49 protein-coding genes (2 of these 49 running past the window's edge) are annotated in these 57,671 nt (G+C 46.3%); 21 read left to right on the top strand and 28 right to left on the bottom strand.

The features are described 5' to 3' along the window. The 5 genes from ACFFJH_RS12570 to ACFFJH_RS12550 all read right to left on the bottom strand — a co-directional run. Nucleotides 1-77 carry the beginning of a diguanylate cyclase gene (locus ACFFJH_RS12570; RefSeq protein WP_390213134.1) on the bottom strand. Its footprint begins 1,423 nt before the window's first position, so 77 of the gene's 1,500 nt are visible here — the first part of the coding sequence; it begins with the start codon at nt 75-77; its stop codon lies off the left edge, out of view. 319 nt (nt 78-396) lie between these two features. Continuing rightward, entirely contained in the window at nt 397-1,071 is a 675-nt protein-coding gene (locus tag ACFFJH_RS12565) for a sulfate/molybdate ABC transporter ATP-binding protein (RefSeq protein WP_390213132.1), read from the bottom strand. An 83-nt stretch (nt 1,072-1,154) separates the two neighbouring features. Continuing rightward, nucleotides 1,155-1,829, bottom strand: a complete 675-nt coding sequence (modB, locus tag ACFFJH_RS12560) for a molybdate ABC transporter permease subunit (RefSeq protein WP_390213130.1) — start codon at nt 1,827-1,829, stop codon at nt 1,155-1,157. Nucleotides 1,830-1,841: 12 nt separating this feature from the next. Next, nucleotides 1,842-2,609 (bottom strand): molybdate ABC transporter substrate-binding protein, encoded by a 768-nt coding sequence (modA, locus tag ACFFJH_RS12555; protein WP_390213128.1) that lies wholly within the window; start codon nt 2,607-2,609, stop codon nt 1,842-1,844. A 433-nt stretch (nt 2,610-3,042) separates the two neighbouring features. Next, on the bottom strand, nt 3,043-4,977 hold the full coding sequence (locus tag ACFFJH_RS12550) for a Xaa-Pro dipeptidyl-peptidase (protein WP_390213126.1): 1,935 nt from the start codon (nt 4,975-4,977) through the stop codon (nt 3,043-3,045). Between the two features lie 290 nt (nt 4,978-5,267). On the opposite strand from ACFFJH_RS12550, the gene ACFFJH_RS12545 reads away from it, so the two are divergent. From ACFFJH_RS12545 to ACFFJH_RS12530, 4 genes are all read left to right on the top strand, one after another. Next, complete coding sequence (locus tag ACFFJH_RS12545; protein ID WP_390213124.1) at nt 5,268-7,547, top strand: NHL repeat-containing protein; 2,280 nt, start codon at nt 5,268-5,270, stop codon at nt 7,545-7,547. Nucleotides 7,548-7,563: 16 nt separating this feature from the next. Then, nucleotides 7,564-7,980 carry a DUF1801 domain-containing protein gene (locus tag ACFFJH_RS12540; protein WP_390213123.1) on the top strand — a complete coding sequence of 139 codons (417 nt, stop codon included), beginning with the start codon at nt 7,564-7,566 and terminating at the stop codon, nt 7,978-7,980. 82 nt (nt 7,981-8,062) lie between these two features. Further along, nucleotides 8,063-8,518, top strand: coding sequence for a GNAT family N-acetyltransferase (locus ACFFJH_RS12535; protein ID WP_390213121.1), 456 nt, complete (start codon nt 8,063-8,065; stop codon nt 8,516-8,518). After that, nucleotides 8,515-9,021 (top strand): GFA family protein, encoded by a 507-nt coding sequence (locus ACFFJH_RS12530; RefSeq protein WP_390213119.1) that lies wholly within the window; start codon nt 8,515-8,517, stop codon nt 9,019-9,021. The genes ACFFJH_RS12535 and ACFFJH_RS12530 overlap by 4 nt, the downstream gene beginning before the upstream one ends. A 104-nt stretch (nt 9,022-9,125) precedes the next feature. On the opposite strand, the gene ACFFJH_RS12525 is transcribed toward ACFFJH_RS12530, so the two are convergent. Both ACFFJH_RS12525 and ACFFJH_RS12520 read right to left on the bottom strand, forming a co-directional pair. Then, complete coding sequence (locus ACFFJH_RS12525) at nt 9,126-10,070, bottom strand: alpha/beta hydrolase family protein (RefSeq protein WP_390213118.1); 945 nt, start codon at nt 10,068-10,070, stop codon at nt 9,126-9,128. Between the two features lie 383 nt (nt 10,071-10,453). Continuing rightward, nucleotides 10,454-11,353, bottom strand: coding sequence for a LysR family transcriptional regulator (locus ACFFJH_RS12520; protein WP_390213117.1), 900 nt, complete (start codon nt 11,351-11,353; stop codon nt 10,454-10,456). Between the two features lie 234 nt (nt 11,354-11,587). Between ACFFJH_RS12520 and ACFFJH_RS12515 the strand changes: the two genes are divergently transcribed. After that, nucleotides 11,588-12,184: a pyridoxamine 5'-phosphate oxidase family protein gene (locus ACFFJH_RS12515; protein ID WP_390213116.1), complete on the top strand. Its 597-nt coding sequence runs from the start codon at nt 11,588-11,590 to the stop codon at nt 12,182-12,184. 279 nt (nt 12,185-12,463) lie between these two features. Here the strand turns inward: ACFFJH_RS12515 and ACFFJH_RS12510 are convergent, their stop codons facing one another. From ACFFJH_RS12510 to ACFFJH_RS12480, 7 genes are all read right to left on the bottom strand, one after another. Next, nucleotides 12,464-12,853, bottom strand: a complete 390-nt coding sequence (locus ACFFJH_RS12510; RefSeq protein ID WP_390213114.1) for a hypothetical protein — start codon at nt 12,851-12,853, stop codon at nt 12,464-12,466. A gap of 354 nt (nt 12,854-13,207) precedes the next feature. After that, nucleotides 13,208-13,561, bottom strand: coding sequence for a CZB domain-containing protein (locus ACFFJH_RS12505; protein ID WP_390213112.1), 354 nt, complete (start codon nt 13,559-13,561; stop codon nt 13,208-13,210). A 111-nt stretch (nt 13,562-13,672) separates the two neighbouring features. Further along, the gene (locus ACFFJH_RS12500; protein WP_390213110.1) at nt 13,673-14,218 is read right to left on the bottom strand and encodes a carboxymuconolactone decarboxylase family protein; all 546 of its coding nucleotides are present in this window, start codon (nt 14,216-14,218) and stop codon (nt 13,673-13,675) included. Between the two features lie 460 nt (nt 14,219-14,678). Further along, entirely contained in the window at nt 14,679-15,152 is a 474-nt protein-coding gene (locus ACFFJH_RS12495; protein ID WP_390213107.1) for a hypothetical protein, read from the bottom strand. A 300-nt stretch (nt 15,153-15,452) separates the two neighbouring features. Then, a complete protein-coding gene (locus ACFFJH_RS12490) occupies nt 15,453-16,001 on the bottom strand; it encodes a GNAT family N-acetyltransferase (RefSeq protein WP_390213105.1) in 549 nt (182 codons plus the stop codon). A 37-nt stretch (nt 16,002-16,038) separates the two neighbouring features. Beyond that, a complete protein-coding gene (locus ACFFJH_RS12485) occupies nt 16,039-16,416 on the bottom strand; it encodes a hypothetical protein (protein ID WP_390213103.1) in 378 nt (125 codons plus the stop codon). Nucleotides 16,417-16,551: 135 nt separating this feature from the next. After that, a complete protein-coding gene (locus tag ACFFJH_RS12480) occupies nt 16,552-16,983 on the bottom strand; it encodes a VOC family protein (RefSeq protein ID WP_390213100.1) in 432 nt (143 codons plus the stop codon). A 311-nt stretch (nt 16,984-17,294) separates the two neighbouring features. On the opposite strand from ACFFJH_RS12480, the gene ACFFJH_RS12475 reads away from it, so the two are divergent. From ACFFJH_RS12475 to ACFFJH_RS12465, 3 genes are all read left to right on the top strand, one after another. Beyond that, nucleotides 17,295-19,133 carry a CIA30 family protein gene (locus ACFFJH_RS12475; protein WP_390213099.1) on the top strand — a complete coding sequence of 613 codons (1,839 nt, stop codon included), beginning with the start codon at nt 17,295-17,297 and terminating at the stop codon, nt 19,131-19,133. Nucleotides 19,134-19,294: 161 nt separating this feature from the next. Then, nucleotides 19,295-20,419: a sensor histidine kinase gene (locus ACFFJH_RS12470; protein WP_390213096.1), complete on the top strand. Its 1,125-nt coding sequence runs from the start codon at nt 19,295-19,297 to the stop codon at nt 20,417-20,419. Nucleotides 20,420-20,429: 10 nt separating this feature from the next. Continuing rightward, the gene (locus tag ACFFJH_RS12465) at nt 20,430-21,035 is read left to right on the top strand and encodes a response regulator transcription factor (protein ID WP_390213094.1); all 606 of its coding nucleotides are present in this window, start codon (nt 20,430-20,432) and stop codon (nt 21,033-21,035) included. Nucleotides 21,036-21,173: 138 nt separating this feature from the next. Here the strand turns inward: ACFFJH_RS12465 and ACFFJH_RS12460 are convergent, their stop codons facing one another. Further along, complete coding sequence (locus ACFFJH_RS12460) at nt 21,174-22,730, bottom strand: amino acid permease (RefSeq protein ID WP_390213091.1); 1,557 nt, start codon at nt 22,728-22,730, stop codon at nt 21,174-21,176. Beyond that, nucleotides 22,727-22,861, bottom strand: coding sequence for a hypothetical protein (locus tag ACFFJH_RS12455; RefSeq protein ID WP_390213088.1), 135 nt, complete (start codon nt 22,859-22,861; stop codon nt 22,727-22,729). The genes ACFFJH_RS12460 and ACFFJH_RS12455 overlap by 4 nt, the downstream gene beginning before the upstream one ends. A 522-nt stretch (nt 22,862-23,383) precedes the next feature. Here ACFFJH_RS12455 and ACFFJH_RS12450 point away from each other — a divergent pair. Together ACFFJH_RS12450 and ACFFJH_RS12445 are read left to right on the top strand one after the other, a co-directional pair. After that, nucleotides 23,384-24,409 (top strand): TraB/GumN family protein, encoded by a 1,026-nt coding sequence (locus ACFFJH_RS12450; RefSeq protein ID WP_390213086.1) that lies wholly within the window; start codon nt 23,384-23,386, stop codon nt 24,407-24,409. Between the two features lie 3 nt (nt 24,410-24,412). Then, complete coding sequence (locus tag ACFFJH_RS12445) at nt 24,413-24,814, top strand: hypothetical protein (RefSeq protein ID WP_390213084.1); 402 nt, start codon at nt 24,413-24,415, stop codon at nt 24,812-24,814. 124 nt (nt 24,815-24,938) lie between these two features. On the opposite strand, the gene ACFFJH_RS12440 is transcribed toward ACFFJH_RS12445, so the two are convergent. Further along, a complete protein-coding gene (locus ACFFJH_RS12440; protein WP_390213082.1) occupies nt 24,939-26,201 on the bottom strand; it encodes a head GIN domain-containing protein in 1,263 nt (420 codons plus the stop codon). 241 nt (nt 26,202-26,442) lie between these two features. On the opposite strand from ACFFJH_RS12440, the gene ACFFJH_RS12435 reads away from it, so the two are divergent. The 4 genes from ACFFJH_RS12435 to ACFFJH_RS12420 all read left to right on the top strand — a co-directional run bounded on the left by ACFFJH_RS12435 (nt 26,443) and on the right by ACFFJH_RS12420 (nt 32,666). Further along, on the top strand, nt 26,443-27,279 hold the full coding sequence (locus tag ACFFJH_RS12435; protein ID WP_390213080.1) for a D-hexose-6-phosphate mutarotase: 837 nt from the start codon (nt 26,443-26,445) through the stop codon (nt 27,277-27,279). 337 nt (nt 27,280-27,616) lie between these two features. Further along, a complete protein-coding gene (locus tag ACFFJH_RS12430) occupies nt 27,617-29,743 on the top strand; it encodes a TonB-dependent receptor (protein ID WP_390213078.1) in 2,127 nt (708 codons plus the stop codon). 292 nt (nt 29,744-30,035) lie between these two features. Continuing rightward, a complete protein-coding gene (locus ACFFJH_RS12425; protein ID WP_390213076.1) occupies nt 30,036-31,640 on the top strand; it encodes a M20/M25/M40 family metallo-hydrolase in 1,605 nt (534 codons plus the stop codon). 258 nt (nt 31,641-31,898) lie between these two features. After that, nucleotides 31,899-32,666: a class II glutamine amidotransferase gene (locus tag ACFFJH_RS12420; RefSeq protein ID WP_390213074.1), complete on the top strand. Its 768-nt coding sequence runs from the start codon at nt 31,899-31,901 to the stop codon at nt 32,664-32,666. Nucleotides 32,667-33,232: 566 nt separating this feature from the next. Here the strand turns inward: ACFFJH_RS12420 and ACFFJH_RS12415 are convergent. Both ACFFJH_RS12415 and ACFFJH_RS12410 read right to left on the bottom strand, forming a co-directional pair. Beyond that, the gene (locus tag ACFFJH_RS12415) at nt 33,233-34,393 is read right to left on the bottom strand and encodes a hypothetical protein (protein WP_390213072.1); all 1,161 of its coding nucleotides are present in this window, start codon (nt 34,391-34,393) and stop codon (nt 33,233-33,235) included. Between the two features lie 620 nt (nt 34,394-35,013). Continuing rightward, the gene (locus ACFFJH_RS12410) at nt 35,014-35,853 is read right to left on the bottom strand and encodes an NmrA family NAD(P)-binding protein (RefSeq protein WP_390213070.1); all 840 of its coding nucleotides are present in this window, start codon (nt 35,851-35,853) and stop codon (nt 35,014-35,016) included. 161 nt (nt 35,854-36,014) lie between these two features. On the opposite strand from ACFFJH_RS12410, the gene ACFFJH_RS12405 reads away from it, so the two are divergent. Both ACFFJH_RS12405 and ACFFJH_RS12400 read left to right on the top strand, forming a co-directional pair. Continuing rightward, nucleotides 36,015-36,941 (top strand): AraC family transcriptional regulator, encoded by a 927-nt coding sequence (locus ACFFJH_RS12405; RefSeq protein ID WP_390213068.1) that lies wholly within the window; start codon nt 36,015-36,017, stop codon nt 36,939-36,941. A 167-nt stretch (nt 36,942-37,108) separates the two neighbouring features. Continuing rightward, nucleotides 37,109-37,513: a VOC family protein gene (locus ACFFJH_RS12400; RefSeq protein WP_390213066.1), complete on the top strand. Its 405-nt coding sequence runs from the start codon at nt 37,109-37,111 to the stop codon at nt 37,511-37,513. 98 nt (nt 37,514-37,611) lie between these two features. Here ACFFJH_RS12400 and ACFFJH_RS12395 read toward each other — a convergent pair whose 3' ends face one another. From ACFFJH_RS12395 to ACFFJH_RS12385, 3 genes are all read right to left on the bottom strand, one after another. Further along, nucleotides 37,612-37,905: a type II toxin-antitoxin system RelE/ParE family toxin gene (locus tag ACFFJH_RS12395; RefSeq protein WP_390213064.1), complete on the bottom strand. Its 294-nt coding sequence runs from the start codon at nt 37,903-37,905 to the stop codon at nt 37,612-37,614. Next, nucleotides 37,902-38,144 carry a type II toxin-antitoxin system ParD family antitoxin gene (locus tag ACFFJH_RS12390; RefSeq protein WP_390213062.1) on the bottom strand — a complete coding sequence of 81 codons (243 nt, stop codon included), beginning with the start codon at nt 38,142-38,144 and terminating at the stop codon, nt 37,902-37,904. Before ACFFJH_RS12390 ends, ACFFJH_RS12395 begins: the two co-directional genes overlap by 4 nt. Nucleotides 38,145-38,307: 163 nt before the next feature. Beyond that, the gene (locus tag ACFFJH_RS12385) at nt 38,308-39,600 is read right to left on the bottom strand and encodes a glycerate kinase type-2 family protein (RefSeq protein ID WP_390213060.1); all 1,293 of its coding nucleotides are present in this window, start codon (nt 39,598-39,600) and stop codon (nt 38,308-38,310) included. Nucleotides 39,601-39,899: 299 nt separating this feature from the next. Between ACFFJH_RS12385 and ACFFJH_RS12380 the strand changes: the two genes are divergently transcribed. Continuing rightward, nucleotides 39,900-41,093: a serine hydrolase domain-containing protein gene (locus ACFFJH_RS12380; RefSeq protein WP_390213058.1), complete on the top strand. Its 1,194-nt coding sequence runs from the start codon at nt 39,900-39,902 to the stop codon at nt 41,091-41,093. A 30-nt stretch (nt 41,094-41,123) separates the two neighbouring features. On the opposite strand, the gene ACFFJH_RS12375 is transcribed toward ACFFJH_RS12380, so the two are convergent. Beyond that, the gene (locus ACFFJH_RS12375) at nt 41,124-41,768 is read right to left on the bottom strand and encodes a hypothetical protein (RefSeq protein ID WP_390213056.1); all 645 of its coding nucleotides are present in this window, start codon (nt 41,766-41,768) and stop codon (nt 41,124-41,126) included. 260 nt (nt 41,769-42,028) lie between these two features. Between ACFFJH_RS12375 and creB the strand changes: the two genes are divergently transcribed. Next, nucleotides 42,029-42,724, top strand: coding sequence for a two-component system response regulator CreB (gene creB, locus ACFFJH_RS12370; protein WP_390213054.1), 696 nt, complete (start codon nt 42,029-42,031; stop codon nt 42,722-42,724). Nucleotides 42,725-42,739: 15 nt separating this feature from the next. Next, entirely contained in the window at nt 42,740-44,185 is a 1,446-nt protein-coding gene (gene creC / locus ACFFJH_RS12365) for a two-component system sensor histidine kinase CreC (RefSeq protein ID WP_390213052.1), read from the top strand. Between the two features lie 129 nt (nt 44,186-44,314). Here creC and ACFFJH_RS12360 read toward each other — a convergent pair whose 3' ends face one another. Continuing rightward, nucleotides 44,315-45,169 (bottom strand): hypothetical protein, encoded by an 855-nt coding sequence (locus tag ACFFJH_RS12360; protein WP_390213050.1) that lies wholly within the window; start codon nt 45,167-45,169, stop codon nt 44,315-44,317. A 238-nt stretch (nt 45,170-45,407) separates the two neighbouring features. Between ACFFJH_RS12360 and creD the strand changes: the two genes are divergently transcribed. Together creD and ACFFJH_RS12350 are read left to right on the top strand one after the other, a co-directional pair. Then, nucleotides 45,408-46,826, top strand: coding sequence for a cell envelope integrity protein CreD (gene creD, locus ACFFJH_RS12355; protein ID WP_390213048.1), 1,419 nt, complete (start codon nt 45,408-45,410; stop codon nt 46,824-46,826). A gap of 305 nt (nt 46,827-47,131) precedes the next feature. Then, complete coding sequence (locus ACFFJH_RS12350; RefSeq protein ID WP_390213046.1) at nt 47,132-51,106, top strand: sensor histidine kinase; 3,975 nt, start codon at nt 47,132-47,134, stop codon at nt 51,104-51,106. 69 nt (nt 51,107-51,175) lie between these two features. Here ACFFJH_RS12350 and ACFFJH_RS12345 read toward each other — a convergent pair whose 3' ends face one another. The 4 genes from ACFFJH_RS12345 to ACFFJH_RS12330 all read right to left on the bottom strand — a co-directional run. Further along, nucleotides 51,176-53,173, bottom strand: coding sequence for a M56 family metallopeptidase (locus ACFFJH_RS12345; protein ID WP_390213045.1), 1,998 nt, complete (start codon nt 53,171-53,173; stop codon nt 51,176-51,178). A gap of 36 nt (nt 53,174-53,209) precedes the next feature. Further along, entirely contained in the window at nt 53,210-53,638 is a 429-nt protein-coding gene (locus ACFFJH_RS12340) for a BlaI/MecI/CopY family transcriptional regulator (RefSeq protein ID WP_390213043.1), read from the bottom strand. A 249-nt stretch (nt 53,639-53,887) separates the two neighbouring features. After that, nucleotides 53,888-55,519: a M28 family peptidase gene (locus tag ACFFJH_RS12335; RefSeq protein ID WP_390213042.1), complete on the bottom strand. Its 1,632-nt coding sequence runs from the start codon at nt 55,517-55,519 to the stop codon at nt 53,888-53,890. Between the two features lie 104 nt (nt 55,520-55,623). Further along, on the bottom strand, nt 55,624-57,671 hold the 3' portion of the coding sequence (locus ACFFJH_RS12330) for a two-component regulator propeller domain-containing protein (RefSeq protein WP_390213040.1). It continues 1,327 nt past the right edge of the window; 2,048 of the gene's 3,375 nt are visible here — the last part of the coding sequence; its start codon lies off the right edge, out of view; its stop codon occupies nt 55,624-55,626.

The raw sequence follows: 57,671 nt of genomic DNA, 5'->3' as shown, positions 1-57,671 counted from the left end.
GTAAATGCTAACGCCGACAGTAGTAGGAGAGCTGGCTTCAATAGCGAATACGAGTTGAGAGGCAAAACAATACGCATAGCGATTATTCGAAAATAAAGTGAAACATGAGATAGGGCAGATGCTTAGAAGTTCGCATACCGCGCTTTTCTAGCAAGAATGGGCTAGATTGGTTTCGCTCCATTTTTAAATTTAAATAGCTTTCTCCCATTGTTTCGTGAAAAGACAGGCTACTCAGCGGTCTTAATGTATCAGGTTTTCTAAGTCAGGTCTTTATATAGATCAAAGAAGATGGAGGAATTTTAGAAATCCTTAATTTCTAAATATCCATAATATACAACCTCGATCTTATGCGATGTTGCGTCACGTAGTTCGCATTCGCCCACTTTTCTATACCTGTCAAACAGTATAGACGCGACCTGCGCTCATGGTCAGAACCTGTTCGCCAAATACAGCGGCATCTTCAGGATCATGCGTAATCAAAATCATAGGAACTTGTAGGTTCTTTTGCAACGCATCTAATTCTTGGCGTAGGCTTGTGCGCAAGGCCGGATCGAGTGCTGCAAATGGCTCGTCCAGTAACAGGGCTGAGGGTTGTGAAATCAAAGCGCGGGCGAGTGCGGTGCGCTGTTTTTGTCCGCCAGAAAGTTGGTCTGGCATTTGATCGGCCATCGCTTGCAATTGAAACACCTCAAGCCAATGCGTGACGGCAGCCACCGAGGTTTGGGGATGTGGATTACGCCAAGAGCGTGTTAGGCCAAAGGCGATATTTTGACGTACATTCAAATGCGGAAACAAGGCGTAATCTTGAAATAAATAGGCTAGTCGCCTTTGTTGCGGTGCTAGATTAATGCGGCGCTCTTTATGAAATAGGATTTGCTCACCCAACGCGATATGACCGCTATCTGGGGTAATCAAACCCGCAATAGCTTTAAGCGTTAAACTTTTACCTGAACCTGATTCACCAAGAATAACGATACGTTGCTTATCACTACTACTCGACAGTTGCACGTCGAGATCGAACACACGCCGATCCGAGCTGAGTCTTTTTTTAAAATGTATATCAAAACGCATCTGGATCTTTCTACTATTTTTTCTTTTGCGATAAACAAGGCGTGCCGCTTCGGTCAAACATTATCGGACTCGGCTATTCTCAGCTATTCTCGACTATTAACGCGCCCTGGCGCTAATTTACCAGCGATCAGCAATACCGAAATACACACCAGCGAGGTCACCAACACTAGGGTATTCGCCGCATCGTCTTGTCCTGCCTGCACCGCTTCATATATCGCTATCGACAGAGTTTGCGTCTTACCGGGAATACTGCCCGCAACCATCAGAGTTGCACCAAATTCTCCCAATGCGCGGGCAAAACCTAACAGCACACCAGCTAAGATGCCGCGCCACGCAAGGGGTAAAGTAACTCTGAAAAAAAGGGCGACTTCCGATATTCCCAACACACGTGCTGCTTGTTCCAATTGTCCATCCACTGCTTCAAAGGCCGCACGTGCAGGTTTAAACACCAATGGGAAAGACACGATTGAGGCCGCCACCACCGCGCCCTGCCACGTGAAAATAAAGCTAAAGCCGAAATGATCTTGTAACCATGCGCCTAGCCAGCTACGTCGTCCCAACAAGACCAAAAGATAGTAGCCCAACACGGTCGGCGGCATCACCATCGGTAAGGTCAATATCGTATCGAGTAAATTACGACCAGGAAAACGCAGCCGCGCCAAACCATAGCCCACCAAAACACCCAGCACCAAATTAATCGCGGTCGCCAACCCCGCAACTTTTAAAGACAACAGGATCGCGGCCCACTCAAAATTCATCGACTATCCTAATCAAGGCTGCTGGAAACCATATTTGCGCAAAATGGCTAGACTTTGTGGGCTAGACAGAAAGCGGATGAAGCGTCTAGCCTCTTCCATGTTTTTACTTTCTTTGATCGGCGCGATTGGATAAGTAATCGCGACATCTAATGGCACTTCAAAAGCGATGCTCACCTTATCGCTCATAATCGCGGCATCGGTCGCGTACACAAAGCCCGCATCCACTTCACCACGCGCCACGTAATCCAAAGATTGACGCACATTCTGGGTGTTGATGGCTTTACTTTCCAAGGCGGGCCATAATTTATTCTGCGTCAAAGCGTGTACGGTATAACGCCCCACAGGCACGCTGGCGGGATTACCGATGGCGATCCGTTTAATCTCAGCTTGATTCAAATCCTGTAAGCGCTTCAAAACAATTTTGCTGTGCTTAGCTTCATTTGGCACCACCAGAACCAAACTATTTTTAACAAAATTACGACGTTCGCTAGCAGAGACCAGGCCTTGCTTCTCCGCCGCATCCATCGTTTCTTGATCGGCAGAAGCGAACACATCCACCGGCGCCCCCTTAGCGATTTGCTGCAACAAAGCACCCGAGGCACCAAAATTCAATGCAACTTTAACGTCGGGATATTGGCTTTGATAATTGAGGGTAATTTCCTTAAATGCATTCGTCAAACTAGCCGCCGCCGATACCGTCAAATCACTGGCATAAGCCACATCCACTGCCATTGTCAGCATATAACCAGCAATTACTGCCTTTATGACTCGAATTAACATTTACGCTCTCCACGCCATTATTCAAAAACCGTAATATACACTCATATATAGCGATGGGTAAAAACTATCCTAGATAGATGTCTGTTTAACTTGATTTAGGTCATTGAATACGATTAGGGAAGTAACTATTTATGTGAGCTAATCACTTAGTACTAGCAAATATTACTAGAACATAACACTGGCCAGCTTAGCGAGACTTCAGCCAATCCATGGGCGACAATTTGATTATCGTCGTGACGGACTCGATACGCTATGGCGGCAAAAAAGATTAATTAGCGCTTATGGAGGTGACCCGCATTGCTCAGGTATTCGATAGCAGGGCGGTGCAACTTGCACTCGCCCTACAAATTAATGGCTATAAGACTGTTCAACACTTTTGCGCTTAGCTTAAGAATAACGATTCTCAAACTAACAGCCACATTTTAATCATGCCCTAATTTTTCACACTCTTCTTCACCGCATCCGCACCACCCACGACTGGCAATACCAAAGATGTCTGCGCCAGATCGACACTCAACTCCGTGCCAGCTTTAGGCCATAGCGTGAAATCGTGATCGCTAGACATGATCATCAGTGCGAGACGTTTGCCGGCTGGGATGACTCTATCGATAGGCTGCAAATCGAAGGTCAGATCAACGAATTTGCCCGGCACTAAAGGCGTGCCCGCGACTTTGGAATCGTAATTACCGGGTTTGGTCAAAGAGCGATAGTTTTGTGGATCAGCCCATGCACGGCTCACTACACCGAGCTGTCCCGCAGAGCCGACTGCTTTTTCATCAAAAGGTAAAGTCACCAACCATACCGATAAATTGGCAGCAGGTTTATTCGCTGCTACGCGGATTTTAATCACTGGCGTACCGGATAAATGGAGGGCATCGCTCAACTCGGACGTCGCATAGATTAAACGATGAGGTGATTCAGCAGCGCTGGCGAGTACACCGCCTTTGTACTGCACATCGTCGACAATTTTTTCTACTGCGGCTTTGGTTTTACTACTCGCATCAAAACTCAAACTACCCGCCTTGTTACCACCAGCGCCGAGGGACCATTTGACATCACTCGCTTCAGGATTAGGAAAATCCAAATACGGCGTTGGTGCGGCACCGCGTTCTGCGTTTTCACGCATGATCATGGCGCGCGCATCTTTTTCTACGCCATTGTCGATACCGTACAGATAATGCGAGAACCAACGATTACGCATCTCTAAAGGTGGAGGTCCGCCGTGGCCACCGTGATGTAAAAACAATTGCGTCGGTACGCCATTTTTCTTCAGCGCTTCATAGATGCGAATGGAGTGCTCTGGCATCACATTCCAATCATGCTGGCCGTGCGCGAGCAAAGTCGCAGCTTTCACGCCTTTGATCTTGGTGAGCAAATCGCGATCTGCCCAAAAATCATTGTAGTCGCCATGTTTACGATCGAATTTTGCGGGATATAAACCATCGCGTATGGTGGCATTGCAATAAGCCCGTTTTTCAGGTGCGCCACTGTAGATGAAATCAAAGAGTTGATCGACATCCTCACCCAGATAACCGCCCGGATGACGCACCAAGCCGTTACTGCGGTAGTAATGGTAATAAGACGTGTTGGGCGCAATTGGGATAATCGCTTCTAAACCTGCCACGCCCGTGGTGGCCGCCGCCAATGGAATGGTGCCGTTGTATGAGGTTCCTGTCATGCCGACTTTACCAGTCGCCCAGCTTGCTTTAACTTCTTCGGTACCGTCTATGCTGGTATAGCCTTTAGCACGACCGTTCAACCAATCAATCACGGCTTTGGGCGCTAATTCTTCAGGTGCGCCACCGACTGTTGGACAGCCTTGAGAAAGACCTGTGCCGGGTGCTTCTGAATGCACAACCGCAAAACCGCGTGGCAGCCAAGTATCAATTTCGGTGCGCGAGATTTCGGGACGCACTGGGATGAATTTCGCTTGCTCATTCACCGGACGAGGTGGTGGTGCTTCGCCTAATTCGTGCTTCACGTCCCACATTTTTTGATTCTTCATGGTTCCCGCAAAGTAGGGCGAAGATTCATATACCACCGCTACTTTTAAATCTTCGGTGTCGGTTTGCATAGGACGCGTGACATCCACATGAACACGATCTTTTTTGCCGTCACCGTCACTGTCAAATTCGGTTTCTACCCACAATTCTTGCTTAATCCACTTCGTTTTATCTTGAAAGCCCGGCACGATTTGCGCTTGCCCGTTATAAAAAACCGGCGTCGTTTTAGTGGCCTGTGAACCAGTAGACTGAGGTGCTTGCGCGGTTGCAAGGCTGGCAAATCCGCCTATCAAAGTTGCGCTGACGGCGGCCGCCAACATGGTGGTACGCGGCAGACGAGGCGTAAATTTCTTTGTTATTGTCATAGTGTCTCTCAAATTATCGAAGTTGAATCAGTGGATCAAGCGGCAAAGCGAATACGAAGTGAGCCTGCAAGCACAGATAGACTAAGATTATGCCAAGAAGTTTCGACTAAATATATCTATACCTAAGAAAATGATTCACTTCGCTATCACGGAAAAGAGAATCACGCCAATTGCCGCAAAATCATGACGAATCCTGCATAAGCAAGATGCCGCAGAAGCATAAATAGCGCTTGCAGTTTCTGCTGATATTGCTATGCTGCCCGTCCTTTCTCCTGCTTTTTTGGTCTCACATGCAACGTCGCTCCGTACTGATTCTGTCCTCCGTTTTAATCATTTCTGGCCTGTCTTTCTCGGCGTACTGGTGGATGCAACCAGAGGCAAGCCGCCCATCTATTTCATCGCTGCCATTATTGAAGAAGAAACCTATAGCGACCAGTTTTGATTGGGAAGCCGAAGTCTCACTCTTCACCGATAGTGCGTATTTTGAAGCGTCTGGCAATACAACGACATCGAACACCGCGACATCGAACACGACGACCTTGCCCGAAGCCAAATTCAGCGATCCGTTTGGCATGGTTATAGATCGACAAGGCAATCTATATCTGGCTGATGCGGGCGAACACAATCGTATTTTAAAAATCAATAAGGCTGGCATCGCCACCGTACTTGCTGGAAGTGATGAAGGATTTCTAGATAATGAACTAAAAGATGGCAAACTAAGCGCGGCCAAATTCAATACCCCATCCGGTTTAGCCATGGACAAAAAAGGCAATATTTACGTCGCCGACACAGGCAACCATGTGATCCGCAAAATTGAACCGAATGGCAAAGTCTCAACCCTAGCGGGCAATGGGCAAGCGGGATTTCGCGATGGCGCAGCGGCGCAGGCGCAATTTAATGGCCCTATCGGTGTCGCCGTCGATACCAAGGGCAAAGTCTATGTGGCCGACACCTACAACGATAAAATCCGTGTGATTTTGCCGGACGGTCAAGTGCATACTATCGCTGGTGGCGATCAACCCGGCATGCTCGATGGTGCTGGTAGTACAGCGTTATTTGATACCCCAAGTAGTCTAGTAGTAAATAGCCTAGGTGAAATCTTTGTAGCCGATACGCGTAATAACGCCGTCCGAAAAATTAGCGTCGATGGCCAAGTCAGCACCTTAATCGCCAGTGATCCTAAAGATTTTACTGCGCTATTGCGTCGCCCTGTTGGTCTGGCCATCACTCACGACGATCACCTGTATGTGAGCGAGCTATCGCATGGCAGAATTTTACACATCGCGCCGGATGGCAGAAACCGTGGCTTGACGGGTGTGGATATCGACATCATTCCGGGTGACGATACCAGCCCACGGATGAGTAATCCGGTGGCTCTCGTGGTGAATACGCAAGGTAATTTGATCGTTAGCGACAACGCTCAAAATGTTCTGCACCAGATCAAGCACAAAGGCGTACCGGATACGGAAGCAGCAACACCAAGGCCAGTCAGATTGGTCGAAGCAGTCGCACCAATTTTGCAGCCTTCGCTTTGGCCTTTGTTACCGCAAGATAAGCCGCACGAGGTGGTTGGCACTATCGGTGAAGTCCGGGGTAATTATGATGGTGAAAGCCGCGACCATTTTCATCGTGGTGTGGATATGCAAGCCGCTATGGGCGATGCGGTTGTAGTGATTAAAGAAGAGAAAGTCAGCACACCGATCCCAGCTTGGGGTGCCACCACCATCAATGAAGGTATGCGTGTGAATAAACTATCGTATATCCACATGAAAGTCGGACGCACTATAAAAGAAGTCCCCTTAGATACTCAGAAATTCCAATTCATCAAAGACGCTCAAGGCAAATTACAGCAAGTAAGGGTGCGCCGTGGCACGCGCTTCCATGTGGGCGAAACCGTGGGTACGGTTAACAGTATGTATCACGTGCATTTAAACTATGCGCCACAAGGGGATGTCGTCAATCCACTCAGTATGAATTTCATCGGTTTTCAAGATAGTGTCGCACCACAAATCACACGTATCGATATCGCCGATAAAGATGGAAAAATACTCAGCAAAGCACCCGTTGCAGTATCACGCCAAATGGCAAAAAATAGCAAAAGCAAAAAGCCTGCACCTGAACCCGTCGTACCGCCATCGAACGTCGTTCGCTTGTCCAGATCATTAGAGCAGGTCAGCATCATCGTCGATGCCTACGATCAAGCAGATGGCAATATGGCGCGCCGTCGTTTGGGTCTGTACGAACTGGGCTACCAAATCCTGCAAGCCGATGGCACGCCTTTAGCCGGCTTTGAAAAACCCAAAATGACGATACGTTTTAATCTTCTGCCCGCTGATGAAGAAGCCGTCAAAGTCGCCTACGCCGAAAATAGTGGCATCACCGTGCATGGCAGTGCCACCACCAAATTTCTGTACAACCTCACCAACGAAATCCACGATGGACACGCCATCATCAATTTTTGGAACATCAAAGATTTGGCTGCTGGCGATTACTTAATACGCATTACCGCTAAAGATTTTTCTGGTAATCTGGCAGTCGGAAAAACTGAGTTAAAAGTAAAAATTGAATAAGGATTATTTTTAATCTATGCCCAAGCCTCAAACAAAACACAACAGTGCCCACGACACTAGCGCTGCCGTCGATGCGTTTATGCAGGGCTTGCAGCATCCGCACCATGAGGTGATCCAATCCCTGCGTCCACTGTTTTTGTCTTTATCCGACGAGGTCGCTGAAGGTATCAAATGGAATGCACCCAGCTTCCGTACCCACGAGTATTTTGCCACCGTCAATCTGCGCGAGAAGCAAGGCTTGGGCATCATCCTGCACCTAGGTGCCAAGATCAAAACTTTACCCGAAGGCGGTGTGCGGATTGCTGATCCTCAGCACTTACTCAAATGGTTGGCGGCAAATCGGGCGAGTGTCGTGTTAGCCGATACAGATGATTTCCTTAGCAAAGAATCGGCATTAAAAGCGATTTTGGCGCAGTGGATTTTGTATGTGTGAAAAATCTCAATGGCATTAAACACCGCAGTATTTTATAAATTAAGCTGGCAGCTTTCCCGCTTATAACTACCACCGATAAATCATGACCCACATCATCGAAAATTCAAGAGAGCACTTAGCAGATTTCATTCGCCTCAACGAAGAATGGATCAGCCACTATTTCACAATCGAAGAAACAGATAGAAAATTAGCGGCAAATCCGTATCAAGTCGTCGATAACGGTGGCTACTTATTTTTTCTGATGTCGGATGATGAAGTGCTAGGCGTATGCGCTTTATTCAATGAGGGTGACGGTGTTTACGAATTGGCTAGAATGGCAGTTTCACCAAAACATCAAGGCAAAGCGTATAGCAAGCAACTGATGGAACACTGCCTGAATAAACTCAAAATCCTGCAAGCCAAAAAGGTTTATCTGGTTTCCAACACCAAGCTAGAAACCGCGATTCATCTGTATAAGAAGTACGGTTTTCAAACGGTATCAGAAGGCCCTCATCCTGTCTATTCAAGAGCCAACATCGTCATGGAGCGTGTCCTATGAATCACTCATTTCCCATCGAAGGTGGGTGTGATTGCAAAGCCGTGCGCTATCGGATGGAAAGTGCACCTTTGTTTGTGCATTGTTGTCACTGCCGTTGGTGTCAACGCGAATCGGGCGCTTCGTTTGCTTTGAATGCGATGATAGAAGGAGACCGGATCACCAATCTAGGGATAGAACCAGAGCTGGTGAATACGCCGTCGAATAGCGGAGCGGGACAAATCATCGCGCGCTGCCCAGTTTGCCGTGTAGCGATCTGGAGTAATTATGCCGGCTCAGGACCAGTGGTGAAATTCGTTCGCGTTGGCACCTTAAACAATCCCGATCTACTTCCTCCAGATATCCACATCTTTACCGAATCAAAACAGCCTTGGGTAGTGCTCCCCGAAAATACGCCAGCAGTAAGCGAATACTACGACCGCGAAAAATTCTGGCCAGCCGAAAGCCTGCAACGCAGACTCGCTTTTTTACCTGCGGTGGAAGCGTATCAAGCTTTGAAAAAATGAACTAGGATGTTCGAATGATTAGTAACCACCGCACTTTACTTACCTTATTATTGAAATTACGGCAGGTCATCGATGCGATACCCCAAATTACCAATAGAGATACTTTACTTGTTTTTGAAAACCGTTCTGTGATCTTTAAACCAAGCTGCCAGTTGTGCGACGAATAATTGCGCTCCATTACTGTCAGGGGTTCCCAAACCATGGTTCGCACCGGGAAATTCGACAAACTGGAATTTTTTCTCAGGGCGTTGACGGAAATAGTCGCGTAGTACATGACCTGATTCTATAGGTACGCTTTCGTCCTTCTCTCCCATCGCCGCGACCATGGGAATGTCTAAAGTGGCATACACTTTCATTGGATCAGCAAAAAGTCGGCCAGACCAATACGCATAAGTATGACCAAAAAAATCCTTCTTTATATTTTTACTGTCACGCTTAATTTCTTCGTACATATGTAAAAAATAATCACGTGAAAAAGGATTCGCATAAGGTTGAACACCTCGTGATGCAAAAATCAAAAACTCCTCACTTTGCGGCAATCCACCGCTTCCGGCTGTCGCGAGCCACCCAATTTTTTTGCTATCTCTCGCTAAGTAAGGCGCAAAGGCACCACCTTCAGAGAACCCCAACACGGCAATCGACCTGGCTGGCATTTCTTTCAGCGTAGGCTCGGTCTCAATAAATTTCAAATTGTCCGAATGACGTTTTTCAAATAAATCAGCCGCTTTGAATTGGTCAGTGCACTCTTCACCGTTACTGTTTTTCTGTACGCCGACTTTTTCTAAATAAAACACATTAACATCATCACCGTAACGTTCGAAAAAACGTGGCAAACGCGTAGCGAAATCATCGCAACCAGATCCACTAATTAGAAATATGGGAGTACCTAACTGGGTCGATGTTGGATTGCTCAGATGATAGTAGCGTCGCTGCTGACCATCAATATTTATGTGATGCTCTTTCAATGAAGTTGCAGCAAAGCTAGCGCTGCTCGCAAGTGCTGCGCATGCGGCGCTGAACTCAACGAAACGTCGAATAAATAAGTTCATAGAGTTAGAAAGAAAGTAGGGAGTATAGACATCAAGCGTTTGAATGCCACAGTGTACCAAATGTACGTCGCCCAACAAAAGTGCATGAAGCACTTCAATTACATGACCGATTTCGGCAAGATCACGAACACGCTACGCGATATGCTTAGTCTGAATGTTAACTACTTGTTTGCCACCGGGAGTGCGGCTAAAACAGCTAGCTCCGATGCCAAGCATTTTTTCATCATCACGCTAAATAAGGTAGATCGCTATGCATATTATTCTCTTACATGATAGCTGGCATGGCGCATGAGAGTGAAAGACAAGTCAAAGATATCCATCTTGATACGCAAAAAATCTTGTGTCTGCGCACGCCGTATGAGTTTTTACCTCGGCGAAATACTTCAGCGCAACGCAGAATCGGCACGTAAAGCCTGCGCCATAAAATCGACAAAGCTGCGCACTTTGACCGAGCCATCACGGCCTTCTCTGTGTACGATATGAATAGGAAGTGGGGCTGATTCGTATTCGCTCAAGACCGTTTTCAAAGTCCCTTGCGCCAACTCATGTGCCACTTGATAGGACAGTAAACGGGTAATCCCCGCCCCTTTGAGTACCGCGTTAATGGCGCCGTCATTACTGGTCACCGTCAAGCGTGGTTTGATACGTATCGCGGCACTATGTTCCTGCTCACCAAATTTCCATTCTACCGATGGCGTCACACCACTGGCGGCGACGATATGATGTTGTTTGAGGTCTTCAGGTTTTTGCGGCATGCCATGTTGTGCCAGATACTCAGGGGAGGCGCATAACACTCGACGCACTTGCCCAACGCGTAAAGCACGCATACTGGAATCGGGCAGCGCGCCGATGCGCACGCCGACATCTACACCTTCTTCCATCATGTTGACGACACGATCTAAAAACACGGCCGAAACATCGACCGCCGGATAGCGCTGCAAAAATTCAACGATGTGCGGCATGACAAAAATTTTTCCGAATAACATCGGCGCGGTGACCGTCAAATGACCACGCGGATCAGCATTAATTCCCGCCGCCGCTTCGTCCGCCTCTTGCACCTTCGCCAGAATTTGGCGTGCATCATCGAGGTAGCGTTGCCCGGCATCGGTTGGACGCACAAAGCGCGTAGTGCGATTTAATAGCTTGACGCCCAAGCTCTCCTCTAAGGTCGCTACGGCGCGCGTCACTGCTGGTGGCGACATGCCTAAGCGGCGTGCACCTGCCGCAAAACTTTCCTCTTCCGCCACCGCGACGTAGACGCTGATTTGATGAAACCTATCCATAGATTCTCCTTAATGGGCGAGCCATACGATTGATTATTCCATGTTTCACAATAGTTTATTGCGATTTTTGAGGATTCTTCTTTCTATCGGAGATAGGCACAATGCATACATATCCACAAGCGCTAGCAAAGCATCATAGGCTCGCTTGTGATATTGGATTAAATACTGAGGCATGCGTCGCTGTCGTTGCCATTGTTAGGGCAAAGAATACGAGCCATGCTATTTGGAGAAATTATGTCACGCGCCTTCGCTAAGATCAGTTTTACACCGAGTGTGAAAGCCGCTCAAACCCGCTATGCTAGCCGTGAAGCCAATCTAGGCTTTGAATTGGCCGATGATGCACGTAGCGAGATCACGCAGCGCGAAGCCGATTTCATCGAGGCTCGCGATAGTTTTTATCAAGCCACGGTAAATGAAGATGGCTGGCCTTATGTGCAGCATCGTGGCGGCCCGCAGGGTTTTCTGAAAGTGCTGGATCAACACACCATAGCCTACGCTGACTTTAGTGGCAATCGCCAATATTTAAGCGTAGGTAATCTGCAAGCCAATGACAAAATCGCGCTGATATTGATGGACTATCGCGAACAACGGCGTCTCAAAATCTGGGGCCGTGTCAAGATCGTGCACGAACAAGACGCACCAACATTAATCGCCCAATTAAAAATGCCAAGCTATCGCGCCCGCATAGAGCGCGCCTTTATCATTAGCGTCGAAGCTTGGGATTGGAATTGCCCACAACATATTACGCCGCGCTATACCGAAAGCGATATCGAGCAAATAATCGCCCCCTTGCAAGCAGAGATTGCGCGACTCAAACAAAGCCGAGCTTAGTCGAGCACTTGTGACGCTTTAATTCGCCATCGAATTCGCAATCCAGGGCGCAAATTGTCGAATTCTTGCAGCGCAAATGCTATGCCAGCATCAATGATCTCGCCATTCGAGAAGACGAACCTTATTTCATTGGCTACTATGGAAAAGACCCTACGCACATCTTGATTTGAGTGCGTTGGGTTGTAAATTGGGAGGGTGTTTTGACACAGAGGTGTGCAACGCTGAGCCGCCTTATGGAGCAGCGTCCAACGACCATAGGAAGCGAGCACAACCGCTATGTTATGCAGGTTTAGCCCATGAAGCATCAATAATCACGGGCTCATGCTTCGAAAAGACACTGACACTAGCGCCAGCAGTCACAATAATCCACTCTCGTTGATGTTGGCTGTACCCCAAACGACGATCCTCCTCTTTAGCCCAGCCACCATCGAGTACTTCAAGAACAGGAAAGCCTCTAGGGAAGTTATTATCAATCCAGTACTCAGCAAGCGAGATCTCGTCCAATAGCCTGAAACCATCAACTTGAGAAAATTTGACCTCGATCCCGTCATATCGATTTCGATTTCGAAGAACGCGTATGAGTAATTGACCATCGTAAACGACGGAATGAATGTCCGCACCCCAGTCGAACTTTTCGGAACAGCCAAACGGCTTAGCGTTAATCGGCATAACGTGATTTAATTTTTATTTTGAAAATGATACCAAATAGAGAAACATTCCGCAATTTGTTTCAGCCCCGTCAAAACCCGCATGATGCTTGATTAAAATTACTTATACTGTATAGAACCTAAACAGAAACAAAGCGAAAAAAGTACACACCACAAAATTCAAAGTACAGATTGTACTCATCAAACTACTCACAAGTCGCGCTTCACAAAATCACCTACGCCAAGCTCAGCTATTTAACCTGACTTAGGCTCACGCAAGATCAACGGAAATAATTGCCATGAGAAATCATGACCTCATTAAATTCAGAATCTCAAAATTGTTGTCAACAGCAATGATTCCACCATGCGATAAGCACTAAATGCCAGCGTCTTTGCGCAAACGTAAAAATGAAACACTGAGTTCGCCCGAGGCTTTTGCATAGGCGGTGCCGGCATTGAGCATACTGTCTGCGACTTCAAATTTGTGGGCGTTGACGGCCTTGGCGACTTTGCTTACTTCAGTGTGAAAGACTTTATGTTTGTGCACACAGTCCGCATATGCCGCCAACTTGCCGTAGCGCGTTTCGCCTGCGCCGTATAACCATTGCCCTAGTTCGCAGCAATCGTCTCTAGACAAAGTCGCCAAATCCAATTGTTCGCGTTTGGCGATTGCCGTGCGCAGTTTCGTTTTCCATTGTGCATGTGTTTCAACCGCATTATCGAGATTCATGATGCTTCCTTATTGAGTTGACTTTGGAGTCTGGCAGGACGAGGCGTTGTCATCGCATGAAATGAAACTGAGCTATTTCTATCTCAATTCATGCGATGCGGGCAACGCTCGTTAGGCGGCTTTTGCTTTTACTTCTGGAAAATCGATATCGGTCAACGCGACGTTATTGATGTAATTGGTCAATACATTCACCGCGACATTCGCCACGATCTCTATCACCGACGCTTCATCGAAACCGACTTGACGCAAGCTCGCTAACTCAGTATCGCTGACTCGGCCGTGCGACTGTGCGACACGCAGAGCAAACTTTAATGCTGCGTCAGTGCGTGGATCATCAGAATGCGCATGACGCGCTGCATTGATTTCTGCATCACTGATTTTGGCGACATTGCGACCCAAATAATCATGTGCCGACAAGCAGTAATCACAAGCGTTGTACTCGGCAATGGTCAAGGCAATACGCTCACGCAATTGCACGTTCAGGCTACCTTTTGCCAGTGCGCCGTTGAGCGACAAATAGCCTTCCAACGAGGCTGGGCTATGCCCCACCAGTTTCATCAAATTGGGAGTAACCCCTAATTGCTTTTGCACTGCGGCCAGCAAAGGTTTAGTGGCTTCGGCGGATTGTTCAAGGCTAGGGATAGAGATACGGGACATAGTCATTTCCTTCAAAAATGGGCAAAGTTTTATAAACTTACTTAGGGGTTTATCGCTACGTTCTCAGCGAATGGATGCACTATATTCAGTTTAATTAGGATAGAGAATCACCTATAAAACCAATTAACTATTCCACTTTTTGGAATAATGCGAACAAGTTTTTAAGCGCATTTCGATAAGTAGAGCGTAAACAGGTGAGGCCGATGTGGCGGTTTCTTGCGATATAGGTATGGGTAATCCTATCGATTCTATGGCGATGAGGATTGGATGCAGAAACGCTGCGCTAGTAGCAGCGATATCGCCTTTTGAGAAGATGAACGGTTATTTGATTCGGTACTAGGAAGAAAAGCTGACGCGCATCTTGGTTTGAGTGCGTTGGGGTTTTAGGTTTGGTGGGTGGTTTTAAGGAACGTTCGAGCTCAGCGGACTGCGAAGCCGTCCGCTATAGAGAGGTTAGACGTCATTGCTGCCACCCGTCGATCGCAGTCTTCAGCATGGCAAGCTCCCGCTCAGGAAAAGAATGCAGAGCCCACTTCTCCGCATAGCCCTTTGACCCGTATTTTTGAAGTACCTCGTTAGCTGTAGCGAACACTGCTTGCGCCAGCAGTCGCGGTGCGATTTGGAACTCCAGAAGTACCTTGCCTTCTGTATTTGGTTTGTGACCCCATAGATCGGGGAACTCCAGAATTCTGACCAGCAGAAGATTTGCATCAATCGATTCAGCGACCCAACGGTACTCGCCGGGCTCTTCATCGAAGCCAAACGATACTGAGTGAAATCCCGACCCGGCGGCACAGGCAAACAAAACGAGGTTTCCCAGTGCGTCCGACAAGTAGGACGCACTCAATTCCGCTCGGCGTTCACCTACTTCCACCATGCACTTAGACCACCCTGTTCCAACAAGCTCGTAGATGATTTTCAATGGTACTGTCATGACGCCCAACCTGATTTAATTTTCATTTTGAAAAGATACTCGATAGCGAAAAATCCCGCAATTCGTTTCAACTCAGTTAAAACCCGCATGGTGCTTAATTAAAATTGCTTATGCTGTATAAAACTTAGGCATAAACCAACCGACAGAAATTGCACACCACAAAATCTCAAAATGTTACTTTTCGAGATGCCCGCCTCATTACCTTGCTCATCAAAGAACTATGGGATTGGGCACTAGGGAGAAAACACGATGCGCATCTTAATTTGAGTGCGCTCGGTTTATAGGATGTTCAGCAATCGCTCACAGCGCTTTCAACAACACATAATCACGCTCGACTTTGCTACCGAAGTGGTAGTCCACCCATCCCACATGTTGAAAGCCGACCTTTTGATAGAAGGCCAATGCGCGGGCGTTGTGTTCCCACATGCCTAGCCAGAGATGGCTTGCGCCAAATTCGCGAGCGGTTTGTTCGGCGGCTTGCATTAAGATTTGTGCTACGCCTTTGCCATGCCATTCTTTTTTGACGTAGTAACGAAACAGCGCAATCGCCTTGTGTTCTGGTTCCGACAGCTGGACCGAGTCGGGAGCAGGGCGTTTGACGACCTGGGCAAAAGCGATCAACTCTTGTTGTTGCCAAATCAGGATCACGGCATAGTCAGGATTAACAATCTCGGCGCTTTGCTGGGCTATGCCGAAATTTTTTTCACAATGCAGCCGAATATCTTCTGGATCATTTAAATCACTGTAGGTGTCAATGAAGGTCTGACGTGCTAATTCTGCTAAAGCTTGGGCATCATTGACTTGTGCGCGGCGAACGGTGAAGGCGTGATTAGGGGAAAAAGAATTCATAAGCAAACAAAAAAATGGGCGAAGCTCGAAATCAAGATCAAAAAGATGGGGCTTTATTTGAACAATCCATGGCGGGATCAAGTGGTCCAAAAACTTTATAGGTACCCGCTATTCCACCGACCTGAACAATATAAATCGCTTTGCCGTCTCCACTCACAAATAATGAATGCTTATAGCCATCACTCACCGCGCCCATATCGCCTAAAACATACAACTTGCCTGCCCCCTCCAAATTAGGAAAAGGCTCTACGAGTGGTAAATCATGCGTCAAGCCGAAAGGGCTGACACAGGGTTTAAATTTTTCAACTAAGGGATGCGTGTCTGTAGTCATCGGAAGCGTTACGTTTTGTGCCACCGCACTCAATGCGATGGGGCCTAGTGCGCTGAGCGCAACTATCTTTGCGGAGTTCATCATTTTTTTCAACATGAGTTTTAATCTTAATTATCTTGCTGCTTGATTTTTATTACTAATTTTTTAGTGTGATTTTTCATCATTAGGCTACCATTGCTGCGCACCGTTGTTGCACGCCTTTATCTTTACTACCTAACTTTATTTTTCACAATTAAGCATCCAACGTACTCCAAACTGATCCACCACAATACCAAAATAAGCGCCCCAAAACATATCACTCAATTGCATTTCGACGTGTCCATTTTCACTAAGTTTTTGAAATAAACCTCTCATCTCGGCTCGCGTATCTAGCTCCAAATTAATACACATATTATTGCCGTATTTGAGTGTGAATCCCATCGATGCTGGCGCATCGGTTGCCATGATCACATGACCGCCTATGATAGCGAGCTCAATATGCATAATCATATTTGCCACAGCCGCATCCATAGGCGGCTGACCGGCTTGCGGAGGCATATCCTTAAAGCGCAGTGGAGGAGACAAAAATTCTCCGCCGAATAGGGATTGGTAAAAGATAAAAGCTTGTTCCGTGTTACCAGGAAAATTCAAATATGTACTGACGCGCGCCATTCTATTTTCCTTTATAAATGCGGGTGAAAGCCATTGCAGGAGTCCTACACTAGGCAGTGTCATACCAAAAACACTTGCCTAATCATATGGCAAAAAAAATATGCCTCACCTTAACAGCTAGACTCCCTACAAGCAAGCCAAAGAAATCTATCACCTTGCACAAAATAGATAGCAAAATCCGACAGGCATTGTCGAGATCGCATGACATTTGTCATCTAAAAGTCATGTCATCTTGCTCTAATCAAAGCGTGGCTGAGAGTGCACACTGGCGTCATCTACTCACCAGTCGTTCACTCATTTAGGAGAATCTCATGTTAAATCAGCCTTTCACATCGAAACAAAAATTCAGTCGCATACCAAGTCTGTGCGTCGCTGCGCTTGCTTGCGCTCTCAGCCTACAAGTTGATGCCGCGACTTTAATTAAAAACGTGCGCGTCTTTGACGGAGAAAAAATGTTGAGTCCGCGTCAGGTTTTGATTGATCAGGGCAAAATTCTCGATGCTAATTACAAGGGGCGTGTCACTCCAAGCATGAAGATTGTCGATGGCGCGGGTCGTAGCCTGCTACCAGGTTTGATTGACTCACATGTGCATGCTTTTCAAGATCAAGACTTGCCCTTGTTGTACGGCGTGACGACGCAAATTGATATGTTCGCCGCGGTATCGCTGGTGCAAGAGATGAATCAACGCAGACTGCAAGGAAAAAATACTCAAGCACCCGATTTGTTTTCAGCTGGTATGTTAGCAACTGCGCCAAAAGGTCATGGTACAGAATACGGCATGGAAGTGGAGACCTTGACCAAGCCAGAACAGGCGCAAGCGTGGGTCGATAAACGCATCGCAGAAGGCTCGCATTTCATTAAGATTGTGATGGAACACGGTGGTGCGGGTTATAAATTCAATTCACTCGACTTGGACACCGTGCAAGCCTTGATCAAGGCAAGCCATGCACGTAAAAAATTAGCCGTAGTACATATCGGTACTTTCGACGATGCGAAAGCGGCGTTGGCAGCAGGTGCAGATGGTCTGGTTCACTTGTATATAGGCAGCACCATCAGCTCAGCGCAAAGCAAAGAAATCATTGATCTAGCTAAGAAAAACGGCAGTTTTGTGATTCCAACGTTTAGCGTGTTGGAGAGCATGGCGGGGATCAAATCGCAAGATGTGTTGAGTGATACCAGCATGACCAATTTGCTCGGCAAAACTCAGCTAATTCCTTTAAATTCCACTTTTGGCAAACAGGAAAACAAGGCCTTGATGACCGCACCGAATGCCTTGACTGCCGCCTTGCATGCGGCCAAGGTACCAGTGCTGGCAGGTACTGATGCTGGCAACACCGGCACTCAATATGGGATCAGCTTGCATCATGAATTGGCGTCCTTGGTCAATGCTGGTTTAAGTCCTAGCGCGGCGCTGCAAGCAGCAACCTCAGCCCCGGCAAAAGCCTTCCAACTAAAAGATCGTGGCCGCATCGCGAAAGGTCTGAAAGCCGATTTGATGCTGGTCGAGGGCGATCCTAGTGCCGATATCTCAGCGACACGCCGCATTATCGAAATTTGGAAAGATGGTGAAATTGTCTCGCCGCTCCGCACTGAAAAACTTGCGCAAGTCGCTAAAGAAAAATCTGACAAAACAGCTGCCGTACAACTTCCAAGTGATGGGCGCATTAGTTTATTTAGCGCAGAAAAACTGGGCAGTCCATTTGGTTTCGGCTGGGTGCCTTCCAATGATGCGCCTATGGGTGGTAAGTCTAGCGTTCAATTGAAAGTCTATGCGGTGCCTGAATTAGCGCAAAACGCTTTGCATATAGACGCGACCGTTAATGCTGGTTTTGCTTTCCCTTGGGCTGGTGTCGCCTTCTTTCCCGCCAAACAACCTATGCAAGCGATAGATTTGAGTGCCGCCAACACCCTGAAATTTAAAGTCAAAGGTGATGGTAAAACCTATACGGTCGGCTTTACAATGCAAGGCAGTTTTATTCCGGTGAATGTGGCCTTTACTGCACCAACTGAGTGGACCGAAGTGAGTTTACCGCTAAGCCGTTTTAAAGGCATGGATGCGAGTATTGTTACCATGTTGTCCTTTAATGCCGGGCCAGAAATTGGAAACTATGCATTCGATATCGTCGATGTGCGACTGCTCAAAGAGTAAGGCAATTTCATCGGACTTGTATAAGCTCAGTTAAGCATAATTAAGCACGAATAAGCAATTGTGGATCGAAGTAAGCTCTCTAAGTAAGTCACCTAAGTAAGTTACCTAAATAAGTGACCTAAATAAGCTCGCTTTGATCTACTCAACATAGAAAAGAGGACATGTCAGTGATCAGCAAAATTCAAGCGCTCTGGTCGAAACCTTGGGTGCCGCCGCAATACGGTAAGGCGCCGTTTTTTTGGATGCTTTCGTTTGGCATTTTTGCTTGGCCTTATTTTTATGTGCGACCCAGCACTACTGAACTTTTACTGATAGTCCTCAGCATCTTGGTATTTTTACCGCTGTATATTTATAGTTTTTGGGGCAAAGGTTGGCGCGTTGCGGTCTGTATTGCGCTAGTTACGGCGCTGGGTATTGCGTGGGCGCCCTACAATTTTGGTGGTTCTAGCTTTGTGATTTTTGCTGCCACCATGTCGTCGCGTTTTCAGGAAAAACGTCATGCGTATTTAAGTCTGACATGTGTTTTAGCGGGCACCGCGATCCTTAGCTACTTTTTAAAATTGCAGACTTATTTTTGGATACCCGCAGTCATCTTTAGTATTCCTAGCGCGCTCGGTGCCATCATAGGTGAACGTTTGCAGCGCGCTAATAGCAAATTATTTCGCAAACAAGAAGAGATCGAGCATCTCGCATCTTTAGCTGAACGCGAACGCATCGCCCGCGATTTGCATGATTTGTTGGGACATACTTTGTCGGTGATCACGCTCAAGGCCGAACTCGCGCGTAAATTATTTGATCGCGATGCAGAGGCATGTAAGAAAGAAATCGCAGATATCGAGCGCACCGCAAGACAGGCCTTGAGCGAAGTACGCGAGGCCGTATTAGGCTATCGTGATACAGGCTTAGCACACGAATTACGCGGAGCCCAAAATGCCTTGGAATCGGCAGGAGTACAGTTCAGCAGTCAAATTGATGAGACGGTGTTACCTGCTGCCGTAGAGAATATTATTGCCTTGGCTTTACGCGAGGCGGTCACCAACATCATTCGCCATTCCGATGCCAAACATTGCTATTTTTCGGTGGTTGGCAATGCGAATTCCGTACATGTCAAGATTGCAGATGATGGCTCAATTGGAAGCGAGAAGGGCGAAGATATTAAGAAAGGAAATGGTTTGATCGGTATGAGCGAAAGGGTGCGTGCCCTCAATGGCGACCTGCAAGTCGAATGTAAAAAGGGACTAACAATAGGATTCACTTTACCGCTACATCACGCGAACGCTGCATAAGGAAATGAACATGATAAAAATAATTCTGGCCGAAGATCAAGTAATGGTCTCAGGTGCTCTGGTCGCCCTGTTGAAATTAGAAGGTGACATTGAGGTGTTAGGGCAAGCTAAAAATGGCAAAGAAGCCTTGGAGCTTTGTAAACAACTGCAACCCGATGTGGTGGTCACAGATATAGAAATGCCTATCATGACAGGCTTGGAACTCGCTGCCGAAATCGCCCACCTCAAACTACCGAGTAAAGTCATCGTATTAACCACCTTTGCCCGTGCGGGTTTTCTGAAACGTGCGATGGCGAGCGGTGTTCGAGGTTATATGCTGAAAGACGCACCCGCCGAGGATCTGGCGAAAGCAATTCGTACCGTCCAGAGCGGCGGAAAAGCAATTGCCCCTGAGCTGGCGATGGAAAGTTGGGGCGGGCCACAAGATCCATTAAGTGAACGCGAACGGCAAGTCTTACGTCTGGCGGGGACAGGCTCAACCAGTAGCGAAATCGGTAAAATCATGCACTTATCAGAAGGAACCGTGCGCAATTATTTATCGGAAGCGATCAGCAAACTCAATGCCAAGAATCGCGTTGAAGCGTTTCGGATGGCACGCGATGAGGGTTGGCTGTAGCTTGCTTGTAAGTTAGTTATAGCTCACGGCAAAAGCTAAGAGAGCTATAAAAACGGCTCAGGAAATAAAAAAAGCGGCGCAATTTTTACATTGCGCCGCTTTTACTTTAACTTCAATTTCAGATTACCTGTCTTTTACTTATTTCTTGCTAGCTTCTTGCGCAGCAATCGCTTTACCCACATGTGAATGGTTGCGGCTATACAGGAAGTAAATTACCAAACCAACGCTACCCCAGATTGGCAACACTAATTGTGCGACAGTCGGCAAACTGAAGAACAAGAACAAGCAACCACCAGCCGCTAAAGGTGCGACCAACCAAACCACCGGTGTCTTAAATGGACGGGCACGATTTGGATCTGTTTTACGCAAGATCAGAACGGCGATAGCGACCATAAAGAACGCAAACAAAGTACCGGAATTAGAAATATCGGCTAACTGTCCGACTGGGAAGAACGCTGCTGCAACTGCAACGAAAATACCTGTCACGATAGTCATCAACCAAGGTGTTTTCCATTTTGGATGAATGTCAGCCAATTTTTCTGGCAAGAGACCGTCACGCGCCATCACGAAGAAAATACGTGTTTGACCAAAGATCATCATCAAAATAACGCTAGGCAAAGCGATACTTGCTGCCAAACCGACTAATTTAGATACTTGATCGTAGTGCAATTTGCTCAATACTTCAGCTAAAGCCTCGTGAGAACAAACGATAGGGGAGCTACCTGCAGATGCTAATTCTTTGCAACGTGTCACAAATTCAGCAGAGTCTGGTGACAATACGGCGCCAGTGATAGAAGTAATCGGTTGTGCGCCAACAGAGCCAACAACACCAGCCGCAACCAACATGTAGAAAATAGTACAGATACCTAAAGAACCGATCAAACCGATAGGAACATTACGTTGTGGATTTTTTGTTTCTTCCGCCGCAGTAGAGACGGCATCAAAACCAACATAAGCAAAGAAAATAGAAGCTGCAGCACCAACCACGCCGACGCCACTGCCTTGAGTACCGAGCCAACCATTTGGCAACATTGGCGTAAAGTTGTCGCCACTGACCATAGGCAAGGTGATAACGATAAACGCAGACAAAGCGGTTACTTTTACCGCAACCAAAATTGAATTCACTTTTGCACTCTCGCTGGTACCTTTAACCAACAACAAAGTAATTACCAGTGCAACGATAATCGCAGGAACATTGACGATACCGTGACTGAAATCAACTACAGGCATAAAACCATCCATAGTCCAAGCTGGTCCATGTGATAGCACTTCAGGAAGCACAAAACCAGTTGCCTTTTGGATCAAGCCCATCACGTAGCCTGACCATCCAACACAGACAGCAGCGGCGGCAACGGCATATTCGAGCACGAGCGCCCAACCGACAGTCCACGCCATCAATTCACCCATTACAGCGTAGGTATAGGTGTAAGCGGAACCCGAAACCGGCGCCATAGAAACTAATTCGGAATAACACAGTGCAGCTACCGCGCAGACAAAGCCCGCGATAATGAAAGAGTACATCATGCCAGGACCGGCTTTTTGCGCTGCGGCTGCGGTCAGAACAAAAATACCGGTACCAATAATGGCACCAATACCAAGCATAGTCAGTTGAAATGCACCTAAAGTGCGATGCAGAGATTTTTTTTCTGCCGTTGCTAAAATAGCGTCTAGTGATTTAACGCGCCAATTAATCATAATTCCCCCTTGCGGATAGACTCAAAGCCACTCATGTGTAAATTGATACTTCCTTTTTTCTGGACTTCGACAGCCATATTTCCCGCTAGAGTCAATTCTTGACTTAGCCATTTCACGCGTTCAAAAGACATAATGTTTCCTTAAGGCAAATACGATAATTGAATTTCTTATTCCTACTCTAGCTAAACAAAAAGCAATCGAGAAGGATCTATTTTTGTAAACCTGCGTAACATAGCGATTTATAGCTAAACAGTAAAGAGGTAAAGCGCGAAAACCCACGTATTGCGCAGCTTTCAAACAAAATTTCTACACTGCATAGCAACAATCCAACAACTTATGGTAGCACTCCATATTTGTCATTCAACCGAGAATGATTAAATAGTGAAATAGTGCGTCATCAGCAGATAGCGCGGGCTTTCGATTGATCTGCGCTGGATTAGTTCCATTAAATTTGGGAAGTGTTTTCGGGGAGAAACTTTTACCAGCTTTAAGTTCGTTTAGCCGCAGAGAAGCCCAAACTTTGCGCTGGTCGGACTATGCTTTTTGGGTCCCAAAAAACTAGTGTATATTGGGATGTTACTTTCTGACACCGAAGCGGATAGTAAATAAAACATCCTCACCCATTTCCTCTTACCGAGACTTTTCAATTCATTATGAAAACCAAAGCGAAACACTTTATTGGCAACAATACTGGCAAACTTTTGCGCTATTTGGCATTGGGACTCATGTGCGCAGGCTTATCAACGGGTGCTTTAGCTCAGACTAAAGCACAAACCAAAGAACAAACAAAGGCAAGCAAACTCGCAAATAACAAAGCGTCAACAGCAGGTAAGGTAAAAGGCTTGTTATTCGAAATTCGGCCGATCAAGCAAGATGAAATGGCGCAGGATAAGGACAACAAAATGAGCGCGCCAGTTGGCTACTTGTTTGGCACAATTCAGATTGCCAAAAAAGATTTTTATCCTTTATCTACCCCAGTACAAAAAGCCTATACCCAAGCTGACACGGTAGTAGTAGAAATAGACAGCAGTAGCGATACTGCGGCACAAACGCTTGCCAATAAACTCAGCTACAGCGCACCGGACACGTTAGAAAAGCACATCAGCCCAGTAGTTTGGGGAACCTTAAAAGCGATGGCAGGCAAATCTATCGATCAATTTCAAACTTATACACCAGCCTTGGTGGCAATGGGATTGAAGGCTGAAGTGACGATGCAATTAGGCTATGATCCGGAACAAAGTCTGGATCTGCATTTTATTAATGCGGCAAGAGCCGACAACAAAGCGCTGGTTGAATTAGACAGCATAGAATTTCAAGCCGATGTATTGGCCAGCTTGAACGATGATGAGGGAAATGCCTTGCTCGCCAACACGCTAGACAGCTTCCGCAAAGGCGAACTTAAAAGCCGTTTGCAAGCAGTGCGGCAAGCATGGCTCCGCGCCGATGCCGATGTACTTGGCAAGCTACTATTAGAAACGAGCCAGCAAGATGCAGGCTCTCAAAAAATCACGCATATGCTGGTGGATGACAAGAATGAACGTATCGCGACCCAAATGCAGGACATGATGCGACAAGGAAAAAAAGCGTTCTTCGTTGTTGATGCTGGTCACATGACAGGTGAGCGCAGTATCATTGCACAATTAAAACAGCAAGGCTTACAAGTAAAGCAAATACGATAGTTCATGAACCCATCTTCAGAGCAACACCATAGCCAGACCGAGCATCCATGGATCATTTTAGAAACACCGGCTGAAATTGAAGGCTGGATGGAGCTAAACAATCAAGAGTTACAGAAATTAATCGGCAACCAACCCAGTGAAGGGCAAGGCATTTGCCTACGCCTGACACATGGTGGCGAGCTTTATCTGCATACCAACTCGGATGGCGATATCCTATTAGACTTAAGCGAAGAAGGCACATGGGTCGCACCGGTCATCACCGCCTGCACTCAAGTACCAGCGCCACGTGGACAAATTTGGCTGTTACCGCAACATGTCTTAATTGGCTTATTGATGGGATTGAATCCTTTGATTGCCAGTAGCCGTCTGGTCGTCAAACATGCTTATCGGATACAGAAGTTCTAGGCAATTTCTGAATGAAGGACTAGATGAATAAAAAAGCGCCAGAGGCACATTGTCTCTGGCGCTTTTGCTTCTTAATTCAGCTTTTACTTCACTACTACGACATTCTTACTCAACTCGGCTGTACTTAGTTCACCACACCATTACGGTCAATGGTGACAACGCGTGATCCATTTTTTATAGAACTTTGTTCAGCGGACGCCGCGCCTGCCGCTTTAACATTCACTATCGCTTCGCCTGGACCATTCACTTTAACTGAGGCCAATTCCAGCAATAATTCTTTCGCATGCAGATCGCCGGAGCCATTTAAATTGGCGGTCAATTTTTTACCGCTGCCGCGCAGAGTCACGCTACCAGGACCATCTGAATTGATATCCACAGTACCTGCCATCGCTAAGTCGGCTTCGATGTCGCCAGAGCCGGAAGTATCAATCGTCACGTTGCCAGTCAATAATTTGAATTGCAAATCGCCTGGGCCGGAATTGCGAATTTCTGCATCGCCAATTTTTAAGCGAGAAGCATCCACGCTGCCTGAACCACTTAAGCGCAATTTTAAAGATTTGGTTTCACCTGCCAAATTCGCTTCGCCCGGACCGGACATGGTGATCGTGGTTTTTTCTGCTTGAATTTGATCGACCGACAAATCACCTGAACCTGACATATCCGCTTCGATGTTTTTAGTCGTGCCGCGTAAGCTGATGCCGCCTGGGCCAGAGATGCTCAGCAGGGTTTGTTCGCTTTGCAATTTGGCGACATTCAAATCACCACTGCCACTCAACTTTGCGTTCAAACTTTGAGTGACTTCACCCAACTCGGCGTCACCTGGACCGCTCATATCGACTTCAACTTTCTTAGCACTCAATTGGCGCAAATTAACATCACCGCTGCCGCTGGCATTAAAACGTAATTCATTGGTGGTACCAGATGCTTCAATATCACCGGGACCATCGCTGGTGATTTCTAATTTTTCATTATGCAATTGACGCAAATGCATATCGCCGCTGCCGCTGTTCATGGCTTTTACCAAACTAGCGGTGCTAACTTTGACAGTAGTTGGGGAATTTCTCCAAGAGAAATGGAAACTACCACGACGTTTGGTACGAATCACTAAGGTATTGCCTTCGACCACGGCTTCAACTTCTTTGACAAAATTATCGTCACCTTCTACCACCACACTGTTTTTACCATCCACCACCAGCTCGACATTAAATGGAGAGTTATTCGTGATGGAATCAAAACTACCAGTATTGACGGTTTCGGTAATCACTCGGCCACTACCTTTAATACTGTCGTCATTGATGCTGATCTCGCAGCCACTTAGTGCACCTAATGTTCCCAATGCGCCGAATGCGACTAATACCGCTGATGCGCTCGCTAATTTTTTAAACATATCCGCCCCCGAAAAATGAAGAATTGATTGAAATTTCCATACCTGCAGTCTACGGCAAGCATTTTTCGCTTGCCTGCGAAGAGCGACAGAATGCAAAATTCACCGCCTCAAAGGTCAAATTTTGGGTGGAGAAACGATAAAATGCTAGCCTCTTTCATCATTTCTCGAATCATTTTTCTTATTATTTCACTTATCATCTCCCGTTTCATTCATCGCTATTTCAGCAGAAAGTCGTGCTTCCATGGATAAGGTTTCAAAGGTTTTGCTGCAAGCCAGAGATGGCGCCCGCGCCGAGTTACACACGCACGGGGCGCATTTATGCTCGTGGATACCTGTCAGTGGCAGTGAACAATTATTTCTCAGCAAAAGCTCCGAGTTTGGCCCGGGTAAAGCGATCCGCGGTGGCGTACCTATCGTGTTTCCGCAGTTCTCTAATCACGGTCCTTTGCCCAAACATGGTTTTGCCCGCAATGCCGAATGGCGTCTGGTCAGCTCTGGGGTATTAGAACAAGGTGCGGCACAAGCGGTCTTTGAATTACAAGAAAATATCGCTCGCTTACTGGTTTGGCCGCATGTTTTCCGTGCCGAATTAGTCGTCACCATCGCCGAGGAAACTCTGCAATTGGATTTTTCCGTGGTGAATAATGGTGATACCGCATTTAGCTTTACCACGGCTTTACATACCTATTTTAAGGTAGATGACATCACGCAAACCCTGATTCACGGGCTAGGTGGCTTGGATTATCGCGATACGGTGGGCGGTTCAAGAGATTGTCAGCAAGAAGAACCCTTTTTAGAAATCACGGCAGAAACCGACAGAATCTATAGCGATATCACGTCCGACATCGTGATCATACAGCCACATCAACAAGTACAAATACGTCAATCTGGCTTTAATGATGCCGTGGTGTGGAATCCGGGCGCAGAAAAAAATGCCCAAATAAGCGATCTAGAACCCAATGGCTACCAACGCATGATCTGCGTCGAAGCCGCAACGATACTCCATCCCATTAGCTTGGCACCAGGTCAACTCTGGTCAGGTACGCAGATGATGACTGTACATCCAAAATCGGCATAAATTTCTTCTCAAAATTCGGTCGCGCGAAGGCTAGAATTGGATCGCTAGATAACCATTCCTACTTTCGCAGCGAAAGTTAATCCTCATTGGCGCTCATAAATGCCCATAAGTGCTCATAAGCGCTAAGCAAATCCACTCGCCGTCATGGCGGACTCGTTCCGCCATCCACTTTCAGAAATTTTCCCCAAAGCCTTGATTCACAACAAGCCCAGCGTATTCTCATATTAAAAATGAGAATAATTCGCATTTATAATTTCGTTTAATTACTTCAATTACTTCATTCACTCTTATTGGCCTTCAGGGAGGCCGAACATTTTTATCATCCAACGAGAATTTTATGCAAAGCCTTACTCAACTTCCTAGTCGTTTTGCCTTGGCCACATTGCCTGCTTTATTACTATGCGCAAGCTTACCTGTCGCCGCACAGAACACCAACACAACTCAGGCATCAAAACTACCCGAAGTCCAAGTCGTCGGTGCAACCGAGCAAACCTACGCCACCAAGATCAGCAGCACTGCGACCAAGACCGACACGCTACTGCGCGATACGCCGCAAGCCATCACTGTGCTTACTAAGGAATTAATGAAAGATCAGGCTATGCAAAGCATGGCGGATGCAATTCGTTATGTGCCGGGCGTTGTTACTGCGCAAGGAGAAGGTAATCGCGATACCGCGGTATTTCGCGGTAATAGCTCAACTGGTGATTTTTTCGTCGATGGCATGCGTGACGATGTGCAGTACTACCGCGATTTCTACAATATCGAAAGCGTCGAGGCCTTAAAAGGTTCAAATGCCATGATCTTTGGTCGTGGCGGTTCGGGCGGCATTATCAACCGCGTCACGAAACAAGCACAATGGCTACCCGTACGTGAAGCCTCGATTACCTTAGGCTCTTGGAGTAATCGCCGTGCCACCTTCGACCTCGGTCAAGCGCTTGATCAAAACATGGCTTTCCGCGTCACCGGCATGATGGAAAATTCAGACAGCTACCGCTCCGGCGTCAATCTCAAACGCAGTGGCATCAACCCGACATTCGCGATCCGCGCCGGTCAAAACACTAACATCGTACTCGGCTATGAGCATTTCAAAGATGATAGAACGGCCGATCGTGGCGTACCATCCTATCAAGCTAAGGCCTTGAATGTGGATAGTAGCGTGTTCTTCGGCAACGCAGCCTTAAGCCCGACATGGTCGCGCGTCGATGCCTTCACAGCCTTGATCGATCACGATTTAGGTAATGGCTACACACTACGCAACCGCACTCGCTATGCCGATTATGATAAGTTCTACCAAAACATTTTCTCCGGTGCGGTCAACAACACGGCGACCAGCGTCGCCTTGAGCGCCTACAGCAATGCGACACAACGTCAAAATTTCTTCAATCAAACCGACCTGACGTTCGACATCCAAAGTGGCAATATTAAGCATAAGATTCTGGCGGGTTTGGAATTGGGTCAACAAACTACGGATAACCTGCGCAACACGGGTTACTTCCCGACCGTTGGTGCAAATGCCACTAGCATTACCGTACCACTGAACCATCCTTTCACTGACAATGTGGTATTCCGCCCCTCCGCGACAGATGCCAACAACCACGGTGTCGCCAAAACCGTAGGCATTTATGTACAAGACCAAATCGAATTCTCAGCGCAATGGCAAGCGATACTCGGTGTGCGTCGCGATAGCTTTGGCATCGACTTTAGTAATAATCGTACTGGCGAAAAAATTGAAAACACCGATACCCCCATTTCACCGCGCGCTGGTTTAATCTACAAACCGATGACAGAAATGTCACTGTACGCCAGCTATAGCCTAGCTTTTGCGCCACGTGCAGGCGATCAATTATCCTCACTGACGGCTAGCAACAAGGCCTTTGATCCAGAAAAATTCAAGAACTTTGAACTCGGCGCAAAGTGGGATGTATTGCGCGATTTAAGCTTGAGCGCTGCGGTCTATCAATTAGATCGTAGTAATGTCGCGATCGCCGATCCTACCGATTCCACCAAAACCATCCTAGTCGATGGGCAACGTACTAAAGGTTTAGAACTCGCCGTCAGCGGCAAAATCAATGCGGCTTGGAGCGTCATGGGCGGCTACGCTTACCAAGACGCGAAGATCACCCGCACGCAATCTGCCACCGTCAAAGCGGGCGCTACTTTAGCGCAAGTACCAAGTCATAGCGCCTCTTTATGGAATCGCTACGACTTGAACAGTCAATGGGGGCTGGCTGCCGGTGTCGTGTATCGCGGCGCCATTTATCCATCGACCGACAATACCGTGGAATTACCCGGCTTCACTCGCGTCGATACCGCGCTGTACTTTGCTTGGGATAAACACATTCAGTTGCAATTGAACGTAGAAAATCTCGCCGATAAAAAATACTATGCGTCCGCCAATAGTAATAACAACATCACGCCGGGTTCGCCACGTGCGGTACGCTTAGGCATTCATTTTAAGTATTAATCTTCCATACTAAGGCGTGTTGACCTAAATGCCCGTATCCATTGAACATGGTGAACGGGAAGCCCCAGCCTCATCGAGACTGGGGCTTTTTTTTACCTACATTCACAATGTAGCTCAAATGATTCAATTTTCCGCACTGCAGCAAAACTGTATATAGTTTGATACAAAAATCCGGGAACCAATTTCTCCCTTCTTCATCCAAACCGGTTCAATGAGTCGTACTGGTTTCGGGTCATTTGAATAATTTCAGCAATACTTCAGCATTACTAATCACTATAAAAGGAATAATAAGATGCGTTTGATGAGTCTCTTGGTCTGCTCGCTAATAGCAAGCGCCACGCTGCCGGCCATCGCTGCCGACGAAAAAGTCGATTTGGCTTTAGTTAATAAAATCCGCGACGAAGGAACTAACCGTTCCAAAATCATGGAAACCCTCAGTGTCTTGACCGACGAAATCGGCCCACGTTTAACAGGCGCGCCAGGCTTAAGAAAAGCGGGTGATTGGACCAAGTCACAATTAGCAAGCTGGGGTTTGCAAAACGCACAAACTGTCAGCATTGCGCCATTTGGCCGCAGCTGGGAATTAGAAAAATCCTCTATGCGCATGGTAGCGCCATCCACTTTAGAATTGGTCGCCATTCCTAAAGCATGGACACCAGGCACCGACGGCGTCAAACGCGGCAAAGTGGTTTACGCTAAATTAGAAACCGAAGAAGATTTGGCAAAATGGAAAGGCAAACTAAAAGGCGTAATTCTTTTGCGTGATCCAGCAGCGGCCACCAAATTGCACACAACACCAGATGCCAAACGTTATACCGACGACGAATTGCATGAATTAGAAAACATGGAATTAGGCGCGGCCACAGGTCGTCCGCCTATGGACATGGCGGATATCGCGAAACGTTTAGCCTTCGCAAAAAAAATCAATCCTTATTTGACTGAAGAAGGCGTCATCGCCACTGTCAACGCATCACGCGGTGAAGACGGCACCATCTTCGTACAAGGTGGTGGCTCTTACAAAGCAGGCGAGCCAACTGGCCCAGCAGCTTTGGTCATGACAGCAGAACACTACAACCGTGTGTTCCGTTTGATCGAAAAGAAAAAAGACGTAGAAGTTGAAGTCGAAGTCGCAGTCAAATTCGGCGACGAAGATCCAGCTAATTCCCTCAACGTCTTCGCTGAAATCCCAGGTACAGACAAAAAAGATGAAATCGTCATGCTCGGTGGCCATTTAGATTCATGGCACGCAGGCACAGGTGCAACCGACAATGCAGCAGGTGTTGCGGTCGCAATGGAAGCCGTGCGTATGTTAAAAGCCATAGGCTTCAAACCACGCCGCACCATTCGCATCGCCTTGTGGGGCGGTGAAGAGCAAGGTCTGTTAGGCTCACGTGATTTCATCAGCAAAAACGTGGCAGCACGTCCTGAATCGACCGATCCTAAAGAAAAAGATCTGCCTAGCTTCATGCGTCGTCCAACTGGCCCATTAGCCTTGAAACCATTGCACGGCAAAATCTCTGCTTACTTCAACTTGGACAATGGTGGCGGCAAAATCCGTGGTATCTACGCAGAAAATAATGCCGCAGCTAAAGCTATTTTTGATGCATGGTTAGCTCCATTCCATGACCTCGGCGCCAAAACATCCACGATGAAAAAAACCGGCAGCACCGACCACGTAAGTTTTGACGCAGTCGGCGTACCTGGCTTCCAATTCATCCAAGAACCTATGGATTACTTCACTCGCACCCATCACACCAACATCGATGTGTTCGACAAAATCCAAAAAGGCGACATGATGCAAGCCGCCATGATCATGGCAAGCTTCGTAGCGCACACAGCTAATCGTGACGAAATGTTCCCACGTAAGCCTATGGCACCAGAACCAGCGGCACGTTGATTCTAATGTGGTAATTTTTTGAAACTCCCTTCTCCCGCCTACGGGAGATGGAACATTAAAAAACTTTACGTCGAGCCAGCATGCCATATGCTGGCTTTTTTCATTCTAAGCACCGACTTACACGAAAAACGCATAAGCAAATCGCGACTGAGTATTTAAAGTTTCGAATTTTCAATGTTAAGGTAAGCGCCTATCTGGATTCATCATGATTCCAAGGTTAAATAAGCGCCCTTCATTTTGCTTTTAATAAATATCGTCATGTGCCAACTACTAGGAATGAATTGCAATACCCCAACTGACATCGTGTTCAGCTTCACTGGCTTTGCCACGCGTGGCGGGCGCACCGATGAACACAAAGACGGCTGGGGTATCGCATTTTTTGAAGGTAAGGGCGTGCGGCATTTTGTCGATCATCAAGCAGCGATTGATTCACCGATTGCTGAATTAATTAAACGTGTTCCGATTAAATCCACCAACGTCATCGCGCACATACGCAAAGCCACCCAAGGCGTGATCGCACAAGAAAACTGTCACCCTTTTATCCGCGAAGCTTGGGGTTACAACTGGGTCTTTGCTCACAATGGCGATTTGAAAAATTTTGCACCCGAACTCGATGGCAGCTATCTACCCATAGGCAGCACCGACAGCGAGCTGGCGTTTTGCTACCTGATGCAAAGCCTGCGTCAACATTTCGGCCGCACGCTACCAGACAACGCCGCACTACAACAATTCTTGACAAAAATTTGCGCCGAAATCGCCAGCCACGGCACCTTCAACATGCTGCTATCCAACGGCAGCGCCCTGTTCGCACATTGCTCGACCAAACTGCATTACATAGAACGACAACACCCATTCAATACAGCTGCGCTGTCAGATGAAGAGGTGTCAGTCGATTTCTCGGCAGTCACCACACCACAAGACCGAGTCGCCGTGATTGTCACCGAGCCTTTAACTACCAATGAACAATGGACTGCGTTACAGGCGGGCGAGTTGAAAGTGTTTGTGGATGGTCGGGCGCTGGTTTAGATTCTGCGATCCAGATGGTTTCATCTTAACTGGTACCGGAATTCACCAGAGCATATTTCTTTTGTCGGTTATGATCGATTTTTAACACTTGTAAGCATAAGGCGCAATGTCGCCTTACTCTCTCAATGCTGAAGAAGTGTGCCGAAGCGGCAGCGACTTACTAACACTAGTGAGGAGACGAAGTCCATGGGAAATGGAGTTTGCTGCAAACGATTGCTCCAAGATAAATCTCTAGGCTAAGAAATATTTTATATTTGAACTCGCCTGCACTCAACATTAGGCTATCGTTTACCAGTTCAATATCTGGAAGACTGAACGAAGAAACAAAATCAGAAGAATCTGGCTACATGACATTTACTTGATGGTGAACGAATTACCAAAGGAAAATCAAGCTCTGACCAAAGAGCTACTAACTCGAAATAGATGTACTACGAGAGTTCATGGGGTAACTCACTAGGATCAACCACCGGATGTGGAAACCGTATATCTGATGGTGGGTCGAACTAACGGGCACAATTCCGTTAATTCGACCCGATACTTAGCCAATTATCTTTATATTAAAAATATTATCGATAATTGCTAACTTTTGTCCAGCTATTAGTATTGTTAACCTTCTGGTTACCAATATTACTACCGAATATAGCGCGTTTAGCATCAGGTATGTATGTGTTATCAAATGTGGTTGAACAAGTTAAGTTTTTTGTGGGTCCACAAGTGAATTCCCCTAACGCGCTGTAACGTAGCTCTCGCACATAGCCACTTCCATTTCCACGGCGGTAAGACATAATATCCCCATATTCTTGGCTACAAGGCGTTCCATAATCTCCCGCCGTACAGGAATAAGTTCCCACACCATAAGAAGGGAAGTGATTACGATCTTGGTAACCACCGACTTTAATTGTTTGTGGATCATGAGCTAATCCTAGAATATGTCCCATTTCGTGAGCCAATATAGGTTCGCTTATATCAACGTCGAGTAAATAGGAGATCGCAACAAATGCTGAATTTTCGTCGAATTCTAAATCACTGTCGCCACCAGTTGCGTTGTTATCCATCATCGATACAACCACGTCAGCTTTTAACATATTGCGATAATAAAGTATATTATTGACAGACTTAAGCTTCATTCTCCTAGCACTTGCTGAACCTACAAAAATTGGATCTGTACGCGGTGCAACAACTACACCTACAACATGATAATTGTAAAGGGTAGAGTTAGTTGTATTTATAAGCGCTTGCCTTGCCGCATTCAACTCACCAACAACATTGTTAGTTGGTGATGAAGCAAACCAAGTCCCTTGCAATCCCAGACTTGCGCAATAGTCGTTACCATAAATAGTATAAGTTTTAATGTTGCCTGGTAAATTTGTGCATCCAAGAGTTGGGCGCGATTGAGCATCAGTGTGTGGGACTACGATTAATAAATCGATTTCTTTAATAGCATTTGGCGGTGTTCCCGGAGGGTCGTTGCCATCATCAATTGGCCTTGCAAGAAGTGTATTCTGATTTGATGAGTTAGCTGCGGCAATTTTTTGTGCCGCAAGAGGCGTAATACTTCTGCTTATGCTTGTAATGTTTGGATTCGCAGAGCTAAATGTAATTTTATTTTGAGAAGTTACATTTTTTGTTAATAGAGATCTAGGAGAAGATTCAGGAGTGTTACTTTTCGCATTAAGTGAAACTGTCGAAATCAGTAAAGCAATTGAAATAAAGAATTTTTGATTCATTATTTGAGTCCTTAAAGTAATAGTAGGCTTCCAAAAAATAATATAAATATATTTTAATATTCCTTTCAGTTTTAAATATACAAGTTTAATTATATATTTATTTTTCAGCCTAAAATAACAATAACTGTAGTTAAATAAAATCAATCTCTTGCTTTACTACTTTATTTGAAAAAGTAGATCTCTTAACTAAGGCCCATGCAAATTGCTTCAACTGTGATGCAAGTCATTCTTTTTCAAACTTCATTGGGCTAGTAAAACCCAATGCTGAATGCGATCATTTGGTGTTGTAACAATTAATCTAACCGATGACTTCTCCTTTTGCTTCTCTTTGGCAGCATACCCCGTGACGATCCGTAGCGCCCTCAATCCGGTTAATAAATTCTATCGAAAAATGGAAGAGGGAATGGAATAGTTAAAAAACACCAACGCACTTCGCGAGATAGCTTGCGTTATAAATCGTTACCGCGTTATTTTGAAATCTATATGTAACCATGTAAGGTGATTCATATTTCAACAAAATTATCCCGGACAGCAATGCGAATAAGCAAAAAAGCCACAGCCACTTCCGTATTAACACAAGACCTGTTCCGACGAAAATGACCGAGCACAATATACAAAAATCAGCCTACCCAAGCACTCTTATAATCTTCCGCATACTTCCTCAAACCTGTCGCAGAGCGCCCCGTAATGATCTGAACATTTTGATTAAGCTGTGCGTTATATCCTGCGTGTAGATAGCCCAAAATTACATTCAGAAAATCGGCATAAGCGACGCTTAAACCTGCGGAGGTCAGATTGGTTTTCAATTCTTCTGGCGTAATGTCTTGATAGCTTATGGATTTTCCCGTCACTTCACTTAAGACTTGCGCCACTTCCTCGTGCGTCACGGACTCTGGTCCGGTCAGGTCAAAAGCCTGATTTTTGAAATCATCGTTCGCTAACAAAGCAGCAGCTACCGCAGCGATATCTCTGGCATCGATAAAACTCGTCTTGGCATTACCTGCTGGCACCAAGATTTTTCCTGCACTGAGAATTCCCGCAATCCAGTAACTGTTGAAGTTTTGATAGAACCAGTTAGGTCGGATGATATTGTAGGTAAGCCCTGAGTTTTCTAGAGCGATTTCGGCTTTTCGCAAAGGCAGGTCTTCACTGGCATTGGCACCGTAAGCGCTCATCAACACGACTTTTTTAATCTGCTGCTGTTTTGCCTGTTCGATCAGGGGCAAAAGAATTTCGTCTTGGTTGGTATAACCCGCAGGCGACAAGAAAAACGCCTGATCGACACCTTCAAATGCCGCTTTCAAACCCTCGCCAGTCAACAGATTAAGATGAACCTCATTTATGCGTGAGGTAATTTTGCTGGTGGTGGTACGCACCACATCACCTCTGGCTTTGAGTAAAGCAACCAATTCTGAACCGACTGTACCCGATGAACCTACGACAAGCACTGTATTTGACATAAAAAACTTCCTTTTCTGCGATTTCAATTGAATTAAGCTAAACTCCTCAAAATTAAGGATTACGCTCATTTTATGGATTTATTTAAGATATAAAATGCTTAAAAATACTAATTTCATGTCAATTCGTATTTTTATTGATTTTTTAAATTTGAGAGAAGGACTTGGATATCCTGTCAGACATCTTGCAATCCGCCGATATACAAAAGACTTTATTGATCCAGCGGTCGTTTTACGAACCCTGGGCGATGGCATTTCCTTGTGACCGCAGCATGGGTTTTCACGTGATTACGCAAGGTGAGGCTTGGCTACGCTCGCCACGACTCAAGCAGCCCATCGCGCTAAAAAAAGGTGATCTGATTTTACTGACACGCGGATTCAATCACGAACTGGCAACCGATTTAGACGTTGCTGTTAAAAGTACCGCACAAGTCGACGACATCACGCTAAACCAAGAAGGTCTAAAACCACTGGTAACGCTTGCCAGCGGTGTCTATTTCATTGCCAATCAATTGACCCATCCCTTATTTGACGAGCTGCCCGAGACCATACTTTTAAAATCGGAAGAAATCGCTGCGCACAGCCCACTCCAAGCGGCACTGTTACTCCTGTCTTTGGAATTAACTCAAGGCGATCTCGGCTCAGAAGCCATCACGCGCAACCTGCTGGATATCCTGTTTCACTACATCTTGAGAAACTGGATACATTCGATCAACGATAAAAACTGCCGCTGGAATATGGCGTTCAGGGATAGCCATCTAATGCGTGCCCTCAAGGTGATCCACGAAACCCCGCATAAAAACTGGCCAGTGGAACAGTTAGCCAGTGTCAGTGGACTATCGCGTGCCGTGTTTTCGCAAAAATTCAAACAACTGACAGGTGATACACCAGCCCATTATCTAACCAGCATACGCATACAAAAAGCGGCGAAAGTGCTGCGTCAAGGACGACATAATATTGAACAGGTTGCAGAGCTGATGGGTTACCCTGATGCTTTTGTCTTTTCAAAAGTTTTCAAACGCTTGCTGGGACAATCGCCACGCGATTACAAGAATAGTTATCGTGAAGGAGTTTATTCGATGGACGGCTGATTTATTGAAGCGTTTTTTTCACGAATGAAATTTGTTTTTTGGTATTTGTCGGGTATCTTTGCATTTTGCAAAGTTAAATTATGCTATGTGTAGCAAGAAACGAGAGGCTAAAAGTTTCGGCTAAACCGAAATAGCAAAAAACTCTAAAACGCCAAGGAAAAATATACATGAGCCTTTCATTTCACATTAATTTTAATGGTCAATGTAAAGAAGCCTTCGAGTTTTATGCAGAACATTTAAATGGAACTATTGGCACAATGCTGGAGTTTAAAGATTCACCTATCGCAGCAGACGTCGCCAAAGAATGGCAACATAAAATCGTTCATGCCAATATTGTAATTGAAGGAATTGAACTGGCTGGCGCTGACGTCAAACCGGAGCAATATCAAAAGCCGAAAGGTTTCAATATATTGTTAGGTGTGAAAACTGAAAATACCGTTAAATCCCTGTTTGAGCTGTTTTCTGTTGGAGGTGAAGTAATTTTCCCACCTCAAAAAACATTTTGGTCGCCTTGCTACGCAATTGTTGTAGATCGTTTCGGTGTACCTTGGAAGTTTAATTGTGGCACATGACAATTCATTGCAGCATCAGTCACTGCACTCAGTATGAATATTCGATTTGATTTTCTAAGGCTAGCTTCATGCCTAGCGCGCCATCGCTCATAACCACCTTAAAACTGCGAGTCGTAATCCATGCTTTTATGCAAAATTCGTACTATCAAGATAGTAGAGTTGACATCGCATTTATAGAAGATGATATGGCTCCCTTGTGGAAATTTTCGATAAGAATCCCGAATATAGTCACATGAAATCCCCAGATTTGGATTGTGTGCCAGCGTTAAAAATGCATCGTCCAATTGCTTGATGTATAAATTCCGTTGCACTTTACCCCAACGCTTTTCCGTGAAAATAGCAATTGAGCGCAAATCATTTTTAGCTTCTTTACTTAACTGAAATGCGGTCATGAGCGTTTTTGCTCGTCGAGTTCGGCTAAGAAATCTTTATAGTTGTAATTGGCAACGCCACTTTCCTCGCCATGAATCAACATTTGACGCAGGGTTTGTAGCTTGCTTTCCGAGTCTTCGAGTAGCCGCAACCCAGCTCTTACAACTTCGCTGGCTGAGCCGTATCGACCGGATTCAAGTTGCGAGGAAATAAAGCTATCAAAATGATCGCCTAAAGTAATGCTAGTGTTTTTTGCCATTAGATTCTCCCGACATGCCAACAAGTACCAATTAGCACTAAATAGTACCAACCAGTACCAACAAATACCACAATATAATGTTTTCCTGTTTTTTTCAATAGCTTGATTTTGCTCTCTCGTTCCTGCTGATTGTGGGCGTAATCCCGTCTATCAGGGTCACACTTCACAAAACCAAAATCGCCCGAAAGTCATTCACATTATTATAAGTAGGCCCAGTCATCAGTAAAGAATCTAGTGAAGCGAAGAAGGTATAGGCGTCGTTATTTGCCAAGTAATCGCTAGCTGAGATCGATAAGTGTGCGGCTCTTTGCAAGCTTTCGGGCGTGCACCATGCGCCGGCGTTTTGTTCACTGCCATCGCGGCCATCGGTGTCTGCTGCTAGTGCGTAAATTCTGGGATGTCCATTCAGGTGCTGGCAAAGACTCAATAGATATTCAGTATTGCGTCCACCGCGACCATTGCCTTTAAGCGTGACGGTGGTTTCGCCGCCGGATAATAATAAATATGGCCTTTGCTGATTTTCATTCGCTAATGAAATCGCCAGTTGTGCATGCGCGCGCCCTAGATCGCGGGCTTCGCCTTCTAATCTGTCGGACAAAATTTGTACTTGTAGGCCTTGTGAAACCGCCCAGTTGGCAGCGGCTTGCAAGGCTGCTTGTGCATTGGCGATGATGTGAACGGGTGCATTAGCGAAAACGGGATGATCTGGTTTGGGGGTTTCAGAAGTAGCCTGATGCAGATGCGAAATCACGGCGGCTGATGCTGGAATCTCGTAACGTTGCAAGATCGCTAGCGCATCCGCACAGGTGCTCAGGTCTGCCAGCGTGGGTCCGCTGGCTATAATGCTGGCATCATCGCCCGCCACATCGGAAATAATATAAGTCAAGACTTTGGCGGGCGCGCAAGCTAGAGCTAAACGGCCGCCTTTGATAGCGGATAAGTGTTTGCGTACGCAATTAATTTCGTGAATTCGGGCACCGCTGCGCAATAGGGCGCGATTGATGTCTTGTTTTTCACTCAGGCTAATACCCTCGGCGGGTAAGCTCATCAAAGACGAACCGCCGCCAGAGAGCAAACAAATGACGGTATCGCTAGCATGCAAATCTTGGACGGAGGCCAATAGAGCTTGCGCGGCCTGATAAGCCGCTAAATCAGGAATCGGGTGAGCTGCTTCGCGTACTTGGAGATATTGACAGGGGAGCGCATAGCCGTAAGGGACAATGAGCATGCCACTAAGACGTGCTAAGTCAGCCTGATCTCGCGCCGCCCAATGATGTTCTAGAGCCTGTGCCATGGATGCCGCCGCTTTACCCGCTCCGAGCACGATACAAAGCCCGCTTGCGGGAAAATCAGGCAAATGTGCGGGCAGGCAATGACGCGGATCAACGGCTGTAATAGCCAAAGTAAATAATTCGCGTAAAAAATCTAAGGCCTGAGTCTGATTCCAGTTTGTCATCTTGGTTTAGGGCTGATTGCCGAGGTTGCTAGAACAATGGCTAGAATAGCGGCTAAAATACCAGCTTTCCTGGCTCTAGCGATACTTTTTGTATCTATCCAATCTCTAAGAAACAACCCTCTTTGACAAAAACTAAAACCCGTTAACGTCATACCGGACTTGATCCGGTATCCATTTTCTTGACGTCATTAGTGACTGAAACATGGATGCCGGATCAAGTCCGGCATGACGGTGATTAGAATAGTTTTTATCATTCTCGTAGATGCCAAATACTCACCATTTATTTACCTAATTTGTCCATGCTCATCAAACCTACCCCTTACGATTTCAGCGCCATCGCGCCTGCTATGCAAAGCTATGTTGATAGAAAAATTTTGGCGGGCGTTTCGTCAGCGATTTTGCAAGGACAAGATCTGGTACATTTTCAAGCGTCCGGTTGGGCTGATATTGAAAATCAAATCCCGCTGCGTCAAGATCATTTGTTCCGCGTATTTTCGAACACCAAACTGGTGACTTCAATGGCGATCATGCAATTGATCGAAAATGGTCAATTGCAACTCGATGATCCGGTTGAAATCTATCTGCCACAACTGGGTAATCGTCAGGTCTTAATTCCCGGTGCGACGGATATCAGCCAGACCGAAGCTGCACGTTCAGCGATCACCGTGCGTCAATTGCTGACACATACCTCCGGCCTCAGCTATGGCCTGCTCGATCACGGTAGTATGATGTACAAAGCCTATGTCGAACGCAGAGTGTTGAATGCGTTTGAACCCTTGTCCGAATTAATCAATGTGCTGGAAGAATTACCGCTAAATTTTCATCCCGGCACACAATGGGAATACTCGATTGCTACCGATGTCTTATCGCGTCTAGTGGAAGTTGTCAGTGGCGATAATTTTGATGTCTATCTGCACGCCCACATACTCTCGCCTTTAGGCATGAACGACACCAGCTTTTGGGTGCCACCACATAAGCACGATCGCTTAACGGCTTATTATGCAGGTAGCGATCCTATGAATGCGCTGAACCGCGATCTCAAACGTTTAGAAAAATCGCCCTACCCAGAGGCCTTCTTAAAACCGATTCCGCGCTTCTCGGGTGGCGGCGGCTTGGTTTCAAGCATGCACGATATGCTGGCCTTAATGCGCAGTTTCTTACCAGGTGGTCACGCTGTATTGCAACCCGAATCCATACAACTGATGATGCAAAACCATCTACCAGCGGGCTGGGGCATCGCGTTTCCCGGGGTTGGCAATGTGCCAGGTAAAGGATTTGGTCTCGGTGGTGCCGTGACTTTACGCCCCAGTGAAAATGATCCGGCCGAAGCCGAAGGCGAATTTGAATGGGGTGGAATGGCTGGCACGCATTGGTGGATTTCACCACGTCATAATATGGCAGGCCTGCTGATGACCCAGCGTCAAATGGCGTTCTGGCATCCTTATTCGTTTGAATTTAAAAAGTTGGCTTATGCGGCGATGCTGGGAAAATAAAACCGAAAAGCCCGTCTTACTATTCACCATTCAAAATTGAACCAGCGACTCAAAATAATAAATCATCGCCACGCTAAGTACGGTCATCAGTGCTAATTGCCACACCAGCTTGCGTTTAAACCAAGGCAGTTCCTCGGTATTCACGCTGCTGGTGGTTTCCAAGTTCATCACGCGAAACTTGGTAGCGTAAGGTGCTTGGCGGAAGCGAATAATCATCCAACCGTGCTCAAAATCGAAGTGCATCGGCCTCAAACTGGTCGCCATATGTGCCCAAATCAAACTGGGTACACCAACAAGGCCTAGCACAGGCAGAACCAGCAAAGCACCTAATTCGGGAAAGTTTGCCAATCGGCGTGGTCCAAACAATAGCGCTAGCGCCAAGATCGTACCCACGTAAAAAATGAAGCGTAACAAATACATCACCGGGCTTTTTTCTAACAAACGATTTGCCCAACGCGTCTCGGCAGCGTGATCCGGACAAATAAAATACGTCAGATACATCACCTCATTTTTTATACTCAGGCCGCCAGCCGGCGTTGAAGGCACAGATTTAACGCGACCCAAACGCGTCGTCATTTTTTCCAACATCTTGGTCGTGCCACACTCAGGACAACAAGCGGGCCACTGCAATGGGGGCAGATTGCTGTCTAAGGCTACTCGAACTATTTGCGGCATAGGTCGCCTTTACTTTTATCGATGAATAGATAAATCATCATAACCATTATTTGATGACTGCGGTACCTCAAAATGTCCAGAAAATTTTCAGAAATCGAGGCATCTGCTACCATGCGCACATAAGACTTACGTAAAATTGTCCTAGCTAGGCGTGTCGACGAAGACAGTGCTTGAGCACGGCGAGGCGACAACAACGACGCTGGGGCGGTTTTGCGTAAGTCCTAGCACATTATTTTCATCCCTTACGACCCACATCATCTATGTCACAAACCATACTCATCGTGGAAGACGAAGTCGCCATCGCTGATAATTTAAGTTACGCCTTGGCGACCGATGGTTTCACGCCTAGGCATGTCACCTTAGGACAGGCAGCACTGGATTTGCTGCAAACCGGCGCGACCAAAGAGATCGCTTTGATCGTATTAGACGTTGGTTTACCCGACTTGAATGGCTTCGAAGTATGCCGCCGCCTGCGTCAATTTTGCAATACGCCAGTGATTTTTTTAACAGCGCGCAGTGATGAAATTGATCGCATTGTTGGCTTGGAAATCGGCGCTGATGATTATGTAACTAAACCTTTTTCACCACGTGAATTGGTGGCGCGCATCCGTGCCGTGTTGCGACGTCAAATCGCACCTGCCTCACTCACAGCCGCCGATATTAATGTGGAGCGTTTTGAATTGCGCGCAGAAGAAGCACGTATCCTTTATTTCGGTCATTTGTTGAATCTGACACGCTATGAATTTTTACTCCTCAAGACTTTGATCGAAAGACCAGGACAGTTATTTTCTCGTGCGCAGTTAATGGATTTGGTCTGGTCTAATTCCATCAACACCATGGACAGAACAATAGACACTCATATCAAGTCGCTGCGCGCTAAACTCAAGGCTATCAATGAAAATGATGAGCCGATTCAAACCCATCGCGGCATGGGTTATAGCATCGCAGTAGCATAAAAACGCTCAACTTTCATGAAAATCGGCCTGCGCATATTACTCGGTTACTTCCTGATCCTAGGTCTTGCGGCTTGGTTCGTACTCAACGTGTTTGTCGCTGAAGTGAAACCAGGTGTACGCGCGACCTTAGAGGACACCTTGGTCGATACCGCACAGCTGTTGGCGCAATTAGTTGCCGAAGACGTGAAACAGGGTGATCTATCGCATGCCACTTTACTGACGCGCATGCAAAACTATGCGCAGCGCAGTGTCGACGTCAAAATCAGTGGAGTACGTAAAGCCTCTCTCGACTATCGCATCTACATCACCGATGCCAAAGGCATAGTGATTTTTGATTCTGAGCTACGCGATGTCGGTAAAGATTATTCGCGCTGGAATGACGTGTATCTGACTTTACGCGGACAATATGGCGCACGTATTACCCGCACCGATCCTACCAATGACGAGAGCTCTATCATGCACGTCGCCGCGCCTATACTCGACAATAACAATGACGGCAAAGCTCGTAAAATCATAGGCGTATTAACGGTAGCCAAAGCGACTTCCACCATACGCCCCTTCATCGAACGTAGCCAAAAGAAAATCCTACAACGCGGCTTTTGGCTACTATTGGCTTCATTGGCTATCGGCATCAGTTTTTCTTGGTGGCTGAATCGTTCTTTACAGCGCTTGCAGCATTACGCCAAAGCCGTGACGCGCGATGAAAAAATCAGTCTTCCAGACTTAGGCAATAATGAAATCGGTGAACTAGGGCTAGCCTTAGAGAGCATGCGTTATAAGCTAGAAGGCAAAGAATACGTTGAGACTTTAATGCACACCTTAGCGCATGAATTAAAAAGTCCTATCGCCGCCATCCAAGGCTCGGCTGAGCTATTACGTGAAGACTTACCCGCCGCTGATCGCAGTCGCTTTCTCGCCAATATCATCGAACAAAATGCCCGCCAAAAACAATTGATCGACAAACTCTTAGCGCTAATCAAAGTCGAAAAACAGCAAAGCTTAGTAGCCGCGCAAAGTATCAAACTAAATGAATTACTAGACCAAGTAGCACTAGATTACGCCGAAAAAATTCAAGCGAAACAAATTCAATTAACACTCGATACCACGCCGCTCACGATTCAGGGTGATCAACTCTTACTACGTCAAGCGCTAGGCAACTTACTCGACAATGCAATTGCATTTTCTCCGGCATCGAGCGCTATCCATATCGAGGTCAATCAGCACGTAGAAAACGTCACCGTGGAAATCAAAATTAGTGATCAAGGCACTGGCATACCGGACTACGCGATAGACAAAATTTTTGAACGTTTCTATTCGCTAGCACGACCCGATGCCGCCAAAAGTACAGGATTAGGTCTACCATTTGTACGTGAGGTAGCCGCTTTGCATGGCGGTGAGATTCAATTGGCAAATCAAAGCCTTGGTGGGGTTTGTGCTTGTTTTAGATTGCCGCTGGGGTGAATAAAACGCCGGCAACCCACCTTCCATAGGGTGCGCCATGCGCACTATCATGATCAGGATTGTTCAAAGAAAAACGGTGCGCACGGCGCACCCTACGTGACCAGATGTATATCGAAAAAGATCAGCTCGCTATTCCATCAATTTTCGATAACTAATCACCAAATCATGGCAGGACTTTTCTTCCGACGACTGCATGGCTGTTTTAGTCAAGGCGACATCCCATGCTTGGTAATACTGATCACGTAAGAAATACTTAGTAACTACTTTGCTTTGCTCAGGATTGATTTTTGTCTCCCATGCAGCGGCTGCCGTGATGCCTGCAATACAAGCTCCCATCTCTACTCGCTGATGGCGTATAAATTTCAATGCATTACTGATAGTGGATTCATATAATTGAGTGTCTATGGCATCAGCAATTGACTCATGATGGCTGACATCATCTTGTAGATTCATTCTAGCAAAGAAGATTGCCAAGTCTTCGTGTACCGTTGATTGATCTTCTTTGTCAAATACATTGCTAGCAAGATCTTTCTGCAGTTTTTTGGCGTAGCTAAGACTTAAGTCTTTTTTCGTTTCGCTCCATGGTCTGCGAATCAATATCTTGAATATTTGGAGCCGTGCCCAAGCTGAGTACTTGGATTGTTGCGCTTCATTTTTTTGTTCAACGTCACGAAATATCTGTAGAGCCCCGTCCGCATTGGACATGACTGTGTCGTCATTTTTCTCCACTTGACGCATCAGGTGAAAAGCAAAAACGAGATGTCGTTCTGATTCATTACCGATATAGCTCGTGAAAGGCAGATATTGTAGGTTTCTCACCACCGAAATATCTATCTGCTTTGCTATCGTATGCTGTTCTATAGCTGATCTAAGACGGTAATTGCTATAAAAAAATGCGGTATATAGAATTATCGCTAGCGCCAAAAGAACAAGGCCGATGTATTTAAATCTGAAACGAGATGCTGTATTTTTTCTAGTATTCATTTTTTTGATCTATATCTATGTTCAAAAAACCGAAGGGTAGGAGGCATAAACGTCCCCTGCCATTAATGTTGACGGTAATTTGATAACGCTGGCATTGTAATATTTTTATTGAAATTAATTGCTAGTTTTCACAATCGCTCAATCACTTCACACTCACCACACAAAACCCAATCTCCACTTCATTCTGCACACATAAGATTTTTTTATAGTGTTGACTCCTCATTTCATGGAGCAAGACATGCAGAAATCTTTATTTTTAAAATCGCTCATCATTGGTATCTTGATGCTCTTGATTGCGATTCCCTTAATGATGATAGAAGGGACGATCAGCTCGCGTATGCGGTTCCGAGATGAGGCGGTGCGCAGTATCGCGGCGGACTCGGTTGGCGAACAAACTTTATTGGGGCCTGTCCTGATTATTCCGTATAGCGAACATTACGAGGAAGAAGAAATCGTCGATGTCGGCACGAATGCCAGCGCGCCAAATAATAAGCGCAGCGTAATACGGCAACGGGTTGTGAATAAACGTTTGTTTGTGTTTCCAAATGACTTGCAGGTTTTGTCGAATGTCGATACCGATCAACGCTATCGCGGCATACATAAAGTCTTGGTGTATAGCGGCCAACAAACCTTGAACGGTAATTTCGATTTACCTACGCAAGAATCACTGGTGCGAGAAAAAGCGGGTTCACAGCTAAAAATAGGGCAGCCGTTTATCAGCTTGGGGCTAAGCGATACGCGCGGTTTGAAAAATGTGCCTAAGATTACGTGGGATGGTGCGGCTTATGAATTTCAACAAGACAGTAAGCTGGAATTTTTTAAACGCGGCTTACATGCGCCCTTGGCTGCGTTGGATTTGAAGCAGGCTAAAACAATAGATTTCAATTTGAAATTATCCATCGACGGTATCGAACAATTGGCATTTATTCCGATTGCCAAAAACAATGTGGTGACCATGACTTCAAAATGGCAGCATCCTCAATTTTTTGGACGTTTCTTGCCCTCACCCAAAGAGCGCAAAATTGATGCGAACGGTTTTACCGCGACCTGGAATATTTCATCGCTATCTAGCAATGCGCAACAACAATTATTGAATACCGAATGCTGTCAAAACCGAGCTCAGTCGAATCAGACCGGTGCAGCTGAAGGCGTGGCACAAGCAGTGGGCCAGATTGATAGTTTTGGCGTGGCGTTTATTGAGCCAGTGAATATTTATTCGCAATCCGATAGAGCGATTAAATATGGCGTGTTATTCGTGGCTTTAACTTTTGCAGCGTTCTTCTTATTTGAAATTCTAAAACAATTACCGATTCACCCTGTGCAATATGCCTTGGTGGGTTTGGCACTGGTTTTGTTCTTTTTGTTATTGGTCAGCTTGTCCGAGCATATGCGCTTCATCACAGCGTATGCGATTGCCAGCGTCGCATGTATTGGCCTCATCGGCTTTTACTTGAGTTATGCGTTGCGAAGTTGGAAGCGTGGTTTGGGTTTTGGTACCGCGTTGAGCTTGCTGTATGGGGTTTTATTTGGACTCCTGCAATCAGAAAATAATGCCTTGGTCATGGGTAGTCTCTTATTGTTCTGCGTGTTGGCGGCGATTATGTTGGTGACACGTAAAGTCGATTGGTATCAAATCGGTAAATCACCTAGCAACTAGTCACAAATTCCTAGGTAAAAATACAGTTAAACAGCCTCAGCATGCTCGCCGTGCTGAGGCTATTTTCTTATTTCAGAAACAAGTTTGGGTACTTCTTTTTCTAAAAAACCACTAAGTAAAAATTGCTGATGCGCATCATACAAATGTGCTCTAAGATACTAGGGCAAATATATGACGCTATGGATCTGCACGATTGATTTGCACCATTAAATTACGATACCAAACACACAACGAAGCAGAACGATTACTTCAAATAAAATCTCGAGCTCTTAAACCCAATGAAGCCATGCCAGTGAGTCGGTTCTGTGATTAAGCCATTTTTATCTTTGTGTTGTGCCATCAGTCTGTTATCGACTGGATTGCCAGCGCTAGCAGCGCGTCAGCTGCAGACGCTCAATACCGCACCCGTCAAGCTAGGTAATTTACGCTTTGATCATGTCGCCTACGATCAGGGATTTGTACAGCAATCAATGACAGCGGTCATCCAAGACACTCAAGGCTTTATGTGGTTTGGTACGCAGTTTGGTTTGGTTAAATATGATGGCTATCGCACTACCGTTTATCGCAATGATCCGCATGATGTTACGACCATTAGCGATAACTATATTTCTGCTTTATACACCCATCCCGATGGCACGCTATGGATAGGCACGCAGTCGGGCTTGAGTCGCTACAATCGTCAGGACAATCATTTCAACAATTTTCCACGTCGCGATAAAAACGGCATACCTAGTGGGAATTACCGTATCTTTGCGATCACAGGTGATGGTGCTCAAGGTCTGTGGCTAGCGACTGATTCTGGCTTGATGCATTTCGATATACCAAGCCAAGCCTTCACCGATTACCGGCATGATCCGGCAAATGCCGACAGCTTACCCAATGATCTAGTCACCGATATTGTGCTGGATAAAGATAAGAATCTGTGGGTAGGTAGCGCCTTAGGCCTGAGTAAATTTCATGTGCAAAACGGTAAGTTTGAACACCTAAAGCTGGCATTGGCAGGTCGCACAGAAGCGGCACAAAATAGTGTGGTTGCCCTCTCTTTGGATGCACATCAAAACCTATGGATGGCAAGCGATGCCGGTCTCGCTAAGATTGATTTGGGTCAGAAACCTTATCGCGCCATCCCCGTCGGCGACGAACAGGGCTTACAAGCAGCACGAGTACAAAGCCTGTTTCATGACAAAGATGGGGTGTTATGGATAGGTACATTACAAGCAGGATTATTGCGTTTTGTCGAGCAAACCAATAGCTATGAATGGTTCCGACATCGTCCGCTCGACCCGAACAGTCTACTGCACAATCACGTTAATAAAATCTATCAAGATCAAACTGGAGTATTGTGGGTGGGCGCACGTTCTGCCGGTTTGAGCAAAGTAGATCTGGCCAGTGGTGGTTTCACACGTTATGTGCAATTACAAGACGATGCCAGCGGTAACAGCGACAATCGGATACGCGCTATCGCCAGCGCAGGTAAAGATCATCTGTGGTTGGGCACCTACGCAGGTGGTCTGTTAAGAATGAATTTAAACAACCATCAAGTCGAGGTTTGGAAAAAGAAGCCTGGGGAGCAAGCTAGCTTGTCTGACGATCAGATCGCCAGCCTATGGAGTGACAAGGGCGGATTGAACAGCCCCTTGTGGATCGCCACTCGCTCAGGCTTGAATCTGTTTGATCCTATCAGCAATCGCTTTACGACTATCCCGGTGGGTAAAGATGCCAATGAAAATTATCTGGAAAAAATCCTCGTCGATCATCAGGGTGTGATGTGGATTTCTAGTCGTGGTGGTCTGCATAAAAAACACCCATCGGACCGAGGTTTTAGCAGCTTTCATCATGATCCGAAAGACAGCGATAGTCTCAGCAATAATTGGGCAATGAGTCTATACGAAGACAATGAAAAACGACTCTGGATAGGTACCATGAATGGACTGGATCGCTATGATCGTGCCACTGGAAAATTCTTACATTATCGCCACAGCGACAAGGACAAAAATAGCTTAAGCCACAATCGCGTCAATGCGATGTTTGAGGACAGCAAGAGTACGCTGTGGGTAGGCACTTCAGGTGGGCTAAATCGTATGATAGAAGCGCCTGATGGCAGCATACAGTTTCAATTTTATCCAACCCAAAATGATGGCTCAGGCGATTCGGTCGGTGGCATTTTAGAAGACAAACAAGGCAATATTTGGATCAGTAGCACCACGGGTATTTCTAAACTGGATACAGCTACCGGCAAATTCAAAAATTACACGGCCAAAGACGGCATGATACAAGGCTCCTTTCTGATAGGCGCCTCATTGATGTCAAATGATGGCACCATGAGTTTTGGTGGCTGGACCGGACTGACCCGTTTTAAACCAGAAGACATTCGCGATAATGTCACACCGCCACGCGTATTGATTACTGATTTTTTAATTTCTAATCAAAGTATTTCTCAACTCAAGCTCAATGGCAAACCACGTTTGTCTGGCCCTATTCAAGATACGCAGGAAGTGTCGCTCAGCTATCGTGACAGCGTATTCACGGTCGAGTTTGCGGCGATCCATTTTGCCGATCCTATGGCGAATCGTTATGCGTATAGGCTCGAAGGTTTTGAAGATAAATGGGTAGAGACCGATGCTAAAAAGCGTTTTGCGACCTACACCAATCTCGATCCGGGTGACTATGTTTTTCGGGTCAAGGCCAGCAATAAAAATGACATCTGGAATGAACAAGGTGCCACGCTGACCATACGGATTACGCCCCCGGTATGGAAAACACTGTGGTTCAGATTATTGGCACTGATCCTGTTATTGGGGCTTGCCTACGCGATTTATCTGTATCGCGTGCGCCAGCTCATACAACAGAGATTTGACTTAAAAAACGAAGTCGAAAACCGCACCAAAGAATTGCAAAGTCAAAAGGCTTATCTAGAAAAACAAAAAGAATCCATAGAGCATGCGCACAAAAATATTTCCTTACTCAGTGAAATCGGTAAGGAAATCACGACTAAACTGGATGAAGAATCCATCATGCAAATGCTCTATCGCAATGTAAATAATCTGATGGACGCCAGCGTCTTTGGCGTCGGTTTTTACTTACCAGAACAGGGCATCATAGACTTTCCTTATGTGATGGAAGCGGGCAAACGTTATGACCGTTATTCCCGCGATTTAAGTGAAAAAGATCAGTTACCTGTATGGTGTATAGAAAATCAAAAAGAGGTTTTCATTAACGATCTAGAGCACGAGTATCAGCGTTACATCTCCCATCTGGCCTTCACCAACAGCCCTGAAAGTCTGGGCGTATTAGAAGACGGTACGGTCGCCATCGCACCGCAGTCTTTACTGTATGTGCCTATCGTGGTGAATCACCAGATCCGCGGCGTAATCAGTGTTCACAGTTATCACAAACATGCTTATCAAACGACCGATCTGGATATCCTGCGCACACTGGCTTCTTACGTCGGTATTGCACTTGATAACGCGGAAGCGTATCAACAGCTACAAGTCGCCCAAAACCAATTGGTAGAACGTGAAAAATTAGCGGCTCTAGGCGCCTTGGTCGCGGGTGTAGCGCATGAACTCAACACACCTCTGGGCAATAGTTTATTAATCGCTAGCTCGATTGAAGATCAGCTAGAAAAAATCACGGAGAAAATTACATCCAGCTCGGTTAAACGTTCCGATTTCAAACAATTCACCGAACGTTGTCATGAAGCTTGTGTACTTTTGATGCGCAGTCTAGAAACCAGCGCCAACTTAGTCAGTAGTTTTAAACAAGTGGCAGTGGATCAAGCCAGTGCGCAGGCTCGTCCATTTAATTTATACAAAACAACGCAAGAAATTGTCGCCACGATGATGAATCAAGTGCGTCAGGCTGATCATGAATTACTCATTGAAATCCCCGAACACATAGAAATGCATAGCTATCCCGGCCCTTATGGCCAGGTTTTAATCAACCTTTTACAAAACGCTATGCTGCACGGATTTGAGGGTATCAAAAACGGTCATATGCGTATCAGCGCCAGTGAAATGGGCGATAGGGTACAGATTCGTTTTGAAGATAATGGTCGAGGCATTCCTGAAGCACATATAGGCAGAATTTTTGAACCCTTCTTCACCACCAAATTGGGGCATGGCGGCTCAGGATTAGGTTTAAATGTCACCTACAATATCGTCACATCCTTACTAGGTGGGCAAATTCGAGTAGATAGCGTGGTAGGTCACGGCACCGTATTTACGCTGGAATTACCGCTTCATGCTTGGACACCGGACGCCATAAAAAAACCAGAATAGGCGTATTCCAACCTATTCTGGCAAAGTCGAATTATTAATGAGTGTTAATACGCATTTCAAGTATGCCTATTAAATATCTTTCGTCGGCAGCGCTAAACCTTTTTGCTTGGCGTTTTGTATCAAGTCTTTCACTTGTTTTTCCGCCTTATCTGATAACACTTCCATTTGTTTGCCGAGCTGATCCATTTGCTCACCTAAAGCTTGCATGGGCTTACTGGCTTGCTCCATTTTTTGCCCGAGTTCTTCCAAAGGCTGTAGTGCAACACGCAACTTCTCTTGATCACGCTGTAAAGCACGCGTATCTTGGTTTAGCTTCTTGCTGACATCGCGCATTTCTACTTCAATTGCCTTCATTTGCTTGTGCGCTTGTGCCCGCTCCTCACTATTTTTAGCAAGCTCAAGTTTGGCAGCGGCGGCTTCTAGCTTACGTCCATAAGCGTCCATCTTTGTTTCAAAGGCACGCATCTTAGCTTCTAAGGCGTCATCGACCGGATGTTCTTTAATAGAGACTGCTTCCATCTGTTTGCCGATTTCCTCCATGACTTTGCTGTGTTCTTCCATCTTTTTGCCGTGAACTTCCATTTGCTCGCCCAAGGCTTCCATAGGCTTATAGGCGGCATTAGCCTCGGCCAAAATGGCGGGATCTTTGATGATGTAAGACTGTCCGTTTTCTGAAAACCAGAGAAATTCTTCTTTGGCTTTTTTCTTGAGCAAGGCTATTTCACGGGTGCCTTTGCGATCAGTATGCATATAACTAGATTCGTCACCTGGCTTGACCAAGGCGAACGAAGTCCCAGTAGCAGAATTCATACTTACGCTCTTTGATTTACTCAGCTTAGTATTTTGAATATCTGGTGCGCTGCTCGCCAACAAACTAGCTGGCGATGAAGTCGGCATGTCGGATGAAGCTGGGGCTGGGGCTGGTGCTGTGGCTGGTGCTATAGACGCGGCTGGTGCCGATACCGCATTCGCAAAAACTAAAGGTAGCGCACCGCCGGTATGAGTAGTGGTAGCAGCTTGCGCATAGATCAATGAGCAGGCTGCGCTCAGACTCAATAAAGGTAGTGCCGTTTTCCAGCTCCATACACTGGCTGGTGTTACTGGGCGTATTAGACGTTTGATGCGAGACATAAGATTTCCTCCGTGTGCCGCTTGGGCGAGTTGAGGGTGAGAGAACTGGAACTGTTCCAGCTCCGATAATGCAAGCGCCAGGCGCCGCGGTTCGCCTAACAATCCTGCGGCTAAATCATCGGCAATCTGCTCACGTTCGATACGAATTTGGCGTGACATCCACCAGACAGCGGGGTGGAAGAACAACAAAATCTCTATCGCGCTTTGCAACAGATTGACCAAGTAATCCATACGCTTTACGTGCGCCACTTCATGCGCCAATAAAGCTTCTAATAATTCGGGGGGCATACCGCTCATTAAAGCAGTCGGAAAAATCACCATAGGGCGCCACCAGCCAACCGTAAACGGAGATTCGATCTCGTCAGAAATGCCGAGCCGAATTTCGCCACGTATCGCCATTTTTTGCGCTAGTTGCTGTAATTTGACTTGCCAAAATACGTTGCTTTGATGACTGCCCGCTTGCACTCTTTGGCGTACCCAAAGTAGGCCTGCGCACATTCTTAAGGCCATGCCAGCGACACCGATAGACCACAGCAAAACCAGAATCGGGGCGACCGATGCGAATCTTGGTTCCCAGCTTTGCCAATATCCATTCACGTGCTTGCTCGCCAACAGTGCCGCATCATCTGAGGTATCGACTTGATTGTGAGAACTACTTGTGGCGGAGGTTTCAGCGTCCTGTATTGCAAGCAAATCGGGCTGCCAAGATTGAACATCCTGTCCACTATGGCTAAACACGTATTGCAAAGGTAGGGCGATACATAACAACAAAGCCAAACACAACATGGCATACCGACTTTGAGCAGAAGCCGAACGTAACAAACGCAAACCCACTACAGCCGCTAGAGCGATCAAACTGGCTTGCCATAACACATGGAATAAGGCCCAACCCAATACGGAAAGGGTGGGCAGGTAGGGGGTCAGATGGCTCATCATTGTTAGTCTCCTTGCTCTGCTTTGACTGTGCTTTGGCTAGTTTTTAGCTTGGTCGCTTGGGGTTTTATCGTGCAGATAAGCTTGAATCTCTGCACGCTCGCTGTCACTAACATGCTCTTTCAATGCCGCCATAATCAGCTCTTTGCCGGAACCCGAAAAAGCTCTTTGTATAAAATCTTGCAGCAAATTGGTTTGCAATTTTTCTTGTGGCTGTGCGGCCGCGTACACATGAGAACGAGCGCTCTCATCCCGCGTTAACAGGCCATCGCTATGCATGATTTGTAATTGGCGTAATACCGTCGCCTGATTGATCTCAGGTCTATCAAGCTGGACGCGCTCAAATACCTGTTTGGCAGTCGCTGGGCCTTGCTGCCACAATACTTTTAACAAAGCGAGCTCAGCTGCGGTAGGCTTGCGGCTGGCATTAACTTCAGGGGCTTTAGGGTTTTTTCTAAGAATATTCATCACAACTCCAAATGCACTATTTTCTTTCAATGAAATAAGCATAGCGCATCTAGAATTTTTTTTCTAGAAAAATTTTTCTAGTTTGTGAAATATTTTTAAAGTCTTAGTTTTTTGCATATAACTTCATATTCTGATCAACATGTACTAGATCAAAAAAAAAGCACGAAACCTATTCGACAAGGTTTCGTGCTTTTTTAGATTGTGGCGATTTTAAGGCGACTATCACGCGACCAGCGCGCCTTATATTACTTACTTCGCGCGCAATTTACCCAATGGATCACCGGCTTTCCAGGCTGGCATTTTAGGACTATCTGCCACCGCGCGTCCCAGATTTAAAGTGAATTGGGCTTGCTGCACCATACCGGACAAATCCCAGCTTGGGTCAAATTCATCACTGGCTTGGTGATAGCGTTTGCCATAGGCTTTCATTTTTTCTTTGGCGGCTTCTGGGTCTTTCACATAGTCTTTACCGCCACCAATTGAGAACGCTGGCACGCCAGCTTTGGCGAAACTGAAATGATCGCTACGGAAATAACCACCCGCCAAATCAGGCTCTGCAGGGGCAATCACCAAACCCATGTTTTTCGCTACTTTGCCAGCGATATCACCGAGCTCAGTACGTTCGCTACCGCGCGTACTCATATCGCGTGTGATGCCGACAAAATTCAAACTGTCGAGATTCAGATTAGCGGCGGTTTTTTCCAAAGGCCACAGAGGTTGTGCTGCGTACAAAGCGCTACCAAGCAGACCTTGTTCTTCAGCTGCGACCCACAAGAACATTTGACTACGTTTAGCGGGCGCTTGTAAGGCCGCTTTTGCCATCGCTAACAAAGCCGCCGTACCGGAACCATTATCCACCGCACCGTTATAAATGGTATCGCCGCTGGTACCTTGTTTGCCCAAATGATCCCAATGAGCGCTATAGATGACCAACTCGTCTTTCAGTTTTGGATCGGTACCTGGTACCACCGCCGCAACATTGTATTGTTCGACGGTGCGGATGTCGGCTTTTTCCTCGCCCACCAATTTTGCTGCCAGTGTCACGGGTTTAAAATCGCTGCGTTCAGCGGCAGCACGCAATTGATCTAAATCCTGACCGGCACCGCTAAATAATTTACGTGCGGTGTCTTCACTGATCCAACCTTGCAGGCCAGTACCCAATGCAGCGCCTTGCAATTGGAATTTTTCTGCCGTGCCACCATTTTGCACAACCGACCAGCCGTAGCTAGCCGAGGCATCTGTGTGTATCAGTAACACACCTGCAGCACCGCGACGTTTGGCTTCTTCATATTTGTAAGTCCAGCGACCGTAATAGGTCAGTGCTTTACCGCCAAAACGGTTGGGCTCTTGTGCGGTTGGCAAAGGATCGTTAACCATCATGACTAACAATTTGCCCGTCACATCTTGCCCTTTGTAGTCATCCCACTTTTCTTCCGCTGCGCTAATGCCGTAACCAACAAAAACAATATCGGTATCAAACTGATGACTCGCTACCGCGTCGCCTGGTGCCCATACCCAGTCTTTACCAAACTCTATCGCCAAAGGATTGCCACCCGCGACTAATTGCAAACTACTTTGTTGAGGCTGGGCTTTAACACCAGCGATCTTGACTAATTGACGATAGCTGTTGCCATTGCCCGGTTTGAGACCTATCACTTGGGACTGACTTTCCAAATATTGCACAGTCAAATCACCGCCACGCTGGCCGGTACCACGTCCTTCAAAGGTATCGGAAGACAGCAAAGCCAGATGAGCACGCAAAGGCGCCTCTTCTACTAAAGCAGCAGTCGCTTTGCTCGCCTTCATTTTATCGGCTGCCTGCACCGGAAAAGCTAAAATCAAGCTAGCGGCTAAGCTACTCAGTAATAAATTTGTTTTCATATAGGTCCTATTTTTCTAATTAAAATAAAAATCCGCCGCGATAGACATCATCTGGCGCAAAGAATTCCTGAAAATTGACAATAAATTATACGGTGTCACCAGCATCAACTACGTTCTCGCCCGTGCGACCAATCTAGAGAACTACTATCGGCTAAAGAAGTTTTGACCACAATATGCCCTTGCTCAATTTGTTGTTCAACCTCCAGAGCGACATTGGTAATGTGACCTTTGCTGTAGTAATTGCCGAGTAAAAATAAACCTACCCAAGCATTTCGGCCGCCCCGCTTGGCCGCATACAAACACTGATCGGCAATGTCTACCACTTGTTCCCAAGTGAAAGCTTCAACCGAAGTTGGAATAAATGGATACGTGGTCAAGCCGATAGAACAAGTTTTGTGTAAGACTTTGCCATCGGGCAGTATAAAATCATGTTCAGCAATACGTGTGCGTATCCGTTCCGCCAGCACCTCGGCTTCTAGATAATTCGCGTTGCGTGCCACGATCAAAAACTCTTCTCCACCCCAACGTATGATGGTATCGGTTTCACGTACCGCTTCTTTCAAAATCTTTGTGGTGTCTGTCAATACCAAATCTCCCGCGGCATGACCAAACTCATCATTCACCAATTTGAAGTAATCGATATCAACCATCATAAAAATAATGTCGATGTTCAACAGCGCACGATTGATATCCTTGGTATTAAGCACTTGATAGGCGCGATTTACCTGAGCGATATCTTCGTCTATGCACAAATTTAAATAGCGTCGATTGTGCAATCCCGTCAAATGATCGGTGAGACTTTGCTGCTCCAATTGCTGCCGTGATACTTCTAATTCTTGAGTGCGCTCTTGCACTAATAATTCCAAGGTTCGATTGCGACGGGCGAGGCGCCATAAACGCCAACGTACCAATCCCACCATCAAGGACGATAACAAAATAAAATACAAGGCATATGCCCACCAAGTTTGAAACCAAGCAGGTAACACTTGTATTGGCAAGACCAACATTTTCTCCGACCAAACACCACTGCGATTAGAACCCCGCATGAGCAAACGATATTCGCCCGGTGCCAAGTTGGTATAAGCCGCCAATCGACGGGTGTAATCCGTCTCTATCCAGTTCTTATCGTAGCCTTCTAATTTGTAAGCATAATGATTGCGCTCAGGCGCAGAATAATCCAAAGCAGCAAACTCAATAATCATGCTATTAGCTTCTGGACTGATCACTAATATTTCCGGATGAGATCCAAGAAATCGCGCTTGATTGGCCGCGATAGTTTTACCACCAGCTTGTATGCTAGTGATGACCACAGGTGGATCGAATTTATAGTCTTTCATCAATGACGGTCGCACCACCGTCAAACCACCGACGCCACCAAAAATCAAATCACCTTGCGGTAACACTGCACCAGAATTACTCCAATAACCAGCAATCGCCACGCCATCAGGCTCCGTAATCGGTGTGATCTTTAAAGTCTCAGGATGAATCTTCGCGAGTCCATCATCGGTACTAACCCAGATGTCACCGCGTGCGTCCTCTAATACTTTATTCACCAAGTCATTTTGCAAACCCTGCTCGGCACCGCGCTCTTTACGCAAATGAATAAATGAGGCATCGCCTTTACCATCAGGTGTTTTTAATAAATCTAAACCGCCACCTTGTAGGGCGATCCACAACCAACCACGCGAATCAAATAACAAGGCAGAAGCATTTCTATGCGAGAGTGAAGTCTCATTTTTAGGATCGGGCTTAAAATTCTGCGTAGCGCCACTCACAGTATCGACGCGATAAATCCCATCTTGTGAAGTGCCAACCCACACGGCACCATCTGGCGCTCTTTGTAAGTCGGTAATGAACTTACTACCAATCGACTTGGCCCAAGCAGGTTGACGTACTTTATCTTCATCCTGAGTCAGATCTTTTTCCCATAAACCTTCGGGGCCGCCGATAATCAGTTTACCTTGCAGCTCCAACAAGGCAGCAACCCGCAACACGGGATTACGTGGTGCTAAGTTTAATTTTTGCAGTTTTTTTCCTGACATATCGGTGCGATATAGCCCCTTGTCACTACCGATATACACGGTGCCATCCAAACTTTGAAAAATCGTAAAAATAGCACTCTGAGGCAAGGCCGTCATCGGCTTACTATCAT

This window comes from Affinundibacterium danionis (genome assembly GCF_042432465.1).
Lineage (GTDB): Bacteria > Pseudomonadota > Gammaproteobacteria > Burkholderiales > Burkholderiaceae_D > Undibacterium > Undibacterium danionis.
This window is presented reverse-complemented; position numbering and strand designations above follow the sequence as displayed.

Bases quoted from the DNA above. Each gene is read 5' to 3' on its own strand.
- ACFFJH_RS12565 (WP_390213132.1), bottom strand. From the start codon at position 1,071: ATGCGTTTTGATATACATTTTAAAAAAAGACTCAGCTCGGATCGGCGT.
- modB (WP_390213130.1), bottom strand. From the start codon at position 1,829: ATGAATTTTGAGTGGGCCGCGATCCTGTTGTCTTTAAAAGTTGCGGGG.
- modA (WP_390213128.1), bottom strand. From the start codon at position 2,609: ATGTTAATTCGAGTCATAAAGGCAGTAATTGCTGGTTATATGCTGACA.
- ACFFJH_RS12550 (WP_390213126.1), bottom strand. From the start codon at position 4,977: ATGACAATAACAAAGAAATTTACGCCTCGTCTGCCGCGTACCACCATG.
- ACFFJH_RS12545 (WP_390213124.1), top strand. From the start codon at position 5,268: ATGCAACGTCGCTCCGTACTGATTCTGTCCTCCGTTTTAATCATTTCT.
- ACFFJH_RS12540 (WP_390213123.1), top strand. From the start codon at position 7,564: ATGCCCAAGCCTCAAACAAAACACAACAGTGCCCACGACACTAGCGCT.
- ACFFJH_RS12535 (WP_390213121.1), top strand. From the start codon at position 8,063: ATGACCCACATCATCGAAAATTCAAGAGAGCACTTAGCAGATTTCATT.
- ACFFJH_RS12530 (WP_390213119.1), top strand. From the start codon at position 8,515: ATGAATCACTCATTTCCCATCGAAGGTGGGTGTGATTGCAAAGCCGTG.
- ACFFJH_RS12525 (WP_390213118.1), bottom strand. From the start codon at position 10,070: ATGAACTTATTTATTCGACGTTTCGTTGAGTTCAGCGCCGCATGCGCA.
- ACFFJH_RS12520 (WP_390213117.1), bottom strand. From the start codon at position 11,353: ATGGATAGGTTTCATCAAATCAGCGTCTACGTCGCGGTGGCGGAAGAG.
- ACFFJH_RS12515 (WP_390213116.1), top strand. From the start codon at position 11,588: ATGTCACGCGCCTTCGCTAAGATCAGTTTTACACCGAGTGTGAAAGCC.
- ACFFJH_RS12510 (WP_390213114.1), bottom strand. From the start codon at position 12,853: ATGCCGATTAACGCTAAGCCGTTTGGCTGTTCCGAAAAGTTCGACTGG.
- ACFFJH_RS12505 (WP_390213112.1), bottom strand. From the start codon at position 13,561: ATGAATCTCGATAATGCGGTTGAAACACATGCACAATGGAAAACGAAA.
- ACFFJH_RS12500 (WP_390213110.1), bottom strand. From the start codon at position 14,218: ATGTCCCGTATCTCTATCCCTAGCCTTGAACAATCCGCCGAAGCCACT.
- ACFFJH_RS12495 (WP_390213107.1), bottom strand. From the start codon at position 15,152: ATGACAGTACCATTGAAAATCATCTACGAGCTTGTTGGAACAGGGTGG.
- ACFFJH_RS12490 (WP_390213105.1), bottom strand. From the start codon at position 16,001: ATGAATTCTTTTTCCCCTAATCACGCCTTCACCGTTCGCCGCGCACAA.
- ACFFJH_RS12485 (WP_390213103.1), bottom strand. From the start codon at position 16,416: ATGATGAACTCCGCAAAGATAGTTGCGCTCAGCGCACTAGGCCCCATC.
- ACFFJH_RS12480 (WP_390213100.1), bottom strand. From the start codon at position 16,983: ATGGCGCGCGTCAGTACATATTTGAATTTTCCTGGTAACACGGAACAA.
- ACFFJH_RS12475 (WP_390213099.1), top strand. From the start codon at position 17,295: ATGTTAAATCAGCCTTTCACATCGAAACAAAAATTCAGTCGCATACCA.
- ACFFJH_RS12470 (WP_390213096.1), top strand. From the start codon at position 19,295: ATGTCAGTGATCAGCAAAATTCAAGCGCTCTGGTCGAAACCTTGGGTG.
- ACFFJH_RS12465 (WP_390213094.1), top strand. From the start codon at position 20,430: ATGATAAAAATAATTCTGGCCGAAGATCAAGTAATGGTCTCAGGTGCT.
- ACFFJH_RS12460 (WP_390213091.1), bottom strand. From the start codon at position 22,730: ATGATTAATTGGCGCGTTAAATCACTAGACGCTATTTTAGCAACGGCA.
- ACFFJH_RS12455 (WP_390213088.1), bottom strand. From the start codon at position 22,861: ATGTCTTTTGAACGCGTGAAATGGCTAAGTCAAGAATTGACTCTAGCG.
- ACFFJH_RS12450 (WP_390213086.1), top strand. From the start codon at position 23,384: ATGAAAACCAAAGCGAAACACTTTATTGGCAACAATACTGGCAAACTT.
- ACFFJH_RS12445 (WP_390213084.1), top strand. From the start codon at position 24,413: ATGAACCCATCTTCAGAGCAACACCATAGCCAGACCGAGCATCCATGG.
- ACFFJH_RS12440 (WP_390213082.1), bottom strand. From the start codon at position 26,201: ATGTTTAAAAAATTAGCGAGCGCATCAGCGGTATTAGTCGCATTCGGC.
- ACFFJH_RS12435 (WP_390213080.1), top strand. From the start codon at position 26,443: ATGGATAAGGTTTCAAAGGTTTTGCTGCAAGCCAGAGATGGCGCCCGC.
- ACFFJH_RS12430 (WP_390213078.1), top strand. From the start codon at position 27,617: ATGCAAAGCCTTACTCAACTTCCTAGTCGTTTTGCCTTGGCCACATTG.
- ACFFJH_RS12425 (WP_390213076.1), top strand. From the start codon at position 30,036: ATGCGTTTGATGAGTCTCTTGGTCTGCTCGCTAATAGCAAGCGCCACG.
- ACFFJH_RS12420 (WP_390213074.1), top strand. From the start codon at position 31,899: ATGTGCCAACTACTAGGAATGAATTGCAATACCCCAACTGACATCGTG.
- ACFFJH_RS12415 (WP_390213072.1), bottom strand. From the start codon at position 34,393: ATGAATCAAAAATTCTTTATTTCAATTGCTTTACTGATTTCGACAGTT.
- ACFFJH_RS12410 (WP_390213070.1), bottom strand. From the start codon at position 35,853: ATGTCAAATACAGTGCTTGTCGTAGGTTCATCGGGTACAGTCGGTTCA.
- ACFFJH_RS12400 (WP_390213066.1), top strand. From the start codon at position 37,109: ATGAGCCTTTCATTTCACATTAATTTTAATGGTCAATGTAAAGAAGCC.
- ACFFJH_RS12395 (WP_390213064.1), bottom strand. From the start codon at position 37,905: ATGACCGCATTTCAGTTAAGTAAAGAAGCTAAAAATGATTTGCGCTCA.
- ACFFJH_RS12390 (WP_390213062.1), bottom strand. From the start codon at position 38,144: ATGGCAAAAAACACTAGCATTACTTTAGGCGATCATTTTGATAGCTTT.
- ACFFJH_RS12385 (WP_390213060.1), bottom strand. From the start codon at position 39,600: ATGACAAACTGGAATCAGACTCAGGCCTTAGATTTTTTACGCGAATTA.
- ACFFJH_RS12380 (WP_390213058.1), top strand. From the start codon at position 39,900: ATGCTCATCAAACCTACCCCTTACGATTTCAGCGCCATCGCGCCTGCT.
- ACFFJH_RS12375 (WP_390213056.1), bottom strand. From the start codon at position 41,768: ATGCCGCAAATAGTTCGAGTAGCCTTAGACAGCAATCTGCCCCCATTG.
- creB (WP_390213054.1), top strand. From the start codon at position 42,029: ATGTCACAAACCATACTCATCGTGGAAGACGAAGTCGCCATCGCTGAT.
- creC (WP_390213052.1), top strand. From the start codon at position 42,740: ATGAAAATCGGCCTGCGCATATTACTCGGTTACTTCCTGATCCTAGGT.
- ACFFJH_RS12360 (WP_390213050.1), bottom strand. From the start codon at position 45,169: ATGAATACTAGAAAAAATACAGCATCTCGTTTCAGATTTAAATACATC.
- creD (WP_390213048.1), top strand. From the start codon at position 45,408: ATGCAGAAATCTTTATTTTTAAAATCGCTCATCATTGGTATCTTGATG.
- ACFFJH_RS12345 (WP_390213045.1), bottom strand. From the start codon at position 53,173: ATGATGAGCCATCTGACCCCCTACCTGCCCACCCTTTCCGTATTGGGT.
- ACFFJH_RS12340 (WP_390213043.1), bottom strand. From the start codon at position 53,638: ATGAATATTCTTAGAAAAAACCCTAAAGCCCCTGAAGTTAATGCCAGC.
- ACFFJH_RS12335 (WP_390213042.1), bottom strand. From the start codon at position 55,519: ATGAAAACAAATTTATTACTGAGTAGCTTAGCCGCTAGCTTGATTTTA.